Origin of the sequence: Streptomyces sp. XD-27, from assembly GCF_030553055.1 — a bacterium.
Lineage (GTDB): Bacteria > Actinomycetota > Actinomycetes > Streptomycetales > Streptomycetaceae > Streptomyces.
Genome location: NZ_CP130713.1, coordinates 1 through 57671, shown reverse-complemented (window position 1 = coordinate 57671; position 57671 = coordinate 1). Strand labels below are relative to the sequence as shown.

The 57671-nt window shown below is 70.4% G+C and carries 34 protein-coding genes (1 of these 34 running past the window's edge); 32 read left to right on the top strand and 2 right to left on the bottom strand.

Annotated features, from left to right (window positions below; translation table 11 throughout):
- The 12 genes from Q3Y56_RS00165 to mpaM all read left to right on the top strand — a co-directional run.
- On the top strand, nt 1–4738 hold the 3' portion of the coding sequence (locus Q3Y56_RS00165) for a non-ribosomal peptide synthetase (protein WP_304459974.1). 3710 nt of this gene lie to the left of the window's left edge; 4738 of the gene's 8448 nt are visible here — the last part of the coding sequence; its start codon lies off the left edge, out of view; its stop codon occupies nt 4736–4738.
- Complete coding sequence (locus Q3Y56_RS00160; protein WP_369696687.1) at nt 4627–5712, top strand: AMP-binding protein; 1086 nt, start codon at nt 4627–4629, stop codon at nt 5710–5712. The genes Q3Y56_RS00165 and Q3Y56_RS00160 overlap by 112 nt, the downstream gene beginning before the upstream one ends.
- A gap of 227 nt (nt 5713–5939) precedes the next feature.
- Nucleotides 5940–7031, top strand: a complete 1092-nt coding sequence (locus Q3Y56_RS00155; protein WP_304459972.1) for a prephenate dehydrogenase — start codon at nt 5940–5942, stop codon at nt 7029–7031.
- 432 nt (nt 7032–7463) lie between these two features.
- Entirely contained in the window at nt 7464–19826 is a 12363-nt protein-coding gene (locus tag Q3Y56_RS00150) for a non-ribosomal peptide synthetase (RefSeq protein WP_304459971.1), read from the top strand.
- 11 nt (nt 19827–19837) lie between these two features.
- Nucleotides 19838–25426 (top strand): non-ribosomal peptide synthetase, encoded by a 5589-nt coding sequence (locus tag Q3Y56_RS00145; RefSeq protein ID WP_304459970.1) that lies wholly within the window; start codon nt 19838–19840, stop codon nt 25424–25426.
- The gene (locus Q3Y56_RS00140; protein WP_304459969.1) at nt 25423–25632 is read left to right on the top strand and encodes an MbtH family protein; all 210 of its coding nucleotides are present in this window, start codon (nt 25423–25425) and stop codon (nt 25630–25632) included. Before Q3Y56_RS00145 ends, Q3Y56_RS00140 begins: the two co-directional genes overlap by 4 nt.
- A gap of 170 nt (nt 25633–25802) precedes the next feature.
- Nucleotides 25803–26954, top strand: a complete 1152-nt coding sequence (locus Q3Y56_RS00135) for a cytochrome P450 (protein WP_304459968.1) — start codon at nt 25803–25805, stop codon at nt 26952–26954.
- Between the two features lie 46 nt (nt 26955–27000).
- The gene (locus Q3Y56_RS00130) at nt 27001–28197 is read left to right on the top strand and encodes a cytochrome P450 (RefSeq protein ID WP_304459967.1); all 1197 of its coding nucleotides are present in this window, start codon (nt 27001–27003) and stop codon (nt 28195–28197) included.
- Between the two features lie 132 nt (nt 28198–28329).
- On the top strand, nt 28330–29550 hold the full coding sequence (locus Q3Y56_RS00125; protein ID WP_304459966.1) for a cytochrome P450: 1221 nt from the start codon (nt 28330–28332) through the stop codon (nt 29548–29550).
- 96 nt (nt 29551–29646) lie between these two features.
- On the top strand, nt 29647–31125 hold the full coding sequence (locus tag Q3Y56_RS00120) for a tryptophan 7-halogenase (RefSeq protein ID WP_304459965.1): 1479 nt from the start codon (nt 29647–29649) through the stop codon (nt 31123–31125).
- Nucleotides 31126–31230: 105 nt separating this feature from the next.
- On the top strand, nt 31231–32304 hold the full coding sequence (locus tag Q3Y56_RS00115; RefSeq protein ID WP_304459964.1) for a hypothetical protein: 1074 nt from the start codon (nt 31231–31233) through the stop codon (nt 32302–32304).
- Nucleotides 32305–32417: 113 nt separating this feature from the next.
- Nucleotides 32418–33239 (top strand): daptide-type RiPP biosynthesis methyltransferase, encoded by an 822-nt coding sequence (gene mpaM / locus Q3Y56_RS00110; protein WP_304459963.1) that lies wholly within the window; start codon nt 32418–32420, stop codon nt 33237–33239.
- Between the two features lie 15 nt (nt 33240–33254).
- Here mpaM and Q3Y56_RS00105 read toward each other — a convergent pair whose 3' ends face one another.
- Nucleotides 33255–34508, bottom strand: a complete 1254-nt coding sequence (locus tag Q3Y56_RS00105) for a PLP-dependent aminotransferase family protein (RefSeq protein WP_304459962.1) — start codon at nt 34506–34508, stop codon at nt 33255–33257.
- Between the two features lie 286 nt (nt 34509–34794).
- On the opposite strand from Q3Y56_RS00105, the gene Q3Y56_RS00100 reads away from it, so the two are divergent.
- From Q3Y56_RS00100 to Q3Y56_RS00045, 12 genes are all read left to right on the top strand, one after another.
- Nucleotides 34795–35619 carry an alpha/beta fold hydrolase gene (locus Q3Y56_RS00100; protein WP_369696686.1) on the top strand — a complete coding sequence of 275 codons (825 nt, stop codon included), beginning with the start codon at nt 34795–34797 and terminating at the stop codon, nt 35617–35619.
- An 88-nt stretch (nt 35620–35707) separates the two neighbouring features.
- The gene (locus tag Q3Y56_RS00095) at nt 35708–36568 is read left to right on the top strand and encodes an AMP-binding protein (protein ID WP_304459960.1); all 861 of its coding nucleotides are present in this window, start codon (nt 35708–35710) and stop codon (nt 36566–36568) included.
- Nucleotides 36568–37443: a non-ribosomal peptide synthetase gene (locus Q3Y56_RS00090; RefSeq protein WP_304459959.1), complete on the top strand. Its 876-nt coding sequence runs from the start codon at nt 36568–36570 to the stop codon at nt 37441–37443. The genes Q3Y56_RS00095 and Q3Y56_RS00090 overlap by 1 nt, the downstream gene beginning before the upstream one ends.
- A gap of 14 nt (nt 37444–37457) precedes the next feature.
- Entirely contained in the window at nt 37458–38657 is a 1200-nt protein-coding gene (locus Q3Y56_RS00085) for a cytochrome P450 (RefSeq protein ID WP_304459958.1), read from the top strand.
- Between the two features lie 220 nt (nt 38658–38877).
- On the top strand, nt 38878–39909 hold the full coding sequence (hppD, locus tag Q3Y56_RS00080) for a 4-hydroxyphenylpyruvate dioxygenase (RefSeq protein WP_304465416.1): 1032 nt from the start codon (nt 38878–38880) through the stop codon (nt 39907–39909).
- Entirely contained in the window at nt 39906–40982 is a 1077-nt protein-coding gene (locus tag Q3Y56_RS00075; protein ID WP_304459957.1) for an alpha-hydroxy acid oxidase, read from the top strand. Before hppD ends, Q3Y56_RS00075 begins: the two co-directional genes overlap by 4 nt.
- A 184-nt stretch (nt 40983–41166) precedes the next feature.
- Nucleotides 41167–42267, top strand: coding sequence for a 3,5-dihydroxyphenylacetyl-CoA synthase DpgA (gene dpgA / locus Q3Y56_RS00070; RefSeq protein ID WP_304459956.1), 1101 nt, complete (start codon nt 41167–41169; stop codon nt 42265–42267).
- 23 nt (nt 42268–42290) lie between these two features.
- Complete coding sequence (gene dpgB, locus Q3Y56_RS00065) at nt 42291–42638, top strand: enoyl-CoA-hydratase DpgB (protein ID WP_304459955.1); 348 nt, start codon at nt 42291–42293, stop codon at nt 42636–42638.
- Nucleotides 42635–42934, top strand: a complete 300-nt coding sequence (locus Q3Y56_RS00060; RefSeq protein ID WP_304459954.1) for a hypothetical protein — start codon at nt 42635–42637, stop codon at nt 42932–42934. The genes dpgB and Q3Y56_RS00060 overlap by 4 nt, the downstream gene beginning before the upstream one ends.
- Nucleotides 42931–44229, top strand: coding sequence for a (3,5-dihydroxyphenyl)acetyl-CoA 1,2-dioxygenase DpgC (dpgC, locus tag Q3Y56_RS00055; RefSeq protein WP_304459953.1), 1299 nt, complete (start codon nt 42931–42933; stop codon nt 44227–44229). The genes Q3Y56_RS00060 and dpgC overlap by 4 nt, the downstream gene beginning before the upstream one ends.
- Nucleotides 44230–44445: 216 nt before the next feature.
- A complete protein-coding gene (locus tag Q3Y56_RS00050) occupies nt 44446–45777 on the top strand; it encodes a cation:proton antiporter (RefSeq protein ID WP_304459952.1) in 1332 nt (443 codons plus the stop codon).
- Between the two features lie 263 nt (nt 45778–46040).
- Nucleotides 46041–47150, top strand: a complete 1110-nt coding sequence (locus Q3Y56_RS00045) for a peptidoglycan bridge formation glycyltransferase FemA/FemB family protein (RefSeq protein WP_304459951.1) — start codon at nt 46041–46043, stop codon at nt 47148–47150.
- A gap of 269 nt (nt 47151–47419) precedes the next feature.
- Here Q3Y56_RS00045 and Q3Y56_RS00040 read toward each other — a convergent pair whose 3' ends face one another.
- Entirely contained in the window at nt 47420–47620 is a 201-nt protein-coding gene (locus Q3Y56_RS00040; protein WP_304465415.1) for a ferredoxin, read from the bottom strand.
- Nucleotides 47621–48470: 850 nt separating this feature from the next.
- Here Q3Y56_RS00040 and Q3Y56_RS00035 point away from each other — a divergent pair.
- The 8 genes from Q3Y56_RS00035 to Q3Y56_RS00005 all read left to right on the top strand — a co-directional run bounded on the left by Q3Y56_RS00035 (nt 48471) and on the right by Q3Y56_RS00005 (nt 56916).
- Nucleotides 48471–49349 carry a hypothetical protein gene (locus tag Q3Y56_RS00035; protein ID WP_304459950.1) on the top strand — a complete coding sequence of 293 codons (879 nt, stop codon included), beginning with the start codon at nt 48471–48473 and terminating at the stop codon, nt 49347–49349.
- Between the two features lie 10 nt (nt 49350–49359).
- Nucleotides 49360–49968 (top strand): DUF6283 family protein, encoded by a 609-nt coding sequence (locus tag Q3Y56_RS33245; protein ID WP_369696685.1) that lies wholly within the window; start codon nt 49360–49362, stop codon nt 49966–49968.
- A 622-nt stretch (nt 49969–50590) separates the two neighbouring features.
- Entirely contained in the window at nt 50591–50920 is a 330-nt protein-coding gene (locus tag Q3Y56_RS00030) for a hypothetical protein (protein WP_304459949.1), read from the top strand.
- A complete protein-coding gene (locus Q3Y56_RS00025; protein WP_304459948.1) occupies nt 50917–52437 on the top strand; it encodes a hypothetical protein in 1521 nt (506 codons plus the stop codon). The genes Q3Y56_RS00030 and Q3Y56_RS00025 overlap by 4 nt, the downstream gene beginning before the upstream one ends.
- Before the next feature lie 164 nt (nt 52438–52601).
- A complete protein-coding gene (locus Q3Y56_RS00020) occupies nt 52602–55085 on the top strand; it encodes a DnaB-like helicase C-terminal domain-containing protein (protein WP_369696837.1) in 2484 nt (827 codons plus the stop codon).
- Nucleotides 55004–56023: a dihydrolipoamide S-succinyltransferase gene (locus Q3Y56_RS00015; protein WP_304459947.1), complete on the top strand. Its 1020-nt coding sequence runs from the start codon at nt 55004–55006 to the stop codon at nt 56021–56023. The genes Q3Y56_RS00020 and Q3Y56_RS00015 overlap by 82 nt, the downstream gene beginning before the upstream one ends.
- A 3-nt stretch (nt 56024–56026) precedes the next feature.
- Nucleotides 56027–56665 carry a hypothetical protein gene (locus tag Q3Y56_RS00010; RefSeq protein ID WP_304459946.1) on the top strand — a complete coding sequence of 213 codons (639 nt, stop codon included), beginning with the start codon at nt 56027–56029 and terminating at the stop codon, nt 56663–56665.
- A 104-nt stretch (nt 56666–56769) separates the two neighbouring features.
- On the top strand, nt 56770–56916 hold the full coding sequence (locus Q3Y56_RS00005) for a hypothetical protein (protein ID WP_304459945.1): 147 nt from the start codon (nt 56770–56772) through the stop codon (nt 56914–56916).
- Nucleotides 56917–57671 lie beyond the last annotated feature (755 nt).

The following is a 57671-nucleotide window of genomic DNA, read 5'->3' as shown; positions in this document are numbered from 1 at the left end:
GTTCGCGGCGCTGGGCTTCGACGCCATGGTGTCCGAGGTGCTGATGGCGTTGCTGTCCGGGGCGACGCTGGTCATGGCGCCGGCGCGGGATCTGCCGCCGCAGGTGTCGCTGACCGAGGCGCTGGAACGGTGGCAGGTCACGCACGTGACGGTTCCGCCGTCGGTGCTGGGCACGGTCGACGTCTTGCCGGACGAGTTGCAGACGGTGGTGGTGGCGGGGGAGGCCTGTCCGCCGAGCCTGGTGGACCGCTGGTCGGAGGGGCTGCGGCTGATCGACGCCTACGGCCCGGCCGAGGCCACGGTGTGCGCGGCGATGAGTACGCCGTTGACGGCGGGCCGGGACGTGGTCCCGATCGGGACGCCGATCGCGGGGGGCCGCTGCTATGTGCTCGACGCGTTCCTGCTGCCCTTGCCGCCGGGGATCGTCGGTGAGCTGTACGTGGCCGGAATCGGGTTGGCCCGCGGCTACCTGGGCCGCGCGGGGCTGACGGCGGAACGGTTCGTGGCTGATCCGCTCGCCCCTGGCGAACGGATGTACCGGACAGGGGATCTGGCGTACTGGACGAGCCAGGGCGACCTTGTGTTCGCCGGACGGGCCGACGACCAGGTCAAGGTCCGGGGGTTCCGGATCGAACCCGGCGAGATCGAGTCCGCTCTGGCCGACCACCCAGGGGTCTCCCAAGCCGCGGTGACCGTCCGCGCGGACCGACTGCTGGCCTACGTCTCACCCAGCGACATCGATCCGCACGCGGTGCGCGAGGGGCTCGCCTCCCGGCTGCCACAGCACATGGTGCCCACGGCGGTGATGGCGCTGGACGCCCTGCCGGTGACGGCGAACGGGAAGATCGACCGGGGCGCGCTGCCGGACCCCGACTTCGCCGCCGCGACCGCGGGACGGGAGCCGGTCACGGAGACCGAGCGGGTGTTGTGCGGCCTCTTCGCCGAGGTCCTCGGCATCGACCGGGTCGGTGCGGACGACAGCTTCTTCGAACTGGGCGGCGACTCGATCCTCTCGATGCAGCTGGCGTCGCGGGCGCGGCATACCGGTTTGACGTTCACCTCGCGGGACGTCTTCGAGTGCAGGACACCGGAGCGGCTCGCGCAGCTGACGGCCCGATCGGCGCTGCCGCACAGTGATCATGCCCCCGCGGCCGACGGTGTAGGTGGCGTCGCGTGGACGCCGGTCATGCGGATGCTGGGGGACGGGGTCGTGGGCGCGGGGTTCGCCCAGTGGGCGGCGGTGGGCGCGCCGCAGGACTTGACGGAAGACGTGCTGGCGGCCGGCCTCGCGGCGCTGGTGGATTCCCACGACATGTTGCGTCTGCGGACGGAGCCGGGGCGGCTGGTGGTGGGCGAGCCCGGGTCGGTGGACCCGGCCGGGTTGGTCACCCGCGTGGAGGCCGCAGGACGTCCGCTGGATGAGGCCGTGGAGGACGCCGCACGGGAGGCGGTGGCGCGGCTCGACCCCGCTGCGGGTGTGATGGTGCAGGCGGTATGGGTGGACAGGGGCCCGGACCGGCTGGGCCGGGTGGTGCTGGTGGTGCATCACCTGGCGGTCGACGGAGTGTCGTGGCGGGTCCTGCTGCCGGACCTCCAGGCCGCCTGCGAGGCGGTGGCCGCCGGGCGGGACCCGGTGGTGGAACCCGCAGGGGTGTCGTTCAGGCGGTGGGCAGGCCTGCTGGAGGAGTGGGCGGTCTCCGAGGAGCGGGTCGGCGAGTTGCCGGCGTGGAAGGCCATCGTCGGCCAGGAGGACCAACCGGTCGCCGCGCCCGAGCTGACCACAGGCCGGGACACGGACGGTGTGGTGCGCTCGCGGTCCTGGGTCGCGCCGAAGGCGGACACGTCCGTGCTGGTGGGACGGGCACCGGGAGTGTTCCACTGCGGGGCGCATGAGGTCCTGCTGGCCGGGCTGGCCGGCGCGGTGGCCCGGTGGCACGGCGTGGACGCGCTGTTGGTGGACGTGGAAAGCCATGGCCGTCATCCCGTCGACGGGATGGATTTGTCCAGGACAGTGGGCTGGTTCACCAGCGTGCACCCGGTGCGGCTTGATGTGGCGGGGATCGACCTCGCCGATGCGCTCACCGGTGGTTCGGCGGCCGGACGCCTGCTGAAGGCGGTCAAGGAACAGTCGCGGGCGGTGCCCGGCGATGGGCTCGGCTACGGGTTGCTGCGCTATCTCAACGGTGAGACCGGACCGGTTCTCGCGGCATTGCCCTCGCCCCAGATCGGGTTCAACTACCTGGGCCGGTTCGCTGCGGGGGACCAGAACGACGGGCGGGCGTGGCAGCTGGCCGGGGACATCGGCAGTTCGATGGACGCGAGCACGGAACTGCCGCACGCGGTGGACGCCAACGCGATCGTCCAGGACCTGCCGGACGGCCCGCAGCTGACGCTCACGCTGGAATGGCCCGACGGTCTGCTCGACGAGGCCGAGATCGAACGACTGGGCCAGCAATGGCTGGACATGCTGTCCGGGCTGGCCCGCCAGGCGGCTGACTCTGCCGCAGGCGGACACACCGCGTCCGACTTCGCCCTCGTCGACCTGGAGCAGCACGAGATCGAGGCCCTTGAGGCCGAACACTCGGGTGCCGGTGGCTTGGCCGAGGTGCTGCCGCTGTCCCCGTTGCAGCACGGCCTGGCCTTCCACGCCGGCTTCGTGGGCGACGGAGTCGACGTCTACACCGGACAGGCGGTGCTGGACCTGACCGGCCCGCTGGACATGCCGCTGCTGCGGAAGTCGGTGCGCGGGCTGCTGGACCGGCACGCCAATCTCCGTGCCGGCTTCCGGCACAGCGCCGCCGGGGTCCCCTACCAGGTGATCGCCGGCACCGTGGAGGTGCCGCTGACCCAGGTGGACGTGACGGAATCGGCAGACCCGCAGGCCGAAGCGGAGGTGGTGGCCGCGGCAGAACGGGCGAAGCCGTTCGAACTCGCCCGGCCCCCGCTGCTGCGGTTCATGGTGATCGTGGTGGGGCCGGACCAGTACCAGCTGGTACTGACCTCTCACCACATCCTGCTCGACGGCTGGTCGATACACCTGCTGCTGGATGAACTGTTCCAGCTGTACGACAACGGAGCGGATCCGCTCGCGCTGGCGCCGGTGACACCGTACGGGCAGTACCTGGCCTGGTTGAGCAGAACCGATCGGGACGCTGCGAGCACCGCGTGGCGCGAGGCCCTGGCCGGCTTGCCCGAGCCGACTCTGGTCGCGGCGGACCGGCTGGTGCCGGTCCAGATGTCCGAACAGATATGGGGCGCGCTGGACGAGACGTCCTTCGAGGCTGTGGCGGCGAGGGCCCGCGAGTTCGGCGTCACGGTCAGCACACTGCTACAGGCGGTGTGGGGAGTGGTCCTCGGGGCGATGACCGGTCGCGACGACGTGGTGTTCGGCTCGGTGGTGTCCGGGCGCTCGGCCGAGCTTCCCGGGATCGACACCATGGTCGGACTCTTCATCAACACCGTCCCGGTCCGGGTACGGATGGAGCCGCAGCACACCTTCACCGAACTGACGCGGCGCTTGCAGAGCGAGCAGACAGCGCTGCTGACCCATCACCACCTCGGGCTCGCCGACATCCAGCAGGCCGTCGGGCTCGGGCAGCTCTTCGACACCCTCTTCGTCTACGAGAACTACCCCAAGCCCGCCGCGCCCGATGACGCGGCCGCCGGCGCGGAACCGGATCGGCTGCGTGTGCAGGGCGTGACGGACGCCGACTCCACCCACTATCCCCTGGCACTGACGGCCATCCCGGGCGACGGCCTGCAACTGCGCCTCGAACGCCAGCCCGAGCTGGTCACCGCCGCGCAGGCCGATGCCGTACTGGATCGGTTCACGCAGGTGCTCGAAGCCCTCGTCGCCGCTCCGCGGGTGCCGCTGTCCGTGGTGCCGATCCTGACCGATGCCGAGCGGCGACAGCTGCGGGCGTTCAATGACACCGCGGTGGAGGTGCCGGCCCAGACGCTGCCGGAGATGTTCGCCGCGCGGGTCGCCGCCACCCCTGAGGCGACCGCGGCGGTCTTCGAGAACCAGTCGCTGACCTACGCCCAGCTCGACACCCGCGCCAACCAGTTCGCCCACTGGCTCATCGACCACGGCGTCGGAACCGAGGACCGGGTCGCGATCATGCTGCCCCGCTGCCTGGAACTGGTGGTCACCGTCCTCGGTGTCACCAAAGCCGGCGCCGCCTGGCTGCCCATCGACGCGAACTACCCCCAGGCGCGCATCGACTACATCCTCGCCGACGCGCGACCGGCGGTCGTGGTGGACGAGTCGGTGGTGCGTGCGGTCAGCGGATACCCCACCGATCCGGTGCGGTCGCGGGCAGTGCCCGAAAATGCGGCCTACCTCATCTACACCTCCGGCTCCACCGGAAAACCCAAGGGCGTCGTGCTCACCCACACCGGCTTGGCCAGTCTGGCCAACAGCCTGGCCGAGCGCCTTGATCTGACCACCCGGAGCCGGGTTCTGGCCTTGGCGTCGCCGAGTTTCGACGTCTCGGTGCTGGAACTGCTCATGGCCGTCGGTGGCGGTGCGGCACTGGTGGTTCCGCCCGAGGGTGTGGTGGCCGGTGGAGAGCTGGCCGAGGTGCTGGCGAGCCGGGAGATCAGCCATGCGCTGATCCCGCCCCCGTGCTGGCCACCGTTCCCGCATCACCCGACTGGGTACTGCCGTGCCTGGTACTGGGCGTGGCGGCGTGTCCTCCTGAACTCGTGCACCGGTGGACGCCCGGGCGCCGGATGATCAACACCTATGGGCCGACCGAGGCCACGATCGCCATGACGATCGGCCGGGACATTCCGGACGGTGATGAGATTCCGCCGATCGGGTATCCGACCGCGAACACCCGGGCGCTCGTCCTGGATGCGTGGATGCGGATGGTGCCACCGGGTGCGGTGGGCGAGTTGTACATAGCCGGTGTGGGTGTGGCGCGGGGGTATCTGGGCCGAGCGGGGTTGACCGCGGCTCGATTCGTAGCCGATCCGTTCGGCTCGGGTGAGCGGATGTATCGGACCGGGGACCTGGTCTGGTGGAACCCGGAAGGGGAGCTGGTCTTCGTCGGTCGTGTCGACGACCAGGTGAAGGTGCGCGGCTTCCGCATCGAGCCGGGTGAGGTCGAGGCGGCGCTCCTGGCGCAGGAGTCGGTGGGGCAGGCGGTGGCGGTGGTCCGCGCCAGTCATGCCGGCGAACGGCTGGTGGGGTACGTGACCCCTGCCGGGGAGGCCGCGGTGGACGCCGTGGCGGTGCGCGAGGGCGTGGCGGCCCGGTTGCCGGAGTACATGGTGCCGGCGGCGGTGGTGGTGCTCGACGCGCTGCCCGTGACAGCGAACGGGAAGGTCGACCGCAAGGCGCTGCCGGAGCCCGACTTCAGCGGACGCGTCTCCGACAGGGAGCCGGTCACCGAGGTCGAACGGATGCTGTGCGATCTGTTCGCCGAGGTGCTCGGGCTGCCGCGGGTCGGTGCGGACGACAGCTTCTTCGAGCTGGGCGGGGATTCGCTTCTCTCGATGCAGCTGGCGGCGCGGGCCCACCGTGACGGCATGGTCTTCGGCCCGCGGGAGGTGTTCGAGCACCGGACGCCGGCGGGCATCGCGACGATCGTGCAGCTGGGCACGGATGACCCTGGTGCGGGCGCGGAGATCCCGTCCGGCGTCGACCTCCTCGACCTGGACCAGGAGGAGATCGACGCATTCGAGGCCGAGTTCAACCACCAGTGAGACCTGCCCTGCTCCTCTGACGACACGCTGTGCGCGGCTCTCACCCACGTATGGGTGAGCGGCCGCGCCCGGCGGGCGCTACCACTCCGCTTCGGCGGAGGTCCGATCCCTGCGGGGCCTCGGCCACCGTCCGGCCTTGCGCGTGTTGCCGCCCACCGTCCAGGGCCCCGATCGACGGGCGCCCGGTCCCGGGCCCCTGCTCATACTGATCAACCGAAGGAATGGATGTGGCCGTGATGCACTCCGCACTGGTGATCGGCACAGGTCTGATGGGTACGTCGGTGGCGCTGGCGCTGCGGGCGCGCGGCCTGACCGTGTACCTCAGGGACGTCGACTCGGCGGCTGCCCGGACGGCCGCGTCGCTGGGCGCCGGTACGGTGCAGCCGCCCACGGAGACCGTCGACCTGGCGATCGTCGCGGTGCCGCCGCCGCTCGTCGGCAAGGTCCTTGCGGACGCGCAGGGCGCGCGCCTGGCGCGGCACTACACGGACGTGGCGAGCGTGAAGGCGGAGATGCAGCACGACGTCATCGCCCTCAACTGCGACACCTCGTGCTACGTGGGCGGGCACCCCATGGCAGGTGCGTCGCGCAGCGGCCCGCTGAAGGCTCGGGGCGACCTCTTCGAGGGCCGCACCTGGGCGCTGACGCCGACGGCGGACACCGATACCGAGACGCTCAACACGGCACTGGAGCTGGTGACGCTGTGCGGCGCTGTTCCCGTCCTGATGGAGGCGGCGGCACACGACCGCGCGGTGGCGCTGGTGTCCCACGCGCCCCACGTGGTGGCGAGCCTGGTCGCCATGCGCCTGGAAGGCGCCGAGGAACGTGAGGTGAGCCTGGCGGGTCCGGGGCTGCGGGACCTGACCCGGATCGCGGAAGCCGACCCCCAGCTCTGGCTGGACATCCTGGGCGGCAACGCCGCGGTCGTGGCGGACCTCCTGGACGAACTGGGCGCCGACCTGAGCGAGATGGTCGCCGGGCTGCGCGCCATGGCGGCGACGGACGAGGCCAAGCGCAGCAGCGGCATGAAGACGGTCGGGACCATGCTGCGCAGGGGGGTGTCGGGCCGCAGCCGCATCTCCGGTAAGCACGGGCCGCAGCCTGAGCGGTTCGAATCGGTGACCGTGATGATCGGCGACCAGCAGGGCGAACTGGCACGTCTGCTGACGGACGCGGGCCGCGCCGACGTCAACATCGAGGACATCCGCATCGAGCACGCCACCGGCCGGCAGGCAGGCCTGGTCCATGTCAGCGTCGCTCCCGGCATGTCGGCACCGCTGCGGGAAGCCCTGCGGGCCGACGGCTGGCACGAGCGCTGAGCGCCGGCCGCGGCCCGCTGTGCGGCTCGCCCCGCAGGCGGCCCGTGTTCCGCCGGTTCAGGGTCCGTTGAGCGGGTCCGCAGGGTCTCGACGCCCTCGGCCCTGGTAGCGGCGGTACAAGCCGTCGTACGCCTGCCGAATGCTCCCGAAGTACCGGCGGGACATAGTCACGTTGCCGGTGGCCTCTTCGGCGTGGAGTATGAAGGCCAGGCGCCGCCTGGCGCACGTGTATTGAGCGACGGCGATCGAGCGACCGTCTCCGGTGTGACTGGACATGTTGTCTGGGATTGCCCGTCAGGCGGATGATTCTTCCGTGCGGCACGTTCCGCATTCGACGTCGACCTCCTCGACCTGGTTCAGGGCGAGTTTGAGGAATTCACGGTTTAGTTCGACGACCAACGTCAAGCCCATAGCTGATTAAGGGAGACATTGATGGCCCAGTCGCGGATCGAAGACATTTGGCCGCTGTCGCCACTACAGGCTGGGTTGCTCTTCCACGCGGTGTACGACGGAGAAGGGCCCGACGTCTACATAGGCCATTGGATCCTGGAACTGGACGGGCCGGTGGACGCGGCCAGGCTGCGCGCGGCATGGGAGGCGCTGCTGACCCGGCACGCTCCGCTTCGGGCCTGCTTCCGGCAGCGCAAATCGGGTGAGACGGTGCAGATCATCGTCAAGGAGGTGGAACTGCCGTGGCGGGAGGTCGACCTCTCCCACCTCGACGACCCCACCGAGGCCGTGCGGGAGCTGGCCGAGGAGGATCGGACGAAACGATTCGACCTCGCACAGGCGCCGTTGCTGCGGCTGACCTTGATCCGCCTCGACGACCGTACGCACCGACTGGTGATGACCTGCCACCACACGATCATGGACGGCTGGTCGTTGCCGGTCGTGGTCAACGAGCTGTCCAAGCTGTACCCGGCCGGCGGCGACCCGCTGGCCCTGCCCGCGGTGACCTCGTACCGGGACTACCTCGCGTGGCTGAGCAGGCAGGACAAGGAGAGGGCACTGGCGGCCTGGGTGGCGCGGCTGCGCGGTGCCGAGGAGCCGACGCTGGTGGCGCCCGCCGACCCGGGGCGAGCCCCCGGCGTGCCGGACAGCGTCGAGGTCGAGCTGTCCGAGGCCCTCACGCGCTCGCTGGACGAACTGGCCCGGGGCCATGGGCTGACGCTGAACACCGTGGTGCAAGGCGCGTGGGCGATGGTCCTGTCACGCCTTGCGGGCCGGACGGACGTGGTCTTCGGGGCGGCGGTGTCGGCGCGCCCGCCGGACCTGCCCGGCGTCGAGGAGATGGCGGGACTGTTCCTCAACACCGTTCCGGTACGCGTGCAACTGCGCGGCTCCACGCCGGTCATGGAGCTGCTTGCGGAATTGCAGAGGCGGCAGTCGGCGCTCATACCTGACCAGTTCGTGGGGCTGGTGGACATCCAGCAGGCGGCCGGTCCCGGCGCGGTCTTCGACACCTTGATCGTCTTCGAAAAGTTCCCCAACAAGCCCGCCGAATCGGACTCCGAGGGAAATTTTGGCATCCGAATACATCAAGGCCGGGTAGCCGCCCACTATCCGCTGACGCTTGTCTGCGTCCCCGGCGCGTCGATGCTCTTCAAACTCGACTATCTGACGGAAATCTTCGACCGGGCCACAGCATTCACCATCGTCGAGCGATTGAAGGAGGTCCTGCGTCAGCTGACGGATGCGGGCGACCTGACGGTGGCCGAAGTCGATGTGACCAGCGCGGCCGAGCGCGATGTGGTGGTCGACGAATGGGGTACGGCAGCCGCCACGATGCCGGGCCGGCCGGCCCCGGAGCTGTTCGACCGCCAGGTGGAGCGCCGCCGCGACAAGGCAGCGCTCGTCGACGGTGATCGGGAGATGTCGTACGAGGAACTGGCCGAGCACGCGGAGCGTCTCGCCGGCTATCTGCGCAGCAGGGGAGTCCAGCGCGGGGACCGGGTGGCCGCGGTGATGGACCGGTCACCCGAGCTGATCGCGACACTGCTCGCGGTGTGGAAGGCAGGAGCGGCGTACGTCCCCGTGGACCCCGCCTACCCGGCGGAACGCTTGAAGTTCATGCTCGCGGACGCGGAGCCGGCGGCAGTGGTGTGCGCGGAAGCGTACCGAGGTGTCGTCCTTGACGGAGGGCTCGACCCGATCGTCCTGGACGACGTCCGGACGCGGCAGGCGGTCGCGGAGAGCACCCGTCTGTCCGTCGGCGTGGACGCTGACGACCTCGCCTACGTGATGTACACGTCGGGGTCGACGGGCACACCGAAGGGCGTCGCCGTGTCGCACGGCAACGTCGCGGCGCTGGCCGGGAACCCGGGATGGGCGATCGGCCCTGATGACGCCGTGCTGATGCACGCCTCGCACGCCTTCGACATCTCCCTGTTCGAGCTGTGGGTGCCCCTGCTGTCGGGCGCCAGGGTGGTGCTGGCCGGACCGGGCGCGGTGGATGGCGAGGCTCTGGCCGGATATGTGGCCGGTGGTGTCACGGTCGCCCATCTGACCGCGGGGACCTTCCGGGTGGTGGCCGAGGAGTCACCGGAGTCACTCACCGGTCTGCGCGAGGTGCTGACCGGCGGGGACGCCGTGCCGCCCGCGGCGGTGGAGCGGGTGCGGCGCGGCAGCCCTGACGTACGGGTGCGGCATCTCTACGGCCCGACGGAGACCACGCTCTGTGCCACGTGGTGGCTGCTCGAACCCGGCGAAGCGACGGGATCAGTGCTGCCGATCGGACGACCGCTTTCGGGACGGCGAACCTACGTCCTCGACGCGTTCCTGCGACCGGTGCCTCCGGGCGTGGTGGGCGAGCTGTACGTCGCTGGAGCCGGTGTGGCGCAGGGCTATCTCGGTCGTGCGGCCTTGACGGCGGAGCGGTTCGTCGCTGATCCGTTCGCTCCCCGCGACGCCTCCGCGGGGGGCGGCGGCCGGGTGGCAGGCGAGCGCATGTACCGGACCGGGGACCTGGCGTACTGGACGGACCAGGGCGCGCTGGCGTTCGCCGGACGTGCCGATGACCAGGTCAAGATCCGCGGATATCGAGTGGAGCCCGGCGAGATCGAGGTGGCCCTCGCCGGCCTGCCCGGCGTCGCCCAGGCCGTCGTGTCCGTACGCGACGAGCACCTGATCGGTTACGCGGTCGCCGAAGCGGGGCACGACGTCGACCCGGTGCGGCTGCGCGAGCAACTCGCGGAGACGCTGCCCGAATTCATGGTTCCGGCCGCGGTCCTGGTGCTGGACCAACTGCCGTTGACAGTCAACGGAAAGGTGGACCGGCAGGCCCTGCCCGACCCGGACTTCGCCGCGAAGGCGGTCAGCCGGGAGCCGGAGACGGAGGCCGAGCGCATCCTGTGCGGAGTGTTCGCCGAAGTCCTCGGCCTGGAACGGGTCGGGGTCGAGGGCAGCTTCTTCGAGCTGGGCGGGGACTCGATCTCGTCCATGCAGGTGGCCGCCCGTGCGCGACGCGAGGGGATCTTCCTCACCCCGCGGCAGATATTCGAGCACCGGACCCCCGAGCGACTCGCGGCACTGACACAAGAGGCCCTGGCGACCCGCGTACGGGACCGCTCCGAGGCGGTCACAGGCGTGGGAGAGATCCCCTGGACGCCGGTGATGCGCGCCCTCGGGGATGCTGCGGCGCGCCCTGACTTCGTGCAGGCGAAAGTCGTCGTCACCCCGGCGGACCTGAGTCCGGATGCCCTGGTGAGTGCCCTGCAAGCGGTGCTGGACGTGCACGATCTGCTGCGGGCACGGGTGACACCTGACGGACGGCTGTACGTGGCCGAGCGCGGCGCGGTGGACGCGGCCGGCCTGGTCACGCGGGTACCGGCCGGGACCGCGGACCTCGATGAGCTGGCCGAGCACCAGGCCAGGACGGCGGCCGGCACGCTGGACCCGTCGGCGGGGATCATGGTGCGGGCGGTGTGGGTCGACGCCGGAAGCGACCGGCCGGGCCGGTTGGCTCTGGTGGTGCATCACCTGTCGGTCGACGCGGTCTCGTGGGGAATCCTGCTGCCGGATCTGCGGTCGGCGTACGACGCGGTGACCTCCGGCGAGCTTCCTGCCCTCGAACCCGCGACGACCTCGTACCGGCACTGGGCGCGGCGGCTGACCGAGCAGGCGTCGAGCGAGAGCACGATCGCTGAAGTCGATTACTGGGTCGCCGTACTGGATGGTGCGGATGCGTCCGCCGTACTGGACGGTGCAGAGTCGTCCGCTGTACTGGATGGTGCGGATGCGTCCGCCGTACTGGACGGTGCGGATTCGCCCCTCGAAACGCAGCCCGGGCAGTCGCACTCGTGGTCATCGACACTGTCCGGAGCCACGGCGCGCAGTCTCGTGGCCCGGCTGCCGCAGGCTTTCCACTGCGGGATCCACGAAGTCCTGCTGGCGGGCCTCGGGGGTGCGATGGCGCGCCGGAGCGGCGCCGGCGCCGGGATCCTCGTGGACGTGGAAGGCCATGGCCGCCATGCCGCCGACGGTGAGGACCTGTTGCGGACCGTGGGCTGGTTCACCAGCGTCCACCCCGTCCGGCTCGACATCTCCGATGTCGACCTTTCCGCCGCGGCCGGGCAGCTGCTGAAGACTGTGAAGGAACAGGTCCGCGCCGTCCCCGGCGACGGCATCGGCTACGGGCTGTTGCGCCATCTCAACCCCGATACCGGGGCCGTGCTGGCCGCGTTGCCGTCCCCGCAGATCGGCTTCAATTACTTCGGCCGGTCCAGCCTCGCCGCCGAGGACACCCCGTGGCAGGGGTGCGAAGAGTCGCTCGGCGGCGGTCCTGAAATGTTCGCTGCCCACCCGGTGGAGGTCTCCGCGGACGTTCAGGACACCCCCGCCGGACCCCGGCTGAGGCTGGCCGTCCAGGGCAGGGACCTCGACCCCGCCACGGTGGAGCGGCTCGGCGAGGCATGGCTGGAGATGCTGACCGGCTTCGCGGCGCTGGCCGAGGAACCCGACGCCGGCGGGCACACCCCGTCCGACTTCGATCTCGTCGAGCTGACGCGGCAGGACGTGGCGGAGCTGGAGGCCGCGGCACCAGGGCTGACGGACGTCTGGCCCCTGTCACCGCTCCAGGAAGGCATGCTCTTCGAGCGGGCCGTCGACGAGGACGGCGTCGACGTCTACCAGAGCCAGCGCATCCTCGACCTCGACGGACCGGTCGACGCACAACGGCTGCGTGCGGCGTGGCAACGCCTCGTCGCCCGGCACGAGTCGCTCCGGACGAGCTTCCACCAGCTCGGATCCGGCGAGACGGTGCAGGTCGTGGAGGGCGAGGTCGAGGTCCCATGGCGTGAGGCCGATCTGTCGCACCTCGACGGGGCCGCCGCGGCGGCGGAGGTCGACCGCCTGCTCAGGCAGGACCAGGCAGAGCGGTTCGACGTGACCAAGGCACCGCTGCTCCGGCTGTCGCTGATCCGTCTCGGCCAGAGCACGCACCGGCTCGTCGTGACGTCGCATCATGTCGTCCTGGACGGCTGGTCCACACCGATCGTCCTGGGCGAGATGTCGACGGGCTACGCGGACGGACAGGGCTCGTCGACGCCACCGTCCTACCGGGACTACCTGGCGTGGCTCCGCCGCCAGGACGAGCAGGCGTCACGAGCGGCGTGGCAGTCCGAACTGGCCGGGTCGGACGAACCGACCAGGATGGACGCCGACGCGGACAAGTCGATGGTCATGCCGGACGGGCATGCCGAATGGCTGCCCGAAGAGGCGACGCGGGCGCTCACCGGCTTCGCACGTGGCCACGGACTGACGTTGAGCACGATCGTGCAGGGCGCGTGGGCGCTGGTGCTGGCACGCCTCGCGGGCCGGACGGACGTGGTGTTCGGGTCCGTGGTGTCGGGGCGCCCCGCGGACGTCCCGGACGTCGAGCGGATGGTGGGGATGTTCATCAACACCGTCCCGGTACGTGTGCGGCTCGAAGGCAGCCGGCCCGTACTCGACATGCTGCATGACTTGCAGAGCCGCCAAGCGGCGTTGACGGAGCACCAGTACCTGGGGCTGTCGGAAATCCAGCGCCTCGCGGGAACGGGCGCGATCTTCGACACCCTCGTGATGGTCGTGAACTACCCCGACGACGCCCCTGGTCCTGAGGGCGACGGTGGTTTCGCCATCAACTCCATCCGCACCCGGACCGGTACCAGCTACCCGCTGACGATGAGCGTCTCTCCCGGGAACCGCTTGCGGATCGACGTGGCCTACCGCCCCGATCGGGTCGACCGGGAAACGGCCACCGAGGTCACCAGGCAGGTCGTACGGGTCATCGAACGGATGGTGGCGCAGCCCTCGCTTCCGGTGGGCCGCCTGGCCGTGACGGACGAATCGACGCGTGCGGCGCTGGTGGAGCGCGGGACCTCGACCGGCGAAGCGGCCGACAGGCGGTCGGTCCTTGAGCTGTTCCGCGAGCAGGCCGAAAGGACCCCGGACGCCGTGGCGGTCATGGACGGCGGACGCACCCTGTCGTACGCCGACCTCGACCGGCGATCGGACGGGTTGGCAGGGCACCTCGCCGGGATGGGCGTGCGGCGCGGTGACCGTGTCGGCGTGGTGATGGAACGCGGCGCGGACCTGTTCGTCGCCCTGCTCGCGGTCTGGAAGGCGGGGGCCGCGCAGGTGCCGGTGAACGTGGACTACCCCGCGGAACGGATCGACAGGATGCTGGCCGATGCCGGCGCGCGGGTGGCGGTCTGCGTGGGAGCGACCCGCGACGCGGTGCCGGACGGGGTCGAGCCGATGGTCATGGACGCCCCGGCGATCGCGGAAGTGCCGCACGAGGCGCCGCCCCTCACGGTGGGGGCGCACGACGTGGCCTACGTGATGTACACCTCGGGATCGACCGGGGTCCCGAAGGGCGTCGCGGTGCCGCACGGAAGCGTGGCGGCGCTGGCGAGCGACCCAGGCTGGTCGCAGGGCCTGGAGGACTGCGTGCTGCTGCACGCACCCCATGCGTTCGACGCGTCCTTGGTGGAGACCTGGGTGCCCCTGGTCAGCGGGGCCCGCGTGCGGGTCGCGGAACCGGGCGCGGTCGACGCGCAGCGGCTGCGCGAGACGATCGAACACGGCGTCACCACCGCCCATCTGACGGCTGGAAGCTTCCGAGTGGTGGCCGAGGAGTCGCCGGAGTCCTTCCGCGGGCTGCGCGAGATCCTGACCGGCGGTGACTCGGTACCCCTTGCGTCCGTCGCGCGGGTGCGCCGGGCGTGCCCGGAGGTTCGGGTCCGGCAGCTCTACGGCCCCACCGAGGCCACCCTCTGCGCCACGTGGCACCTCCTCGAACCAGGGGACGAGACGGGCGACACCTTGCCGATCGGCCGACCGCTGGCCGGACGGCGGGCTTACGTGCTCGACGCGTTCCTCCAGCCGGTGGCGCCCAACGTGACCGGCGAGCTGTACCTCGCCGGCGCCGGCCTCGCGCACGGCTATCTGGGCGCGAGCGGGCCGACCTCGGAACGGTTCGTCGCTGATCCGTTCGCCCCCGGCGACACGGCGGCGCGAAGCACCTCCGAGGCGACGGACGGGCGGATGTACCGCACTGGCGACCTGGCGCGCTGGACGGACCAGGGTGAGCTGCTGTTCGTCGGACGGGCCGACTCCCAGGTGAAGATCCGGGGCTACCGCGTGGAGCCCGGGGAGATCGAGGCGGCCCTGGCCGAGGTTCCGCGGGTCGCGCAGGCGATCGTGGTGGTGCGGGAGGACCAGCCTGGCGAGAAGCGGCTGATCGCGTACGTGACCACGGAAGGGGATCCGGGACCGGATTCCGACACGGTCCGCGAGCACCTCGCGGCGCGGCTGCCGGAGTTCATGGTGCCCGCGGTGGTGGTGCTGGACGGCTTCCCGCTGACGCTCAACGGAAAGATCGACCGTGCGGCCCTGCCGGCCCCGGAGTACACCGCGAGGGCGGCAGGACGCGAGCCGCGTACCGACGCCGAGCGCGTGTTGTGCGACCTGTTCGCCGAGATACTCCGCCTCGACCGGGTCGGCGCCGACGACGGCTTCTTCGAGCTGGGCGGCGACTCGATCCTGTCGATGCGACTGGCCGCCCGCGCACGTCGCGAGGGTTTCGTCTTCGGGGCGAAGCAGGTCTTCGAGCAGAAGACGCCCGCGGGGATCGCGGCGGTCGCCGAGCGTGGTGGCCCTGCGCGGGCCGACGTCGTCGACGGCGTCGGCGAGGTCCCGTGGACGCCGGTGGCACGGGCACTGCTGGAACGCGATGCCCGTGCGATGACCCGACGCGCGCCCGCGCAGTGGGTGACCGTGGGCGCGCCCGACGACCTCTCCGTGGAGGTGCTGGCGGCCGGACTGGCCGCGGTGATCGGCACCCACGACATGCTGCGCAGCCGGATCGTCGAGACCGACGGGGAGCAGCCCCGGCTTGTCGTGGCCGACCGCGCAGCGGTGGCCGCGGCGACGCTGGTCGAGCGGGTCGAGGCCGGTGCCGGTGACCTGGACGAGATCGCGGAGCGCTGCGCCGAGGAGACGGCCGCCCGCCTTGATCCCGCCGCCGGCGTGATGATCAGGGCGGTGTGGGTGGACGCGGGACCCGGCCGCCTCGGACGGCTCGTGGTGGTGGCGCACCACCTCCTGGCCGACGTCGTGTCCTGGCGCGTCCTGCTGCCGGACCTGCAAACGGCCTGCGCGGCCGTGGCCGCGGGCCGGGAACCGGCACTCGACCCGGTCGACGTCTCGTACCGGCGCTGGGCGCGCACACTCGTCGAGCAGGCGGCGACCCGGACCGCGGAACTGGAGACGTGGACGGCGATCCTCGACGGAGCGCAGTCGCTGTCAGGCGAGTTCGACCCCACGCGCGACACCATGTCGACCGCAGGACGCAGGACTTGGAGGGTGCCGCAGGACAAGGCCGGCGTGCTCGTGGCGAAGGCGACCTCGGCCTTCCACTGCGGTGTTCACGAGGTGCTGCTGGCCACCCTGGCGGGCGCGGTGGCCCGATGGCGCGGCGACACGGCCGTCGTGGTCGACGTCGAGGGCCACGGCCGCCAGCCCCTCGGTGACCTGGACCTGTCCCGGACGGTCGGCTGGTTCACCGACATACACCCGCTCCGCCTTGACGTGGCCGGGATCGACACGGCCGAAGCCGTCTCGGGCGGCGACGCGGCAGGTGTGCTCCTGAAGAGCGTCAAGGAGAACGTGCGAGGCGTGCCCGACGGCGGGCTCGGCTACAGCATGCTGCGGTACCTCAACGCCGAGACCGGCCCGGCCCTGGCGGCGCTGCCGAAGCCGGACATCGGGTTCAACTACCTCGGCCGCTTCTCCTCCCGGCCCGACGGTGCCGCGGAGCCCTGGCAGATGGTGGGGACCATCGGCGGTACGACGGACCAGGACGCGGCATTGCGGCACGTCCTGGAGATCGACGCGGTCGTCCTGGACGCCCCCGACGGGCCCGCGCTGGAGCTGTCCCTGACCTGGGCCGGGCGTCTGCTCGGCGAAGCCGAGGCGGAGGCGCTCGGACAGGGTTGGCTGGACATGCTGACCGGCCTCGCCGCCCACGTCGACGCCGGCGACGCCGGGGGGCACACGCCGTCCGACTTCCCGCTCACCGTGCTGACGCAGCGGGACGTGGCGGAGATCGAGGCCGCCGTACCAGGCCTGGTCGACATCTGGCCGCTGTCTCCGCTCCAGGAGGGCCTGCTGTTCCACGCCGCCGACGAGCGCGGCCCGGACGTGTACGCGAGTATGCGTACCCTCGTCATCGAGGGACCGCTGGACGTTGCCCGCTTCCGCAGGTCGTGGCAGGTGCTGCTGGACCGGCACCCCGCCCTGCGGGCGAGTTTTCATCAGCTCGGGTCCAGTGCGACGGTGCAGGCGGTCGCCGGCGAGGTGGCGCTGCCCTGGCAGGAGACCGATCTGTCCCATCTGCCCGAGGACGAGGCGCTGGCGGAAGTCGACCGTCTCGCGGCGGAGCTGCATGCCGAGCGGTTCGACCTGGCCCGGGCACCGCAGCTGCGTCTGCACCTGCTGCGTCTTGGTGACCGCCGGCACCGGCTCGTCTTCACGTCGCATCACATCGCGGCGGACGGATGGTCCCTGCCGCTCATCACCGGTGAGGTGCTGGCGGCGTACTACGCCGGCGGGACGGGCCGGGCGTTGCCGATCCCGACGTCGTACCGCGACTACCTCGCCTGGGCCGTTCAGCAGGACAAGACAGCTGCCCGGGAGGCGTGGCGGGCCGAACTCGCGGGGCTCGACGAGGCGACCCACGTCGTGCCCCCGGAATCGATCATCACGCCCGTCGAGCCCGACCGGATCGGGTTCGAACTCGACGACGATCTGAGTCGGCGCCTGAGGGAGTTCACCCGCCATCACGGTGTGACGGCGAACACGCTCTTCCAAGGGGTCTGGGCACTGCTGCTGGCCCGGCTGACCGGTCGCGACGACGTGGTCTTCGGCGCCGCGGTGGCCGGTCGTCCGCCCGAGATCCCCGGTGTCGAGTCTGCGGTCGGCCTGTTCATGAACATGCTGCCCGTCCGGGCCCACCTGGCAGGCGCTGAACCATTCCTCGACATGCTGGCGGACCTGCAACAACGGCAGGTCGCGTTGATACCGCATCAGCACGTCGGGCTGACCGAGATCAATCAGCACGCCGGGCCCGGCGCGGCATTCGACACGATCGTGGTGTTCGAGAACTACCCGCCCCCGCCGCCCGTGTCCGAAGAACCCGACGCCCTCATCATGCGTCCTGCGGGCATTCCGAACGACACCGGGCACTATCCACTGTCCATGCGCGCGTCCGTATCGGGTCCCGTCCATGGCGAAGTCATCTTCCGCCCGGACGCGTTCGAGCGGACCCAGGTCGAGGAGCTTCTCGCGTCGCTCCTGCGGGCTCTCGAGCAGGTCGTGGCCGATCCGCGAACGCCGGTGGGACGGGTCGGCCTGATCGGACCTGAACAGCGCCGCCTGGTGGTGGACGAGTGGAACAGGACCGACAAGCCGCTTGCGGCGGAGACACTGCCGGTGGTGTTCCGCCGGCAGGTCGAGCGGACGCCGGACGCGCCGGCAGTGCAGGACGCGGCGCGGAGCCTGTCGTACAGCCAGCTGCTCGGCGAGGTCGAAGCGCTGGCGCGGCTCCTCGTGGGCCTGGGCGTACGGCGTGAGGCCCGGGTGGGAGTACTGGTCGAGCGCTCGGCCGAGCTGGCGGTGACCCTGATGGGGGTGTCGTTCGCCGGCGGGGCGTTCGTGCCGGTCGATCCGGACTATCCCCGTGAGCGCGTCGAGTTCATGCTGGCGCATTCGGCGCCCGACGTGCTGGTGTGCACGAAGACGACGCGAGCGGTCGTGCCTGCGGAGTTCGCGGGCACGGTGCTGGTGCTGGAAGAACTGCCCGCCGCCGATCCGGGTGTGGAGCTGCCGCGCGTGGCATCGGACGACGCGGCGTACGTGATCTATACATCGGGGTCGACAGGGGTGCCCAAGGGCGTCCTGGTCGCCCACTCCGGGCTCGTCAACCTGGGGTACGCGCACATCGAGCGGATGGCCGTGACATCGTCCTCGCGGGTCCTGCAGCTGTCCGCGATCGGGTTCGACGCCATCGTCTCCGAGCTCTACATGACTCTGCTGGCCGGTGCGACCTTGGTCCTGCCGGACGCGGCGAACATGCCGCCCCGGGTGACACTGGGCGACGCGATCCGCAAGGCGGGCATCACTCACCTGACCGTGTCGCCGAGCGTGCTGGCGAGCGAGGACGACCTGCCGGACACCCTCCAGACAGTGCTGACGGGCGGCGAGGCACTACCGGCCGCGCTGGTGGACCGCTGGTCGCCCGGCCGTCGGGTGATCCAGGCATACGGGCCGACCGAGACGACCATCTGCTCGACGATGAGCGCCCCGCTGGCTCCAGGACACGATGTGGTCCCGCTCGGCGGCCCGATCCACAACGTGCGGCACTACGTGCTCGACGCCTTCCTTCAGCCGGTACCGCCGGGGGTGGTCGGCGAGCTGTACATCACGGGTGTCGGACTGGCGCGTGGATACCTCGGACGCCCCGGCCTGACCGCGGAGCGGTTCGTTGCGAGTCCGTTCGCCCCCGGTGAGCGGATGTACCGCTCCGGCGACCTGTTCCGCTGGTCCCCGGAGGGCCAGCTGCTCTTCGCGGGCCGGGTCGACGCGCAGGTCAAGGTGCGCGGATACCGGGTCGAGCCGGCGGAGATCGAGGCCGTGCTCGCGGAGCATCCAGGCGTTGGCCAGGTGGCGATCGCGGTCCGCAGGGACGGCCCCGGCGACAAGCAACTCGTGGCGTACGTCGTGCCGTCGGCCGACGCCTCCGGGCAGAACGGCACGCTGACCTCCGCGCTGCGCGAGCTGGCGGCCGAACGCCTGCCGGAGTACATGATGCCCGCGGCGTTCGTGTCGCTGGAGCACATGCCACTCACCCCGAACGGCAAACTCGACCACCGGGCGCTCCAGACCCTCGACTTCGTGGGCATGTCATCGAAGCGGGACCCGCGCACGGCGATGGAGGCGAGGCTGTGCGCACTGTTCGCGGAGGTACTCGGCCTTGAGCGGGTCGGTCCCGACGACAGCTTCTTCGAACTCGGCGGCGACTCGATCATCTCGATGCAGCTCTCGGCCCGCGCCCGCAGGCAAGGGCTGGAACTGACCCCGTGGCAGGTGTTCGAGGAAAGGACGCCGGAACGACTGGCGTTGCTTGTCACGGAACTCCCCGCCGACGGCGATGCCACCGCGGCGCCGGAGTCGTCGGCGGGCCCCCTCGTCGCTCTCTCATCCGACCAGATGGATCAACTCGAGGCCGGACTGGCCGGCGAACAAGCGCTGTAAGGAGCAAGATTGTGACCGTTGACGGCACTCGCCCGAAGCCCCGTTCCAGCGTGGAGGACGTCTGGCCCCTTTCGCCGCTGCAAGAAGGGATGCTGTATCACACCGCACTTGACCACGACGGTCCCGACACCTACACCGTGCAGACCGTGTACGGCATCGACGGCCCGCTGGACGCCGCCCGGCTGAGGGCGTCGTGGCAGGCCGTCGTGGACCGGCACGCCGCGCTGCGAGCCTGTTTCCGCTATGTCAGCGGCGCACAGATGGTGCAGGTCATCGCACGGGACGCCGAGATCCCCTGGCGCGAGACGGATCTTTCCGGGCTGCCGCACGACGTGGCCGACAGCGAGGTGGACCGCCTGGCCGCCGACGAGGTGGCCCAGCGGCTGCACATCGAGACGGCGCCGCTGATGAAACTGCACCTGATCCGGCTCGGCCCGGAGCGTCACCGGCTCGTGCACACCCTTCACCACGTGCTGGTGGACGGCTGGTCGATGCCCGTCATCCACCGCGAACTGGCCGCGATCTACGCGGCGAACGGGGACGCGTCCGCACTCCCGCCCACCGTGCCCTACCGGGACTACCTCGCCTGGCTGGGCCGGCAGGACATGGAGGCGGCCAAGGCGGCCTGGCGGAAGGAGTTCGCGGGCCTCGACACGCCCACCACGGTCGCCCCGGCCGACCTCACCCGCGTGCCGGACATCGACACGGCGATGATCGAGCTGTCCCCGCAGCTGACAGAAGAGCTGGCCGGGCTGGCCCGCGGGCACGGCCTCACCCTGAACAGCATCGTGCAAGGCGCGTGGGCCGTCGTCCTGGCGCAACTGGCCGGCCGTACCGACGTGGTGTTCGGCGCCACCGCCTCCGGGCGCCCTGGCGACCTCGCCGGTGTGGAGTCGATGGTCGGCCAGCTGCTTAACACCCTGCCGGTACGGGTCCGGCTCGACGGCGGGCGGCGGGCCGTCGAGCTGTTCGCCGAGCTTCAGCGCGACCAGTCGGCACTCATGGCCCACCACCACCTCGGCCTGCAGGACGTGCTGGCCGTCGCCGGACCCGGAGCGGTCTTCGACACGCTCATCATCTACGAGAACTTCCCTCGCAAGGGACTCGGCCAGGCGCCCGACGAGGGCCTGACCCTGCGCCCGCTGAAGCGGGGGCGCAACTCCTCGCACTACCCGTTCACCCTGATCACAGGACCCGGCGAGCAGATGCCGCTCATCCTGGACTACGACCGGGGCCTGTTCGACCGCGCGGTCGCCGAATCGGTCGTGGGCGCGCTGGCCCGCGTGCTGGAGCGGCTGGCCGCCGAGCCCGATGTGCTCGTCGGCCGCCTGACGCTGCTGAGCGAGGCCGAGCGCGCCCTCGTGGTGGACGAATGGAACGCGACCGCGGGCCCGGTGCCCGGAGAATCCGTGGTCGAGATGTTCACGCGGCGGGTGGCCGCGGCCCCGGACGCGGTGGCGCTCACCGACGCGGGCGGCGCGGACCTGAGCTACGCCGAGGTCGACCGGGCCTCGAACCGGCTTGCCCACTACCTCGCCGGTCGTGGCATCGGCCGCGGCGACCGGATCGGCGTGGCCATGGACAGGTCGCCGGACCTGCTGATCGCGTTCCTGGCGATCTGGAAGACAGGCGCGGCGTACGTCCCGGTGGACATCGAGTACCCGGCCGAGCGGATCGCGTTCATTCTCGACGACTCCGCCGCCTCCACCGTCCTGTGCACAGAGGCGACCAGCGGAGTCGCACCGGACGGCGCGATCGTCCTCGACGCGCCCGAGACCCGGGCAGCCGTCGACGGCTGTGCCGCCACGGCGCCGGAGACCCGGCCGAGCGCCGACGACCTGGCGTACGTGATGTACACCTCCGGATCCACCGGCCTGCCCAAGGGCGTAGGCATCCCCCACGGGGCCGTGGCCGGCCTGGCCGGAGACGCCGGTTGGCGGATCGGCCCGGGCGACGGCGTGCTGATGCACGCGACGCACGTCTTCGACCCCTCGCTCTACGCGATGTGGGTGCCGCTCGCCATGGGCGGCCGCGTCCTGCTCACCGAGCCGGGCGTGCTGGACGCGGCCGGGGTACGCCAGGCCGTCGCACGCGGCGCGACCGCCGTCCACCTCACCGCCGGCAGCTTCCGCGCCCTGGCGGAGACGTCCCCGGAGTGCTTCGCCGGTCTGGTCGAGATCGGCACCGGCGGCGACGTGGTCCCCGCCCAGTCGGTGCAGAACCTGCGGCGGGCCCAGCCCGCCCTGCGGGTGCGGAACACCTACGGGCCGACCGAGACCACCCTGTGCGCGACGTGGAAGCCGATCGAGCCCGGCGAGGAACTCGGGCCGGAGCTGCCGGTCGGCCGCCCCATGACCAACCGCAAGATCTACATCCTCGACGCCTTCCTGCGCCCGGTCGCGCCGGGAGTGACCGGCGAGCTGTACATCGCCGGCACCGGCCTTGCCCGCGGATACCTCACAAGCCCGGGCCTGACCGCCGAGCGGTTCGTGGCGTGCCCCTTCCTCGCCGGGGAACCGATGTACCGCACCGGCGACCTGGCGCGCTGGAACAAGGATGGCGAGGTGGTGTTCATCGGCCGCGCCGACGACCAAGTGAAGATCCGCGGCTACCGGGTGGAGCTGGGCGAGGTGGAGGCCGTCCTCGCGGTCCAGCCCGGGGTGGTCGAGGCCGTCGTCGTGGCACGAGAGGACAGGCCGGGCGAGAAGCGCCTGGTGGGCTACTTCGTCTCCGACGGCAGCGACGCGGGGGCGGCACAGATCCGGCGGCACATGGCCCAGGTCCTGCCCGCGTACATGGTGCCGATGGCGGTCGTCGCCCTGCCCGGCCTGCCGGTCACCGCCCACGGCAAGGTGGACCGCCGGGCCCTGCCCGTCCCGGACCTCGCGGGACACGCCTCGCAGAAGGCGCCGGAGAGCGAGACCGAGAAGGTGCTGTGCGCCCTGTTCTCCGAGATCCTCGGCGTCGACCACGTGGGCGGCGACGACACCTTCCACGACCTCGGCGGGAGTTCGGCGCTCGCCATGCGGCTCATCGCGCGGATCCGTGAGGAACTCGGTGCGGATCTGCCCATCCGGCAGCTGTTCTCCTCGCCGACACCCGCGGGCCTGGCGAGGATGCTCGCCGCGAAGTCACGCCCCGCGCTGGAAGCAGCCCAGCGGCCGGACCGGGTGCCGCTCACCACCCGACAGCTGCGCGCCTGGCTCCTTGCCGACCCCGGGAAGGACACGGCCGGCCTGCACACGTCGGTCGCCCTGCGCCTGCGCGGCCGACTGGACGTGCCCGCCCTCGCGGCGGCGCTCGGCGACGTCGCGGCCCGGCACGAGATCTTCCGTACGACCTTCCCCGGCGACGCACAGAGCGTCCACCAGCACATCCAAGACGGCCTCACGGTCGAGCTGACCCCCGTCCCGGCCACCGAGGAAGATCTTCCCGGGCTGCTCGCCGAGCGGCGCGAGTCGGCGTTCGACCTCACCAAGGACGTGCCGTGGCGATGTGAGCTGTTCGCACTCGCGGAGAAGGAACACGTGCTGCACCTACAGGTGCACCGGATTCTCGCCGACGACGACTCGCTGGACGTGTTCTTCCGCGACCTGGCGGCCGCCTACGGCGCGCGGCGCGAGGGCCGGGCCCCGGAGCGCGCGCCCCTGGCCGTGCAGTTCGCCGACTACGCGATGTGGGAGCAGCGACTGCTCGCGGACGAGAACGAGCCGGGCAGCCTGCCCCACGAGCAGGTCGCCTTCTGGCGGGACAACCTGGCCGGCATCGACGGGGAGACGGTGCTGCCGTTCGACCGCCCGCGGCCGGCCGTCCCGTCGCGCCGGACCGGGACGGTCGAACTGCGGCTGGACGCGGACCCGTACGCCCGGTTGATGGACGCGGCGGAGCCGGCCGGCGCGGATGCCTTCCAGGTGGTGCACGCCGCGCTCGCCATGCTGCTGACGAAACTGGGCGCGGGCCACGACCTGGTGATCGGCACGACGCTGCCCCGGGACGAGGACCTCATCGACCTGGAGCCGATGATCGGGCCGTTCGCCCGGCCGGTCGCCCTGCGGACGGAAGTCTCGGGCGACCCGACCTTCCTGGAAGTCGTCGCCCGCGTACAGGAAGCGCTCCGGGCCGCGCAGGAGCACCTGGACGTGCCCTTCGAGCGGCTCGCCGAACTCCTCGGCCTGCCCGCCTCGCTCTCCCGCCACCCCGTGTTCCAGGTGGGCCTCGAGGTGCTGGAGGAAGGGCTCGGCACCTGGGACGCGAGGGAACTGCCGGGCCTGCGCACCGATGTCGAACCCGGCGGGGCCGAGGCCATGGAGCTGGATCTCGCGTTCAAGCTCACCGAGCGCCTCGACGACGAGGAGTGCATCGAAGGCCTCCTCCGCTACGCCACCGACCTGTTCGAGCGGGACACGGCCGAGTCGGTCGCCCGGCGCCTGGTCCGCGTCCTGGAACAGGTGGCGGAGGACCCCCGGCGGCGGATCAGCGACCTGGACATCTGCCTGGACGACGTCGAACGCAGCCGCCCGGTCATCGCACCGGCGCGGTGGTCGGGGGCCGTGCCCCAGGCGCTCGCCGGCCTGGCCGATGACGGCCCGCTCGGCGCGCTCCTGCTCGACGACCAGCTGAGCCCGGTCGCGCCGGGGGCCGTGGGCGACCTGTACGTCACCGGGCCGGCGGTGGACGCGGGCAAGGACGGTCGGTCCACCCTGCCCTGCCCGTTCGGAACTCCGGGCCATCAGATGCTGCGCACGGGCCTGCTCGCCCGGAAGACCTCCTCCAAGACCCTGGTCGTCCTGGGTGAGCGGCGGCGCTCGACCCGTTCGGTGAAGACGGGTGACTACGAGGTCCTGCTGCCGCTGCAAGCCGCCGGTGACCGCCCGCCCCTGTTCTGCCTCCACGCGAGCGGCGGCCTGAGCTGGAACTACCAGCCGTTGCTGCGGCACCTTCCGGTGAACCAGCCGGTGTACGGAGTGCAGGCGCGCGGCTTGGCCCGTACCGAACCCCTCCCCGAAAGCGTCGAGGAGATGGCGGACGACTACCTGGAGCACATCCGGGCCGTGCAGCCGACCGGGCCGTACCACCTCCTCGGCTGGTCCCTCGGCGGGCGGATCGCGCAGGCGATGGCCGCGCTGATCGAGGCGGAAGGGGAGGAGGTCGGACTGCTGGCCCTGCTCGACGCCTATCCCGTCTACATGGGGCGCAACGCGACCGGCACGGTCAGCGAAGAAGCCATGCGCGACGAGGAGGCCGTGCAAAAGCGCAAGGAGCAGTACCTGGAACTCGCCGGTGGACTGGTCCAGGGGCCCGGCGTCAAGGAGCGCCTCGAAGCGGTGATGCGCAACCTGTGGGAGGTCGGGCCGCGGCACACCGCCTCGCCCTTCACCGGCGACATCCTGCTCTTCGTCGCCTCGAAGGAGCGGCCGGCGCATCTGCCCGTACCGGAGGCCATAGCCAGCTGGAAGGACTTCACCACCGGAACCATCGAGGCCCACGAGATCCCGTCCAACCACTACGACTTGGTGCAACCCGCGGCGCTGGCCCAGATTGGAGCCATCGTCTCCGAGAAGCTCCGTTCCCGACAGAAAAGCGAAAGGACACAACGATGAGCAACCCGTTCGACGACGACGAGGGCTCCTTCTTCGTGCTGGTCAACCACGAGGGCCAGCACTCCCTCTGGCCGGCCTTCGCGGAAGTGCCCGCCGGCTGGACCCGTGTCCACGGTGAGGCCACCCGTCAGGAGTGCCTCGACTACGTCGAGGAGAACTGGAAGGACCTCCGGCCGAAGAGCCTCATCCAGGAAGTCGGCGCCTGAGACGAAGGTGTCCAGCCGCTCAATGCGGACGGTTGGACGGGCTCCACGCCCGTCCAACCGGCTCGTGACCACCACTTCCGCATCCGAGGGCGGGACGAGGCGAAAGGACCTGTGCAGTGCTCGATGAGAACGAGGTTGTCCGGGGCACCTTCGAAGACATCAACGTTCACGTGGGCTTGGACATACACCGGCGGGACCGGTTCGATCCGGTGCCGGAGTTACGCGCCTTGATGGCCGAGGGCCCCATGGCCGTACTGGGCGTCGAGGACGCCCCCGAAGGGCGGACCGCGTGGCTTGCCGCCGGGTACGACGAGATCCGGCAGGTTCTCGGCTCGGACAAGTTCAGCTCCAAGCTGCTCTACCGGGGCACCGCGGCCGGTTTCATCTTCCCCGGCTTCCTCACTCAGTACGATCCACCGGAGCACACGCGTCTGCGCCGGATGGTGACGGGCCCCTTCGCCATCCGGCGGATACAGGGGTTCCAGCCGCAGGTCGAGAAGATCGTCGAGGCCACCCTCGACGACATCGAGTCCACCGGTGGCCCCGTGGACTTCGTCCCGCGTTTCGGGTGGCCCATCGCGACGACGGTGACCTGCGACTTCGTCGGCATTTCACGTGATGATCAGGCGGAGCTTTCCCGTGCCCTGCACGCCAGCCGGGCCGAACGGTCGGGTAAGCGGCGCCTGGCGGCGGGAAACAAGTTCTGGGCGTACATGAACCAGGTCGTGACGCGTACCCGCCGCGATCCCGGTGACGACCTGTTCGGCGTCGTGGTGCGCGAGCACGGCGACGAGATCACCGACGCGGAGCTGATCGGAGTGGCCGCGTTCGTCATGGGCGCGGGCGGGGACCAGGTGGCGCGCTTCCTCGCGGCGGCCGCGTGGCTGATGGTCGAGGAGCCCGAGCAGTTCGCCGTGCTGCGGGACAGGCCGGAGACCGTGCCGGACTGGCTGGACGAGGTGGTCCGCTACATCACCAGCGACGAGAAGACCACTCCGCGCATCGCGTTGGAGGACGTGCGCATCAGTGGGTGTCCCATCAAGGCAGGTGACACCGTCACGCCCTCGTTCCTTGCCGCGAACCGCCGGAACTTCCCAGGCCCGGACGACCGGTTCGACATCACCAGGGAGAAGCCCGCGCATGTCGCGTTCGGGCACGGCATCCACCACTGCCTCGGCCGGTCGCTGGCCGAGATGGTGTTCCGGGTGGCGATTCCGGCTCTGGCACGCCGCTTTCCGACGCTGCGGCTCGCCGAACCGGACCGCGAGATCAAGTTGGGGCAGCCGCCGCTCAACGTGGAAGCCCTGTGGCTCGACTGGTAGCGCCGGATCGCAGGAGGAGAACCGATGGCAGGGAAGGAGCTTCCCGTTGACTGCTGACGACGAGCGCCCCGTCCACATTCGCAGACAGGGCCTCGATCCGGCGGACGAACTGCTCGCCGCGGGACCGCTGACGAGGGTCACCTCGGGATCCGGAGCGGACGCCGAGACCCGCTGGATGGCGACCACGCACGCGGTCGTCCGACAGGTGATGGGCGATCACAAGAGGTTCAGCACACGGCGCCGCTGGGACCGGCGGGACGAGGTCGGCGGGGAGGGCATCTTCCGGCCGCGCGAGCTGGTCGGCAACCTGATGGACTACGACCCGCCGGAGCACACCCGGATGCGGCAGAAGCTGACTCCCGGCTTCACGCTGCGCAAGATGCAGCGTCTCCAGCCCTCCATCGAACAGATCGTGACCGAGCGCCTCGATGCCATGGAGCAGGCGGGATCCCCCGCGGATCTGATCGAGTTCGTCGCCGAGGAGGTGCCCGGGGCCGTGCTGTGCGAGCTGATCGGCGTGCCCAAGGACGACCGGGTGATGTTCCTGCGGCTGTGTCACGCTCATCTCGACGCCTCGCGAAGCCAGAAGAGGCGGGCGGCGGCCGGCGAGGCGTTCTCCCGCTACCTGTTGGCGATGATCGCCAGGGAACGGAAGGACCCGGGCGAGGGGCTGATCGGAGCCGTCGTCGCCGAACACGGCGACGCGGCCACGGACGAGGAGCTGAGGGGCTTCTGCGTCCAGGTGATGCTGGCCGGCGACGACAACATCTCCGGAATGATCGGCCTTGGCGTCCTTGCGCTGCTGCGCCACCCCGAGCAGATCGCCGCGTTCCAAGGCGACGAACGGTCGGCGCGACGGGCGGTCGACGAGCTGATCCGCTACCTGACGGTCACTTACTCCCCGACGCCCCGCATCGCCATGGAGGACGTCACCATCGGGGACCAGGTGATCAAGAAGGGGGAGAGCGTCATCTGCTCGCTTCCTGCGGCCAACCGCGACCCCGCCCTGACACCGGATCCGAACCGTCTCGACGTCACGCGCGAGCCCGCCCCGCACGTCGCGTTCGGGCACGGCGTCCACCATTGCCTGGGAGCTGCTCTGGCCCGCCTCGAATTGCAGACGGTCTATACCGCTCTGTGGCGGCGATTTCCCGGGCTGCGGCTCGCGGATCCCGCCCAGGAGAACATGTTCCGCTTGACCACCCCCGCCTATGGACTGACGGAGCTGATGGTCGCCTGGTGACCGTCCGCGGCAGCCGCATTTGTCCACGTCCGGCGCTGGACGTCCCGCCCGATGACAGATGAAACTGAGGCGGCAGCGTGGGCGAGGTGAACTCACCGGGAATCCCGGTCAGTGAAGGAGATTCCACTCGGCATGAGTCCAGATACCGATGAGGTCGCGCCACTCTTACGGGAGCCCGCGAACTTCAAGATGCGAACGCATTGCGATCCGCATGCAGACAACTTCGACCTCAGAGCGCATGGCCCGCTTTTCCGTATTGCCGGTGAGGCGTCCGAGCAGTTGGGCAGAGAATATGTTTGGCAGGCCTTCGGTTACGACGTCGTGCGCAGGATACTGGGCGATCACGAGAATTTCACGACCCGGCCCCGGTTCATCCAGGGCGAGACAGCGGAACGCATAGAGCCCCAGTTCGTCGGACAGATATCGACGTACGATCCGCCCGAGCACACGCGCCTGCGGAAGATGCTGACACCGGAGTTCACGGTCCGGCGCATCCGCAAGATGGAGCCCAACATACAAGGCCTCATCGACGATCGGCTCGACATGATGGAAGCCGCGGGAGCACCCGCGGACGTCCAGCGGGACTTCGCCGATCCGATCGGCGCGGGCGTTCTGTGCGAGCTGCTCGGCATCCCGCGCGACGACCGGCGCGAGTTCGTCCGGCGGCTCAGGCGGAACGTCGATCTGAGCCGCGGGCTCAAGGCGAGGGCCGCCGACAGCGCGGCGTTCAACCGGTACCTGGACAACCTGATCACCCGGCAGCGGAAGGAACCCGGCGACGGGCTCCTCGGCATGGTCGTGCAAGAGCACGGGGACAACATCACGGACGAGGAGTTGAAGGGCCTGTGCATGGCGCTGATCCTCGGTGGTGTCGAGACCGTCGCGGGAATGATCGGCTTCGGGGTCGTCGCGCTCCTGGACAACCCCGGCCAAATACCGTTGCTTTTCGCGGGCCGTGAGAAGGCCGATCGCCTGGTCACCGAACTGGTGCGATATCTGTCGCCCGTGCAGGGACCGAATCCCCGCCTGGCCCTCAAGGACGTGGTCATCGACGGGCAGTTGATCAAGGCCGGGGACTATGTGCTGTGTTCGGTCCTCATGGCCAACCGGGATGAGGCGCTGACGCCGAATCCCAACGTCGTCGACGCAGGCCGTGAACCGGTCTCGGACGTCGGATTCGGGCACGGCATCCATTACTGCGTAGGCGCGGCGTTGGCAAGGGCGATGCTGCGCATTTCCTATCAGAGCCTCTGGCGACGGTTCCCGGAGCTGCGCCTCGCAGTGCCCATCGGGGAAGTGAAGTATCGAAACGCTTTCGTCGACTGCCCGGATCAGGTGCCCGTGACTTGGTAGCGGTCGAGGGCAGCGAGCGAGGATGGCGATCGAGCGGCGCACGCTCATAGAACTAGCCGTAATGAATTGGCCCGCAACAGAGGGAATGGTGGCGACATGTCGGTCGAAGAATTCGATGTAGTGGTGGCTGGTGGAGGGCCGGGCGGTTCGACCGTGGCCACACTCGTGGCCATGCAGGGCCATCGGGTGCTGCTCCTTGAGAAGGAGAACTTCCCCCGGTACCAGATCGGCGAGTCGTTGTTGCCTGCCACGGTGCACGGCGTGTGCCGGCTGCTCGGCGTCACGGACGAACTGGCCGGTGCCGGGTTCCCGATGAAGCGCGGTGGCACGTTCCGCTGGGGCGCCCGCCCGGAGCCGTGGACGTTCCACTTCGGCATCTCCGCCCGGATGGCCGGATCGACGTCGTACGCCTACCAGGTTGAGCGGGCGCGATTCGACGAGATCCTGTTGAACAACGCCAAACGCAAGGGTGTCGTCGTGCGGGAGGGGTGCGCGGTCACCGACGTGGTGGAAGACGGCGACCGTGTCACCGGTGTGCGCTACACCGACCCCGAGGGCAGTGAGCGTGCGGTGTCGGCGCGCTTCGTGGTGGACGCCTCGGGCAACAAGAGCCGGCTGTACGGCAACGTCGGCGGCACGCGGAACTATTCGGAGTTCTTCCGCAGCCTGGCGCTGTTCGGATACTTCGAGGGCGGTAAGCGGCTGCCCGAGCCGGCCTCGGGCAACATCCTGAGCGTGGCCTTCGACAGCGGCTGGTTCTGGTACATCCCGCTGAGCGACACGTTGACCAGCGTCGGAGCGGTCGTGCGCAGGGAGGACGCCGAGAAGGTCCAGGGAGATCGGGAGAAGGCCCTCAATGCCTTGATCGCCGAGTGCCCGATGATTTCGGACTATCTGTCGGACGCCACCCGGGTAACGACCGGAAAATACGGGGAACTGCGGATCCGCAAGGACTACTCCTACCAGCAGACGAACTTCTGGCGGACCGGGATGGTCCTGGTCGGCGACGCCGCCTGCTTCGTGGACCCGGTGTTCTCTTCCGGGGTGCATCTGGCGACCTACAGCGCGCTGCTCGCTGCCCGGTCGATCAACAGCGTCCTCGCGGGCGAGCTGGACGAGAAGACGGTACTGACCGAGTTCGAGGCGCGGTATCGCCGCGAGTACCAGGTGTTCTACGAGTTCCTCATGTCGTTCTACCAGATGAACGTGAACGAGGACTCGTACTTCTGGCAGGCCAAGAAGGTCACGAACAACCGGAGCGCCACCGACAGTGAGTCGTTCGTGGAGCTGATCGGCGGGGTGTCGTCCGGCGAGACGGCGCTGACGGCGGCGGACAGGATAGCCGAGCGCAGCGCCGAGTTCGCCGCGGCCGTGGATCAGATGGCAGGCGGCGACCAGGAAAACATGGTGCCGATGTTCAAGTCACAGGTGGTCAGGCAGGCGATGCAGGAGGCCGGCCAGGTGCAGATGAAGGCGCTGCTCGGCGAGGATGCCGAGCCCGAGCTGCCGCTCTTCCCCGGCGGCCTCGTGTCCTCACCCGACGGCATGAAATGGCAGCCCTACCAGCAGGCGTGAGGGCTCCGCGCTTCCTCGATTCGCCGACCGTGGCGTTCGTCGATCGCGCGTTGAGCAGAGCTGATCCGATCGGTATTCGTCGTTACGTGAGAGAGTGGGTTCACGATGGGCAATTGGAAGATTCTGGCCCTTGAGTTCGATCAGCTCGGGCGGGACCTCCGGCCTGACGAAGAAATCGCGGAAGGTATTGCCCAGCAAGCCCCGCTCTGGCTGAGGATCTCGAACCTCTTCCAGCGCCACCTGTCGGTGCTGCGGCACCTGCCGCCTGGGCAGTTGATCCTGTGGAAGCTGGAGCACTGGGGGGACAGCACCCCGTTCGATCGGATCCCGATGTCCCCCGACGCGCACCCGGCAACGTATACCAAGGAGCTGCTGAACCTCGGACACCTGGTGCATCCGTACACGTTCACGCAACGGAATCGGGAGCTGCTTCACCAGGACATTCCCATGCTTCGCGAGCTGGATTTCGGCATCGTCCCGATAGCCCAGAAAGTACCCGTCGAAGGTGCCTCGCCCGAAGCCCTGCGAGCCGACTTGAACCTTGATGCAGGCGACACGCTGCTGGGTGCCGGAGGAATGCTGCATCCGGCCAAGGGCATCGACGAGATCGCTGTGTGGTTCCTCCGCAACATCCAGGATCCGAAAACCCATCTCCTGTGTTGTGTCATACCGGACGAGCCCGGTGTGACGGAGGAATCCGTCCGCCGCCGCTGGGAACAGGCGGCAGGGGTGGACTCGTCCCACCGGATTCATGTGCACATGGGCGCGTATCGCCAGTGGGAGTGGATGTGCTCCTTCTATCGGGCAGTCGACGTCATGCTGGTGAACTCGGTCAGCGACTCGTGGGGGCGCATGCTTTCGGAAGCCGTCGGACTCGGCGTGCCGACGCTGGCTCGACGAGCCGAGTGCGCGACGAACGACATCTTCCCTGGTCTTGTCCTCGTGCCTGACTTCGAGAGTCTCTCGCGCGAGGAATTCCGAGCCCTTGCCGACACCGCGCGCGAGCGTGCTCCAGAACTTGCCCGCTACGCCGACACGCACTACGCGGCGCCTGTGGTGGAGAAGCAGTATCTGGACATGCTGCGCGCGTGGACGCCGGCGGACCGGCTGGCCGACTTCGACCAGCTGGCACAGCAGCCGCATTCGCGCCGCCTCGTCCGAGAAATGATCGACCGCTGAACTGCACGAAGTGATGGTTCCACTGCCGCACCGGGCTGCCCGGCCGCGGTGACCGCGACGTCGTCAACAACCCACTCGTCCCTGAGATGGATGCCTACCAGGAGGTCAGCCGTATGAGTAATCAGCTGGAGCATGGACCGGTCCGGACCGCGCGCGCGGACGCTTTGCTGGCCTCTGTGGGGGAGCGAGGCGTGCTGCGCAGTTTCTACGACGAGGATCTCGGAGTCGACCTGATGCTGGAGGCGGACGGCGCCTCGGAAGTACGGGAGATGGCCGCCCGCATTCCTCCTGGGTCCGGGTCGGTGCTGGAACTCGCTGCCGGAACGGGTCGGCTGACGTTCCCTTTCCTGAAGCTCGGCTTCGAGGTCACCGCACTTGAGCTGTCGACCACGATGATCGACACCCTCCGGAAGGAGTTGGCATCCGCGCCGGCGGACCTTCGGGACCGGTGCACTGTGGTGCAGGGAGACATGGGCGCCTTCGCGCTGGGCAAGCGCTTCGGTGCCGTGGTCATCAGCTACGGCTCGATCAGCCTCCTGGACGACACCCACAGGCCTGGCTTGTACGCGTCGGTTCGTGCGCACCTGGAGCCCGGAGGGAAATTCCTGGTCAGCATGGCCGACAACGGCATGTGGAAGTCGCAGGAGCGCCAGCAAGAGCTGTCGGGCCGAAGCGGCCGACGGTATGTGCTGCACGCACGGCGGTCACCGGCGGAGAAGATCCAGGACATCACGATCTACCCTGCCGATGACACGTTGGACCCCTTCGTCATCTGCACGAGCCGCTTGAGGCTCCTCGACGCGGATCAGGTGGTACAGGAACTCGAAGAGGCCGGATTCGACGTGGTGGCGCCGACTTCGTTCAGGTCCGACGAGGAGCGTGGCGGCCCTGGCGCGCTGCTGCTGGAGGCGTCACTGCGGAGCGATTCCGCATGACCCGCTGAGCCTGGCTCAGGAGAGCCGCGCGGTGATCAACGCGGCGAGCCGGGAGACGGCCTCCTCGATCAGTTCCGGCGTCAGCAGGCTGATCGAGAGCCGGAGTTGGTGGAACCCGCCCTTGCCGCCGTAGAAGTGATGCATCGGGGTGAACAGGACGCCGTAGTCGCCGGCGGCGTGCTTCAGCAGCTCGTCGTCGACGACGAAGGGCACGGTGACGGTGATGAAGAACCCGCCCTTCGGCGAGTTCCAGCTGACCCCCGGGCAGCCGCCGAGCCTGCGGGAGAGCTGGCCCAGCGTGTGCTGGAGGTTGCGGTGGTAGATGGCGATTTCCCTGGCGTTGGCCTTGAGCAGACTGAAGTCGTTGAGCAGGAGCTTCCCGGCGATCACCGCTTGCGCGATGGGCGAGGTGTTCACCGTGAGCATGCCCTTGAGCTTCGAGAGCTGATCGGCGAGCAGACCGCCCCCGGCCACGTGCTGGTCCGCCACGACGTAGCCGACCCGGGCGCCGGGCATGCCGGTCTTGGCGAAGGAGCCGATGTAGACCACGGCCCCCGACCGGTCGAGCGCCTTCAGCGTGGGCAAGCGCTCGGATCCGTAGACCCCGTACGCGTTGTCCTCCAGGAGCAGGATGCCGCTCGCCTCGGCGACCTCAAGGAGCCGGCGGCGGGCGGCCACGTCCATGCTGGTGCCGGTGGGGTTGGCGAAGTCGGGCGTCACGTAGCAGGCCCGGACTCGCTTGCCCTGCTCTTCGGCCAGCTTCAGCTGGCGGACGAGGTCCTGGGGGTCGATGCCGTTCTCGGTGGACCGGACCGGCCAGACCGGGGTGTCGGTCAGCAGCGCGGCCCCGGTCAGGCCGACGTAGGTGGGGGCGGGGGCGAGCAGCACGTCCCGCTCGTCGGCCCGTAGCGTGCGGAAGAGCAGGAACATGGCCTCCTGCGCGCCCACGGTGACGACCACGGACTCGGGAGCGGCCTCGATGCCCTCGTCCTTGGCGAGGTGGCGGGCGATGAGATCGGTGATGACGCCCTTCGTGGTGCCGTACTGGAAGAGCGTGCGGGTGACCTCCGCCTCGTCCAGCTCCCGGTCGCTCCGAAGGTGGTCGCAGTAGGCGTCGATGTACTCGTGGATGAGGCGGACGTCGAAAAACTCTTCGTACGGGCGGCCCGCCGCCATGGAAATGGCCGCAGGATATTCGCCGATCAGCTCATTGAGCAGGTTCATCGACGAGATAGCAGGATCGGCGAGCGAGCTGTGCAGAGTTTCCATGCTCAAGCGCGAGGAAAGACCGTATGAATCCATGAATGCTAGGGTTTTCCATACCCGGTCGAGATGTCAAGCAGCGGCCGTGGACGCAAATTGATGGCGATTCTCGCTGATATGCGCCGAGCGTGTCGGAAATCGTGGACGTCTATGTCCGCTCTTCCAGATGCTCGATATCCGAAGGTACGGTCACACGCATGCCACAGCACCTGGGGAGCACACAACCGTTGCGGAAAACGAGAACTCCGTCGCGCAGTGGACGTGCGGCGAGCGGGGGAGGACCGGCATGTTGATGACAACGGAGAACGGGATCCGGCTGTCCTACCACGACCACGGCGACACTTCGCCCGTCCTGTTCCTGACCGGCACCGGGGCGCCGAGTTCGGTGTGGGACCTGCACCAGGTGCCCGCGTTCCGCGCCGCCGGGTTCCGCGTGATCACCATGGACAACCGCGGGATTCCGCCCAGCGACACCGGCGCGGACGGGTTCACCATCGACGACCTCGTCGCGGACACGGCCGCCCTGATCGAGCACCTCGGCGCGGCGCCGTGCCGCGTGGTCGGCACCTCGATGGGCTCCTACATCGCACAGGAGCTGGCACTCGCCCGCCCCGAACTGCTGGACACGGTCGTGCTGATGGCGGCCTGTGGCAGGAGCAGTCTCGTCCAGCGGGTGCTCGCGGAGGCCGAGGCGGAGCTGATCGAACGAGCTGCCGAGCTGCCGCGGGGGTACCTCGCCGCCGTTCGCGCCCTCCTCAACCTGGGGCCCGCGACCCTCACCGACGACGACCTCACCGCCGACTGGCTCGACCTGCTCGAGGCGTCAGGCATGGAAGGGCCGGGAGTCCGCGCGCAGCTGCTGCTGAGCGCGTTGCCCGACCGTCTCCAGGCCTACCGCGGGATCAAAGTGCCCTGCCACGTCGTCTCGTTCGAGTACGACCTCGTAGCACCGCCGGCGGCCGGACGAGAGCTGGCCGCCGCGATTCCCGGCGCGACGCACCGCACGATTCCCGGGTGCGGGCACTTCGGCTACCTGGAGAACCCGGAAGCGGTGAACCGCGAGCTGATCCGGCTCCTGCGCACCGAGTCCCGCGCGCGATTGGAGAAGACCGCATGACACCCCATGAGTCAGCCCGCCACCCGGGTCGTGCCGGGCACCCCGCCGACACGGTCGCGGATGCCCGTGGAGCCGCGGAGAGGCGAGCATGACCGACGTGAACCTGCTGCCGTCCACGGCGCCCGCGCTGTTCGAGGCGACCGCCGCGGCGATGCCGGACCGGCCGGCGGCGGCGATGGGTGACACCACACTGACCTACGCCGAGCTGAACGGGGAGGCCAACCGGTTCGCGCGTCGGCTTGTCGAGCACGGCGTCGGCCCGGAACGCCTGGTGGCCACGGTGATGCCACGGTCGATCGAGTTCGTCATCGCGGTCCTGGCCGTGCTCAAGGCCGGTGCCGCGTACGTGCCCGTCAACCCCGACTATCCGGAGGAACGCAGGCGGCAGATGCTGGACGACGCGTCAGCGCACTGCGTGTTGTCCCTGCCGGGGCAGGACGTGGCCGGCGCTCCCGCGGTCCTGCGCGTGGAACGGGAGCCGTCCCGGTCCGAGCCGAACCTGGACGACCACGACCGGCTCAGCCCCTTGCTTCCCGACCACCCCGCGTACGTCATCTACACCTCGGGCTCGACCGGACGACCGAAGGGCGTGCTGGTCACGCACCGCGGGATCCCGAACCTGGCCGCCGATTACGTGCGCCGCCAGCAACAGCAACCGGACAGCAGGTTGCTGGCGTTCGCGTCCCCCAGCTTCGACGCCTCCGTCGCCGAGTTCTGGCCGATCTGGCTGGCCGGCGGCTGTCTGGTCCTTGCTCCCGCCGAGGACCTGGTCCCGGGCGAGCCGCTCGCCCGGCTGGTGCGTGACCAGGGCATCACCCACATCACCTTGCCGCCGACCGCCCTTGCACCGCTGGAGGAAGCCGGTGGCTTACCCGCGGGCCTTACCCTCCTGGTCGCGGGGAGGCGTGCCCGGCACCGGTCGCGAAACGCTGGGCCACCGACCGCGTGATGATCAACGCGTACGGCCCGACCGAGGCCACCGTCGCGGTGACCGCGAGCGAGCCGCTGACCGGCGAGGGAACACCGCCGATCGGCAGGCCGATCACCGGCGTCCGTACGTACGTTCTGGACGACCGGATGAAGGCCGTCCCGGACGGGGACGTGGGCGAGCTGTACATGACCGGCCCCGGCCTCGCCCGCGGATACCTGCACCGGCCGGCGGCCACCGCGCAGCGGTTCCTGCCGGACCCGTTCGGCGGCCCGGGCGACCGCATGTACCGCACCGGCGACCGGGTGCGGGCGCGATCGGACGGCCAGCTCGTCTTCGTCGGCCGCGCCGACGACCAGCTGAAGGTCCGTGGCCACCGGATCGAGCCGGGCGAGGTCGAGGCCGCCCTGTTCGACGTGGACGGGGTGGCCCAGGCGGTGGTGATCGAGCACGAGAACAGGCTGGTCGCGTATGTGGTCGGCACGGCGGGCGCGCCGGTGGCCGTCGAGCACCTCCTGGCGCGGCTGCGCCGGCGGTTGCCCTCCTACCTGGTACCCGACGTGGTCGTCGACCTGCCGCGGCTGCCGACGTCGCCGAACGGCAAGGTCGACCGAGCCGCCCTGCCCGAGCCCGCGAGCGCCCCACGCGCGAGCGCGGGGCGAGCGCCGAACACGCCCACGGAGGCCCTCCTGGCCACGTTGTTCGCCGAAGTGCTCGGCGTCAGCAGCGTCGGCGTCGAGGACAGCTTCTTCGAGGTCGGCGGCCACTCGCTGCTCGCGACCCGGCTGGTGGCCCGCATCCGCGAGACCTTGAACGTGCGGCTGCGGGTGCAGGCCTTCTTCAACGCGCCGACCGTGGCACAACTCGCCAAGGTGCTCGACGGCACACCGACGTGACCTGGAGACCCTCCATGCGGATGACGAAAACCGTCGAAGAGGTCGATCTCGGCGACCCCGATCTGTACACGACGCTCGACCGGCACACCCGCTGGCGCGCGCTCGCGGCGGACGACGCGATGGTGTGGAGCGAACCGGGCAGTTCGCCCAACGGGTTCTGGTCCGTGTTCTCACACCGGGCGTGTGCCGCGGTCCTCGCGCCCACCGCGCCGTTCACCTCCGAGTACGGAATGATGATCGGCTTCGACCGCGACCATCCGGACACCTCGGGCGGCCGGATGATGGTGGTCTCCGAACGGCAGCAGCACCGCAGGCTGCGCAAGCTGGTCGGACCGCTGCTCTCCAGAGCGGCCGCGCAGGCGCTTGTGGAGCGAGTGCGGACCGAGGTGGACGGCGTGCTCGACCAGGCGCTCGACGGCGGGGTGTGCGACGTGGCCCCGGCGATCGGCTCACGCGTCCCGGCCGCGGTCGTGTGCGACATCCTCGGCGTACCGGCCGAGGACCAGGACCTGCTCATCGAGCTGACCAATCACGCGTTCGGTGGTGCGGACGAATGGTTCGACGGGATGACGCCGCGTCAGGCCCACACCGAGATCCTCGTCTACTTCCACGAGTTGATCGCCGGGCGCCGCGAGCGCCCCGGCGCCGACCTCGTCAGCACGCTGGTGGCCGACGACGGCCTCACCCTCGACGACGTACTGCTCAACTGCGACAACGTACTGATCGGGGGCAACGAGACCACCCGGCACGCGATCACCGGTGCGGTGCACGCGCTCGCCACGGTGCCCGGCCTGCTGAGTGACCTGCGCGACGGGAGCGCGGACGTCGACACCGTCGTGGAGGAGGTGCTGCGCTGGACCTCGCCGGCGATGCACGTGCTCCGGGTGACGACCGACGAGGTCACGGTCAACGGCCGTCACCTGCCGCCCGGCACGCCGGTGGTCGCGTGGCTGCCCGCCGCGAACAGGGATCCCGCCGTGTTCGACGACCCCGACGCGTTCCGCCCCGGGCGAAAGCCCAATCGGCACATCACGTTCGGCCACGGGGTGCACCACTGCCTCGGTTCCGCACTCGCCCGGATCGAGCTGTCGGTCGTGTTGCGCGTGCTGGCCCAGCGGGTGTCACGGGTGGAACTGGTGCGGGAGCCCACCTGGTTGCGCGCGATCGCCGTGCAGGGGTACCGGGAACTCCCGGTGCGGTTCACGGGGCGTTGACCCGGGAGCCGGTGCGCCGGGGCGGGTGTGGCGGGTATTTCCGGGGCATAACCGGGACTTGTCCAACCGGTATCCATGACGTCTGTGCCCGGCAGACGTCAAATTGACACCGTTGATGCGAATGTGACTCGCGGTCATGCTGTGAATGGGCAGCTATCCGTTCCATTTCATGGAGGAAGTCTTGAGCGCTGTGCAGAATTTCGAGATCGACTACGTGGAAATGTATGTCGGTAATCTCGAGGAGGCCGCTTTCGGCTGGGTGGACAAGTATGATTTCGCCGTCACCGGCACGAGCCGCTCCACGGATCACCGGAGCGTCACGCTGTGCCAGGGGTCGATAAAGCTTGTCCTCACCGAGCCGACGTCGGACCGGCATCCGGCGACGATCTACCTCCAGGCGCACGGCGACGGTGTGGCCGATATCGCGCTGCGCACTCCGGACGCGGCCGCCGCTTTCGACGCCGCCGTGCGGGCCGGGGCCGTAGCGGTCCGAGAGCCGGCGCGGCTCGACGAGGCGGAGCCGGGCGGACCGGCCGTCACGGCCGCCGTCGTCGGCTTCGGCGACATGGTGCACACCCTGGTCCAGAGGGACGGAACCACCGCCTCGCCACAGGCGAAGGGCCCTCGCGGGGGAGACGTGGACCTGCTCGGGATCGATCACTTCGCGGTCTGCCTGAGCGGGGGCAACCTCGGCCCCACGGTGGAGTTCTACGAGCGGGCACTGGGGTTCCGGCAGATCTTCGAGGAGCACATCGTGGTCGGTGACCAGGCGATGAACTCCATCGTCGTGCAGAGCGCGTCGGGAGCGGTCACCCTCACGATGATCGAGCCCGACGAGAGCGCCGACCCGGGCCAGATCGACGACTTCCTCAAGGACCACCACGGAGCTGGTGTCCAGCACATCGCGTTCACCAGCGACGACGCGGTCCGCTCGGTCCAGGCGCTGTCCCGGCGCGGGGTGGAGTTCCTGAAGACACCGGCGGCCTACTACGACCTGCTCGGTGAGCGGATCGCTCTGGAGACGCACAAACTGGACGATCTGCGGGCGACGAACGTGCTCGCCGACGAGGATCACGGCGGCCAGATGTTCCAGATCTTCACCGCTTCCACTCATCCACGGCGGACGCTCTTCTTCGAGATCATCGAGAGGCAGGGAGCGGAGACGTTCGGCAGCGCCAACATCAAGGCCCTGTACGAAGCCGTGGAACTGGGACGGACCGGCCAGAGCGAGCCTGGTGCCATCCGCCGATGACGTACGTGCACCTCGCCGATTTCGAACGTGCCGCCCGGGACGCCCTCCCCGGCCAGATCTGGGACTTCCTCGCCGGGGGCAGCGGCACCGAGGCCTCTCTGGCGGCCAACCGCACCGCACTCGAGCAAACCTTCGTGGTGCCCCGGGTGTTGCGTGACCTGACCGAGAGCGGCACCGGGGCCGATGTCCTCGGCAAGCGTGCCGCACTGCCGATGGGCGTCGCGCCGATCGCGTACCAGCGGCTGTTCCACCCCGGTGGTGAACTCGCGGCGGCGCGCGCGGCCCGGGACGCCGGCGTGCCGTACGTCATCTGCACCATGAGCAGCGTTCCGCTGGAGGAGATCGCTGCCGTCGGTGGCCGGCCGTGGTTCCAGCTGTACTGGCTGCGGGACCAGAAACGGTCTCTGGACCTGGTGCGCAGGGCGGAGGACGCGGGCTGTGAGGCGATCGTCTTCACCGTCGACGTACCGTGGATGGGGCGGCGGTTGCGCGACATGCGCAACGGCTTCGCGCTGCCGGAGTGGGTGACGGCTGCCAACTTCGCATCCTCCGCGGCCGCGCACCGCCGAACCCTAGGGGTGTCGGCCGTGGCCGACCACACCGCGCGCGAGTTCGCCCCGGCCAACTGGGACGCTGTGGCGGCGGTGTGCGCGCGCACGAACCTGCCGGTGGTGCTGAAGGGGATTCTCGCTGTCGAGGACGCCCGCCGTGCCGTCGAGGCAGGTGTCAGCGGCATCGTGGTGTCCAACCACGGAGGCCGTCAGCTGGACGGTGCCGTGCCCGGAACCGAGGTACTGGGCGAGATCGCCGCCGCGATCGGCGGCGGCTGCCAGGTGCTGATGGACGGGGGCATCCGCAGTGGCGGGGACATCCTCAAGGCCATCGCCCTCGGCGCGTCGGCCGTGCTCGTCGGACGCCCCGTCATGTGGGGCCTTGCCACGGCCGGTCAGGACGGCGTACGACAGGTGCTCGACCTGCTCGCCGCCGAACTCCGGGACGCGATGGGCCTGGCGGGCTGCGAGTCGGTGGACGCGGCCGGCCGGCTGAGCACGAGAAGGCCCCGGTACGGCTGATGCTCCGCGAGAGGCGCCGGCGTCCGGCGTTCGATACCTCGGGAATGCCCGCCCTCGCCAGCACGAGGCGGCCGAGCCGCGTTCACCGTGCCCATCCATATCTGCGAAAGGAGAGATTGATGACCGCGTCACAGATAAAGCCAGTACGCCGTAGCAAGCTCAGGACATGGGGCTGGATGTATCGATGACTACCAGTATCGCTCCGGCGGCGGATCTTTCCGTTCTCACCGGACTCACCGAGATCACCAGGTTCGCAGGGGTCGGGACCGCGGTGTCCGACACCTCGTACTCGCAATCCGAGCTGCTCGACATCCTCGACATCGAGGACCCCAAGATCCGCTCGGTCTTCCTTAACAGCGCGATCGACCGGCGCTTTCTCACGCTTCCGCCGGAGGGCCCCGGCGGAGTGCGCGTACCCGAACCCCAGGGCGATCTGCTGGACAAACACAAGAAGATCGCCGTCGACATGGGGTGCCGTGCGCTCGAGGCCTGCCTGAAGTCGGCGGGGTCGAGTCTTGAGGACCTGCGTCACCTGTGCTGCGTCACCTCGACCGGCTTCCTGACTCCCGGCCTGAGCGCGCTGATCATCCGGGAACTCGGGATAGATCCGCATTGCAGCCGTTCGGACATCGTGGGCATGGGATGCAACGCGGGTCTGAACGCGCTCAACGTGGTCGCGGGCTGGTCCGCGGCGCACCCGGGCGAACTCGGTGTCGTCCTGTGCACCGAGGCGTGCTCCGCCGCGTATGCCCTGGACGGCACGATGCGGACCGCGGTGGTCAACAGTCTGTTCGGCGAAGGAGCCGCCGCCCTCGCCGTCACCTCCGGTGACGGCAGGGCGCCCGGCCCGCGCGTGCTGAAGTTCGCGAGCTACATCATCACCGACGCGATCGACGCGATGCGCTACGAATGGGACCGGCAACTGGACCGGTTCAGCTTCTTCCTCGACCCGCAGATCCCCTACGTGGTCGGCGCGCACGCCGAGATCGTCGTCGACCGCCTGCTGTCCGGAACGGGGCTGCGCCGCAGCGACATCAGCCAGTGGCTGGTGCACTCCGGCGGCAAGAAGGTGATCGACGCCGTCGTGGTCAACCTCGGCCTGAGCCGGCACGACGCTCGGCACACCACCGGCGTGCTCCGCGACTACGGCAACCTCTCCAGCGGCTCCTTCATCTTCTCCTACGAGCGACTGGCCGAAGAGGACGTCGCCCGGCCAGGCGACTACGGCGTGCTGATGACCATGGGGCCCGGATCCTCGATCGAGACGGCGCTGATCCAGTGGTGACGCGCGGCGGAACGGATGGCGAAATGATGCTGCGCCTGGACGGCACGCGGCCCCTGTCGGCCGAGTCCATCGAGGAGATGGTCGATCTCTGCGACCGCGCCGACGACCATCGGGAATCCGGCCCGGTCACCGTCCACGTCACGGGCGTCCCACCGGCCGGCTGGGCGACGGAGCTGACCGTCGGGGTGGTCTCCAAATGGGAACGGGCGGTGCGCCGGTTCGAACGGCTCGGCCGGCTCACGGTCGCGGTGGCGTCGGGCGACTGCGCCGGCACGGCGCTGGATGTCCTCCTCGCCGCCGACGTCCGGATCGCCGCTCCCGGCACCCGGCTGCTGCCCTCCTGGGCAGGCGGTGCCACCTGGCCGGGATGACCGTGCACCGGCTCACCCAGCAGGCCGGCGCGGCAGGCATCCGGCGGGCCGTGCTGCTCGGGACCCCGATCGAGGCGGACCGCGCGCTCGCGCTCAACCTGGTCGACGAGGTGACCGAGGACCCGGCGACGACGCTGGCCGCCCTGGCCGAGGCGGCCGGTGCCGTGGACGGCACGGAGATGGCGATTCGCCGGCAGCTGATCTTCGAAGCCGGCTCCACCGCCTTCGAGGACGCGCTCGGCAGGCACCTCGCTGCCTGCGACCGCTCCCTGCGCCGAACGGGACCGTCCGCATGACGATCGCGCACACCCTTCCGAGCGGCCTCACCGCCGCCGGGGAGACGCTGCACAAGGCGGCCGAGCGGGTCGACGACCTGCTCGCCGCCCTGCCCGAGCCGACGCGACGGACCCCCGGCCAACGGGCCGAGGCCGCCACCGCCCAGGACGAGGTGCGCCGCCTGCGCGAGCGGTTCCTGGCCGAGCACGTCCAGGAGGTGTACGCCCGCCTCACCGACGGCCGCGACTTGCGCATCGAAGCCCTGGTCACGGAGGCCGCCGAGGTCTTCCCCGGCCTGGTCCCGACCGCGGCACAGCTCGCGGACGAGCGGTCGCGGGTCCAGGCGGACAAGGAAGGCCGGGAGATCGACCAGGGCATCTTCCTGCGGGCGGTGCTCGGCTCGCCCGTCACGGGCCCGCACTTGGTCGACGCGATGCTCCGACCGACCCCGCGGGCGCTCGCACTGCTCCCGGAGTTCCGGCGGACCGGCCTCCTGGAGACCGAGGCCGTCCGCCTTGAGCGGCGCGACGGCGTGGCCCACCTGACGATGTGCCGCCACGACCGCCTCAACGCCGAGGACGAGCAGCAGGTCGAGGACATGGAGACCGCGGTCGACCTGGCGCTGCTTGACGAGGACGTCAAGGTCGGGTTCGTGCGCGGCGGCGAGATGAGCCATCCGCGCTACCGAGGCAGGCGCGTGTTCAGTGCCGGAATCAATCTCAAGTACCTGTCGTCGGGCGACATTCCGCTCGTCGGGTTCCTGCTCCGCCGCGAACTCGGCTACATCAACAAGATCGTTCGCGGGCTCCGCCTGGACGACGGCGGGTGGCGGCCGCCGTACGCGGACAAGCCGTGGGCGGCCGCCGTCGACGCGTTCGCGATCGGCGGCGGCACCCAGCTGCTGCTCGTCTTCGACCACGTGCTGGCCGCGTCCGACGCCTACCTCAGCCTGCCCGCCGCCAAGGAAGGCATCATCCCGGGTGTCGCGAACTTCCGCCTCACCCGGTCGCTCGGCCCACGCGCCGCCCGGCAGGTGATCCTCGGCGGCCGACGGCTGTGGGCGAGCGAGCCGGACGCCCGCCTGATCGTCGACGAGGTCGCCGAACCCGCCGACCTGGACGCCGCGATCGAGCGGACCTTGGAACGGCTGGGCGGGGAAGCGGTGCTCGCCAACCGCCGGATGCTGAATCTGTCCGACGAGCCGCCCGAGGAGTTCCGCTGCTACATGGCGGAGTTCGCACTCCAGCAGGCGCTGCGGCTGTACGGCGCCGATGTCATCGACAAGGTGGGCCGGTTCGCCGCGAGGCGGACCTGACCCGCATCCAGTACGTACGTCAAGAAGGGGCATGTCACCCCTTGACCGGCCCGAGGGGCTGACCGCCCCCCACCGGCCCGCGCACGTCGGCCTCGGCGAGGCCTGGAGCAACGCCGAGGCCGACCCGCACGTGCGGCTCGCGGTGCCGACCGGGGCCGGGCGAGCGGGCTCACTGACGACAGCCTTTGGCACCCGACTCAAAGGGACCCCATTCCCATGCAGGACCATATGTCCTTGGCCGTGCGCGACAGCAACCTCGAACTGGCGCTCGACGTGCTTCCCGCACTGGCGGTCATCTTGCTCGCGGCGGCCGTGATCGGCAGGCTCGCGGTCATGCTCGGACAGCCACGGGTGCTCGGCGAAATCATCGCCGGCATCCTGCTGGGCCCGACCCTCTTCGGCTGGCTGGCACCCGATCTCCAGGCGGACGTCTTCCCGGCGGAGGCACGGTCGGTGCTGTACGTCCTGAGCACCATCGGCCTGACGCTCTACATGTTCCTCGTCGGCGCCGGCCTCGACCACAGCCGTCAGGAGTCCGATCGCAAGCACCACCCGGCGGTCCTCGCCGCTTCGGGGTTCGTGCCCTCCCTCGTCCTCGGCGGTCTCGTCGGCCTGCTGATGTGGGACGACGTCTCGCGCGAGGACGTCAGCCGGTGGGAGTTCGCCCTCTTCGTAGGCGGTGCGCTGTCCCTCACAGCGCTCCCCATGCTGGCCCGCATGCTGTACGAGCGGGGCCTGCAGAACTCCCGCCTGGGGCGGCTGTCCCTGGTCGCCGCCTCGATCGACGACGCGGCGGCCTGGTGCTTCCTGGCCATGCTGACGGCCGTGCACACCGGCTCCGGGGCCGCCGACGCTCTGCCCATGATCGGCTACAGCGTCCTGTTCACCGTCGTGATGCTGCTCGGAGTGTCCCGGCTGCTGCGGCCGCTGGCACGGCACGTGGGCCGACAGGGCACGCTGAGTCCCGGCGCGATGTACGTCGTCGTCATCGTCCCGATCGTCTGCGGATACGTCACCGATCTGATCGGGATCTACTCGGTCTTCGGCGGCTTCATCGCCGGCCTGGCCATGCCCCGTGACCCGCAGTTCCGCCAAGCGCTGCACAGCCGGATGATGGACACCGTCTCCACGCTGCTGCTGCCCGTCTTCTTCGCCCTGTCCGGCCTCACCACCGACCTGCGGAGCCTCTCGGCCCACACCCTGCTGTTCGGCGTCGCCGCGCTCCTGGCGGGATTCGCGGGCAAGTACTTCGGCAGCGCCCTGGCCATGAAGACACTCCGCTTCAGCTGGCGCGAGGCCTTCGCGGTGGGAGGGCTGATGAACGCCCGCGGCCTGATGATCATCGTCTTCATCAACATCGGCTTGGCACAGGGCCTGATCACCAAGCCGGTGTTCTCTGTTCTCGTCATGGTCGCCGTCATCACGAGCGCTGCGGTCCTGCCACTGTACCGCCGGGCGCTCCCGCACCACCTGGAGCTGTCCCTGGGCAGCGAAGCGCCCCCTCCGGCACCGGCACCACGCCCCCTGACGACCACCGACATGCACTGATGTGCGCGTACCCGCCGCAGACACGTGGCCGGGGGCGGCTGCGGCCGGCCGCCGAAGTGGCGCGGAGCGGCCGAATTCCGCTCCCCGCCCTGGAGCCACCGGCCGGTGGTGGCCGGAACCAGCTCCTGAGCCGCCGAGGGTGACATATCGTCGGCATATCGAGAATCGCATACACCCCGGCAACACCCCACTACATTGACTGATGACATGTCCTTCAACCCCCCAGCGAAGCAATGCGATCCACAGCCGTGAAACCGGTGGTCATGCCGATCACCGCCGCCGAGCACATGGCGTTCGTACGGGCCCAGCGGTCGGTCAGCTTTCTGCAGACCCCGGCATGGGGCGGCGTCAAGACCGAGTGGCGCAGCGAGTCCCTCGGCTGGTTCGAGGGGCGACACCTGGTTGGTGCTGGGCTCGTACTGCACCGCCCAGTGCCAAGGCTCGACCGCTTCACGCTGGCGTATCTACCCGAGGGCCCGGTCATCGACTGGAGCGGCGACATCGGTGCTTGGCTCGATCCGCTGGCGGCCTACCTCAAGGCCCACGGCGCGTTCGCGATCCGGCTCGGCCCGCCGGTGCGCACGCACACCTGGAGCGCCGCCCAGGTCAAGGAGGGCATCGCCGACCCGGGCCGCAAACGGCTCACCGACATCACCGGCCACTGGACCGACCCGGTCGGTGCCCGCGTGGCCAGCAGGCTCCGGGGCGCCGGCTGGCTGCCGCAGAGCCCGGAGGACGGGTTCGGGGTCGGGCACCCACAGTTCAAGTACGAGGTCCCGCTGGTAGGCAGGACCGAGGACGAACTGCTCAGGGGCATGAACCAGCAGTGGCGCCGCAACATCAAGAAGTCGGCCAAGGAGGGAGTCGAGGTCACGGTCGGCCACGGGGGCCCGGAGGACCTCAAGGCGTTCCACGACCTCTACGTCCACACCGCCGAGCGCGACCACTTCACACCCCGGCCGCTGCGCTACTTCGAGACCATGTTCGCGGCGCTGAGTGCCGAGGACCCCGAGCGGATCAAGCTCTACCTGGCCCGCCACCAGGGCGACTTGGCCGCCGCCACGGTCCTGGTCCGAGTCGGCGCCCACGCTGTGTACGCCTATGGCGCCTCCTCCACCGCGAAGCGCGAGGTGCGTGCCTCCAACGCCTGCCAGTGGGCGATGATCCGTGACTCGCTCGCGGCCGGCTGCGACGTCTACGACCTGCGTGGCATCACCCCCACCCTCGACGCCGACGACCCGCACGTCGGCCTTGTTCAGTTCAAAGTCGGCACCGGCGGTCAGGCGACGCGGTACGTCGGTGAGTGGGACCTGCCGCTGCGGCGGATGGTCTACCGGGCCTTCGACCTCTATATGAGGCGGCGCGGCCGCTGAACCGCTCACCCGCGGCCGCGACGTCGTCGCGACGCGCCCCGAGGGGCCTTGACCAGTCACATCGCTTGCGGCAAGGCGGTGGTCAGCGCCGCCGCGGCCACAGCGAGGGGGAGTTCGCCGCGGCGGCCGACGCGTTGAGCGCCTGGCGCGCGCCCAGGAGCGGCAGCCCGAGGCAAGCCGAGGTGGCAGCGGTCCGCCACACCGGCACCATCACACTCATCGCTGACGAGCCAGGGTACGGACGATGACGACTCGATCGGGTGCGGCGGTTACGACGACTCCCCGACCTGGATCGCTGCCCCAGGGCACATGGTGGCCGACTCGCGTATAGCGTCGTGGAGTTCGGAGGGCGGAGTGTCATCGAGGAGTTCGACCGTGCCGTCCTCGTCCCGCTGGTCGAAGACGTCGGGGGCGAGCATCACGCACTGGCCCGAGGCAACACAGCTGGGAACGTCGACCTTAACGCGCATCATGGTCCTTAACCTGTTTCTCTGTGTGGGGCCCGTCACCAACATGATGGCGGACTTCGTCGCAGGGCGTTGGAGTACAGCGGCAGTACTCCGGTACAGCCAGGGCGGGCTGAGAACTGCCAGATCGACGTCTTCGCCGCCCATGCCGCCCTGGCCTCGGCGCTGCCGACCAGCAGCTCAAGCCGCTATGAGGACGGGCTGGTTCGAGGAAGTCGTACCAGGCAGGGATACGTCTGCGGTAGTGACAGGCGCGGGCGACGGCCTGGTGGCGTCTGCGGTGTGAATGCTCGGTGTTGTGACGGTGGGTTGATCGGCAGCGGGTTCTGATGTGGTGGATGGCCTGTTTACCAGCACCTTGGTCGGCGGAGTGTGCTGGATCTTGGCTGTCATGGGATGACCAATTAGCTGCTATGGATTGAGAGTTCCGGCTAGTACACCCCATCTCTGGCTGTCACGGGGATGAGTATTCCTGTGTTCTTGATCAGGACCGGGGTGTGGGCTGGCCGGTATGACAGCTGATCCGTCTTCCTCACCATCGCCGATGCCGGTGTCGACGCTTGTGGCGGGGAGCGAAAGGCCGGCTGACGTCACCAGGGCGCGGAACCGGGCGCTGCTGCGGTCTGTGGTGGTGCGGCGTCTTCTCGCGTTGGACGAGGCCGGAACGCTGCAGACGGTGCATGTCCGGATTGCTGCGCAGTCGGCAGGTGCGGACGGTGTGGCGTTGGCTAGCAGTGGCGGAGAACGGCGGGCCACTGGAACCTGCCCGGCGGCGTTCCGCGTTCACGCTGACGGACGCGTTGTGGGCCCGGCTGGGGAGCTGGGCGGGAACGTGAAGGCCTTGCATCGCTGGATGACCGAGCACGTCGATGAGGTGCTTCCCGCTGCGGGCCGGGACCGGTTGCCGTCGCTGACGACGCTGCATGAGGCGGTGCACCGACAACGGCGTGCGGGCCGTGTCCTTGACCTTTCTCGTCCCGGCTATGCCTGGGTCGATCCGGCCGCCTATGACCGGGCGTTGGCCGAGCTGGCACTGCTGGGCACGATCGACGAGACGGGCCAGGCCCCGCCCGCCGTCGCCGTGCCGGCCGAGACCCACGAGGACGCCGGCCGTGTCCCTGCTTCGCCACTGGCCGAGGGGACGCGTCTGTACGTACCGGGCGCGCACGTCGTCTCCACGCGGCAGCTCGGCGCTGTCACCGAGGCACTCGCGCACACCTTCGCCGCCCACGGGATCGTGTGCGTGTACGGGGACCCTGGGCACGGCAAGACCGTCGCGGTGCATCAGGCGCTGCGGCTGCTGCCGCGCCGGATCCCGGTGCACCAAGCGCTGGTGGCGGTGAAACCGGCCCTGCCGCAGCTGCTGACCGCGTTCGGTCTGCCCGCCACGGCGTTGACGAACCGCACGGACGCCGCCGACCGCGCCCTGCTCGAGGCCTTCCAAGCCGGTTGTTCTGTGTCTGCTGGCTGGGTGTTCCGGCCCCCGACGGTTTGTAGCGGCTCTCCCGTGCTTTGCCCGGGTTCATGGTCTGCCGGCCGAGTCCCGGGCTTCTGCCCTGCGTTGGTCATGTCTTGCCGGCCGACCTCCGGTCCGGGCCTGCGGGCCTTCGGCCTGTCCCTGCCGGTCCCGCCCCCGCCCCCTCGTTCGATTTGTTACGTCCCCGTCTGTGTCGCTGGCGCCGTCTGTTACGGGTCGGGTAGGGTAGGGTGTTACGTGTCTGGGTGGGGGTGACTCAACTCCCGTGCCGGGGCGTTGTTGTTGTGGTCTGTGCTCGCCGGTTGTGCCGTCATGCGTTGCGTGGTTGTGGTCGGTGTCTCGGCAGGTGCAGGTCTGCAGGCTCGAGGCTGGTGTGGAGCGTGAGTTCCGGGAGTTTCCGTGTGCGCGGTGCCCGTGGCGCACGGATGCTGACCTGACCGCGTTCTTCGAAGAGGACATCGCGATGCTGCGGCGGGCGGACGGGCGGCCGGGCGCGGAAGCGCCGCTGGATGCACCGGTCGTCGCGTGCCATCTGGACCAGCCGGACACCGCACACGCCTTCCGCTGGTGTGGTGGCTGGCTCGCCGTGGTCGGCGCGCACCATCTGGCTGTGCGGCTGGCGATCGTGTTCGACTCTCTGCCAGGCCAGGCTCTTGCCCCACGGCCGGGCTGGCCCCGGCTCTACGCGAGCCTGGACGCGTTGCTCGAAGCACGCGCCGCGCAGCTGCACGCGGCCGACGCCAGGGCCGACGTCACTGCCCGGGGTGAAGAGAGCTCCCCCTTGACGTCCCGCTGCTCCAGACCCCACCTCCCGCCACCGCGTTCTGCCCCTCTCGTTGACCCTCTGACCTTTCGCTGCTGGAGCTGTTGCTGATGCCGTCGCTAGCCGCGCCGGGCGCTGCCGCCGTGTGGCCGCGGGCCGTACGCGTGCCCGCCGGCCGGATGGGGACCACCAGGCACGTACCGTCTCCGGCCAGCGTTGGGAGAGGGCGTGCGGGCGGTTGCCGGCCAGGGCTGAGGACCTCGCCAGAGAACTCTCCGGCCGGCCGTGCACCTCTTCCCCGCAGTGCGCAAGGACGCGCTCCGCGCCCCGGCGAGGGTGGCGCCGTTCTGAACCCCGCCTGCCTACCGTTTCCCGCTGGCCGTTCCGGGCCCTGGCCACGCCTCTTGTTATCCCGGTCTCCTGCCCGTGTTCTCTGCCCGCGTCTCTTGTTCCTCGTGTCATCTCTTTGGAGTTGTTGATGTCTCCCGCGTCGTCGCCGCAGGACCCCGCCGCTGCTGCGCCCGCGTCTCCCGTCCCCACCCCGGCTTCTGGTCTGGATGCCGCCTCCGCCGCTGCGGCGCTTCCGGTTCTTCCTCTGGCAGAGGATCTCCGGGAAGTCATCACAAACCGGGCGATCGGCTGTGTGACCGGCCCTGGCTCCACCCCGGGCACTGTGGTGAGGGCCGCTCTCGCGGCACACCCGGTGACGGCCCCGGGCCCGACGGTGGTGTGGGTGCGCCCGGACGCACCCCGGGACCGCTCCGCCATGGTCCGCGCCCTGTACACCGCGCTGGGGCTTGACCGGCACCGCTCCCGGCCGAGGGTCCTGGCCGACGCCGAGGAACTGATCGCTGCGGAGCTCCGGCGGAGCGCACGTCTGGTGATCGTGCCCGACGCCCACCAACTGCGCACCACCGCCCTGGAGCTGCTCTACGGACTGTGGGCGCACGGGGTACCGGACCGCTTCCCCTGGTCCTGGCCGGTGACGACCGCCTCGAGGACATCCTTCAGCGTCCCGCTCTGGCCAACCTGGAATCACATGTGCTCATCCGCCACCGCTTGACCGCCACGTCGCGGGAACCGCTGCCCGCCACCGTGCCCGGCCCGGAGACCGCCGCCCCCGACACCCTGGCCGCCCCCGACACCCTGGCCGCCCCCGGCCGCGCTGCCGCATCGGACCCGGCCGCGTCCGGCCGTCCGCCGGCCATCTCTCCCGCCGCTGCCGCGCCTGCCGTGCCGGGTACGGACTCCTCGGCGTCCGCTGCTCCTGCCGCTCCCGCTCCCGTTCCCGCTGCTGCTGGGGGCGTTGAGGGGGTGGGGGTGCTGGCGACCGCGCCCGGCGCTGCGGCGTCTTCCGGCGATGAGCCGGTGTCGTTGCTGGTGTCCGCGGCTCGTCCCCGCCTGTATCAACTGGTGGACGCCGCCAGCGATGAGGGGCGGGTGACGCTGATCTGGAAGGGCAAGCTGACCGCGGCGCTGGTCCCGCTGGGGCGTCTGGACGCGGACTCGCGTGCGCGTGTGGGGTCGTGGCCGTCGTGGCCGCGGACGAAGGCCCGCCCGAAGCTCGGTGACCTCGTCGCCGCCGCGGCCGGCACCCCCCAGGCCCCAGGAGTCCCGCAGGTGCTCATGGACCGGACGACGCCGGTCGCGGTCCTCCTCGATGCCGCGCTGCTCCCTGCCGACGGCGGCCCTATCACTGTGCCCGGCGGCCCCGGCGGCCCCGGCGGCCCCGGCGGCCCCGGCGGCCCCGGCGGCCCCGGCGGCCCCGGCGGCCCCGGCGGTCCTGGTGCCCCGGCGGTATCCGCTTCCGCCGGGACCCCGCTGCCCACGGACGGCGCCGCCGCCCCGGCCGCCCCGGCAGGGTCCGGCGCCTCCGCGCCCGTCGCGTCCGGCAGGGCGCCGGAGGCGAGCACGCCCCCGGCCACCGCCCCCGGCGCCCCGGCCACCCCCGTGACCGCTGGTGACGTGGCGTCCGCCGCCCCCACCGACGCAGCCGCCCCCGCCGACGCTGCCCCGGCTGGGCCCGCGCACCCGCCCGCGCCCGCGTCCGTGGCGCCGACCACGCCCCCGGCGCCCGTACCACCAGCCCCGGACCCGGCGCCCTCGCGTCCCGTGAGCCCACTGGCCGGCCCCGACGCCGTCCCTGCCGACACCGGGCCGACCCGGCCGGCTGCGCCCGGCAAAGGCCTGCCCGTTCCGGTGGAGCCCGCCTCCGTAACCGGCGGGGGAGAGGGGACTGATGCGCCGTCGGGCGCCCCGGCCGCACCTTCCCCCGCCCCGCCCCCGCCGCTGCGCGCGGTGCCGCCCGGGCCGCTGCGCCGACGGCACCCGAGGACGACGCTCCCGAAGCCGCCGAGACGCCGCCACCGGTCGCCGACGATGATGGTGCCGCCCCCGCCGCCACGCTGCTCCCCGCCGACGTTGCCCTGGACGCTCCCGTTCCCGGTGCCGTGGCAACGACGCCCCCGGCCGCGCCCGGCACCCCCGACACGGCCGTCCCGCCCGCGCCCGCGTTCCCGGCTCCGGCCGCCGCCGAGCCCGCCGCCCCGACACCGCCGACCACTGCAGCGACTTCCCTGACAACGCCAGCCGACGAGCCCTCCACTGACAGCGCCCCGCCTCCCACCCGCAACGTCGTCAGCAAGCCGGCCGCGCCCGGGGTCGCCCCCACCCCGGACACCACCGCTGTTGCTGCGCCCGACAATTCACCCGGGCCCGGCGACACCACCCCCACCCCCACCCCCGTGCCCGAGGCCACGGCCGTGGTGTCGCGTCCTCGTCGCCTCCAGGGCCTCGCAACCGTGCTGGACGAACTCCTCGACCCCGCCACCCCGGCCACCACCACCCCCCGCGCGGATGGCCCCGTCGTGTTCGGTCTGCCCGCCCTGGACCACGCGCTCGCCACCCTGACCCCCGGCCGCCTGACCCTGATCGCCGCTGCGCCCGGCGCCGGGGGAAGCCTCCTTGCCGCCGCGGCCGCCCGTCACACCGCCCTGACCCACAACCTCCCCGTCCTCTACGCCGCTTCGGGCCTGACCCGTAACGACGTGGCCGCGCGGATCGTCGCCGCACACACACCGGTGGACTACCGCCGCCTGCGCACCGGTGCCCTGACGGCCGCCGAGCTCGAGGCCGCCGCCGGGGTGCGTGCGCAGCTGGCCGGTGCGCCGCTGCTCATCGATGACGGCACGGGTCTGACCGCCGACGCGATCGCGCAGACCGTGCCGGACGTTCAGGGCTTGGCGCTGGTGGTCGTGGACCGGCTCCAGCACGCCCACGACCCCGCCATTCCGCTGTCCGGCCCTGCGCTCCCGGCCGCCGCCCGGGCGCTGGCCCACCTCGCCCGCACCCACCACGTCCCCGTCCTGGCCGCGCTGGACACCGACGACCCCGACGCCATCGCCGCGCTCGCGCCCGGCCTCACCCTGACCCTGACGTTCCCCCGCGGCCGTCAGCACGCCGAGCTGACCGTCGCAGAACGCGACTTCGGCCACCTGGCCGCCTTCCCGCTGACCGCCGACCTCGCCCGCGCCCGGTTCACCGAGCCCGTCCCGCGCTTCGACGCCATGCGCGCGTTCGCCGGCCAGCAGGGCGAGGCGGTCACCGCCGACGTCGTCACCGCGGCACGCCCCTACACGGAGCCCGGCGCCCTCGGCGAGCTCCCCGAAGACCTGCGCGGGGTCCTGCCCGTTCTGGTCCGCCGCTTCGACGCCCAGGACCTCGAGCTCTCCTCGTCCCAGCGGGCGGTGACCGAGGCCGCCGCCCACGGCCCGCACCTGCCCGACACCGCCAACGGCCGCCGCCTGGCGGCCGCGCTCACCGCCTTCCTTGAGTACGCCGCCGCCCAGGGCTACCGCCCCGACGACGCCGGGCACCCGGACGGCACCCAGCGCCCCAGCACCACCGACCGCCCCGCCGCGCACGGCCCCGGACCCGCCTCAACGACTCTCCCCGCCCCGTACGCGCCCGTTGAGCCCGCTGCTGGGCCCTCGTGCGGGCCGGTGACCGGACAGGCCGTCACCGGCCCGCACAGCCCCGCCACTTCCGCCCCCGCCCACCCGGGCGAGCCCGCTGCCCCCGGCCTGACCGCCGCCACTGCGCCGCAGGCCCCCGCCGGCCCCGCGGACACCGAGCCCGCCGCCCCGGCCGGGGGTGCCGTGGCCGCGCCGCCCACCGGCCCGGCCGTCGCACACACCGGGCCCGGCTCCTCGACAACCGCCCCCGCCCCCACGCCGGTCGCCGGGGAGCGCCTGGAGGCGGCCGAGGTGGAGCTCCTGGAGGCGGCGTTCCCCTTCCTCGCCGGGGCCCAGGGCGGTTTGTCGGCGCGGCTGACGGGCACGATGGCCGCTCTCCGCGACGCCCGCACTGCCACCACCACCTCCGCCGCCCCCACCGCCGCCGTTGGCGAGCGCGAGGGGGCGGTGGCGGCCGGTGCGCGCCCGGAGCCGGAGCAGGCCGCCGTGCTGGCGGGGCTGCGCCGGACGATGGCCGACCTTGCCGCCCGTACCCCGCGCATGCCCGACACCCCTGAAGGCGCCCGTCTTCAGGCCGCGCTCGCGGCTTACGCCACCGCGTACTCCGCCCCTGCTGCGCCCGCGTCCACGGCGCCCGCCCCGGGTCCCTCGGCCGCGGCTCCGCGGTGGGCCGGGACCTGGCCCATGCGCTTCCCGCAGCCCGCCGACGCACAGCCCGTCGACGCCCCGGCCGCTCCGGGGCCGGACGCGGGGCTGGCGGCCGTCGAGACCGAGCTCCTGGACGCGGCAGCGGTGTTCACGAGCGGACCGGAGAAGCTGTCCGCGGCCGCGACGAACGTGCTCCACACGCTCCGGGCCGCGCAGCAGCCCGAGAACACTGGCGCTCTGCCCGCGGCCCGGGCCCGGGCCGCCGAGCTCGCCACCCGGCGCCTGCGCCTGCCCAAGACCCCCGACGCCGCCCGCCTGCGCGCCGCACTGGACGCCTACGCCGCCGCCGCGGCCGCGGCCGGCATCGCCCCCGACGCCCTCCCGCCCGCACCCGCGGCGGCCGTCGCGGCGCTGAGCGTCACCGAGCCCGCCCCGCAGCCCCCGCCGCCGCGCCTGCTGCGCCCGGCGAGCAGGCCGACCGACCCCTGGAGGCGCCGGAGGCGCCCGAGGAACTGCCGTCGGCGGTGTTCCAAGACACGACCGCGCCGCCGGACGCGGACGTCCCGGCGAGCCGAACGAGCGCGCGGGTCTACACCTTCTTCCTGAACAAGATCACCGACGCGGTGGACCAGGCCCTCCAAGAGCACGACGGGGACGTGGAAGCCGCGACCAAGGCCCTGGTCCGAAAAGCCGTGCCGGACTCGATGGCCCTGTTCAAACTGACCCGGGTCGGCGGGAATTACGTCCACACCGCCTACCCCCGCTCCCTCGATTTCCTGGCCAAGCCCTCCCAGGGCGAACCCGACGAGGTATGGGAAGCCCGCCATAAATGGCGCAACGAACCCCTCGCCTCCGCAATCAAAAAGGGCACGCACGACCCCGTGGACGTGACAGCTCTGGACACGAACGCGGCCTACCTCTCGGCCTTCAAGACCCACCTGCCCATCGGCACACTCCAGCACGACTCCACCGGCGGCTTCGACCGCCGCCGCGCCGGCATCCACCGCGTTGACCACTTCGAATGGACCCACCCCCACCTGCCCAGCCCCCTCGGCAACCGCATCGAGCCAGGCCCGTACTACCTCGACGACGCCACGCTGCGCCTCCTCATCCGCTGCCACGACCTGGACCTGTGCGAGGCCCCGCGGATCCTGGAGTCCTGGACCTCCGGCGCCTCCGAGGCGATGCTGGAGAAGTTCCGCCGGGTCCTCCAGCAAGCCCGCCAGACCGCGATCGAGAACGACGACACGGCCACGATCGAATACGTCAAGGCCATGTATTCGAAGTTCACCTCGACTATCGGCCACTCAGCAAAGAACAGCGAGATCCGCCGACCCGAGTGGGTCCACACCATCCGCTCCCAGGCAAACGCAAGCCTCTGGCTGAAAGCATGGAAGGCCCATCAGAATGGCCTTATCCTGGTCCAGGTATCCGGTGTTGACGAGCTCCATGTCGCCGGAGGCGACTGGCGACAGGTCTTCAAGGAAGGCCGCATGCCAGCCGAAATGAAGGAAAAGCGCCTGTACACCCTCGGGGGGAAATAACCGATGCCGTACGACGACAGCGGCTGGCGCAACTTCGGCGCCTTCGGCGCCGGCCGCTCACCGGAGAACATCCGCGGCGGCCGCGCCCTCGGCCAGGCCATGGAGGAAGCCCTCTCCCGCCAGATCCGCGAAGGCGGCATCCGCTCCGCCGTCACCACCAACCGAGGCCTGCGCGCCCGCCTGAACTACCTCAACAGCGACGCCGGCCGCCAGGCCCTCCGCACGGCCGGCGTCACCGTGCGGGACCGCGCCATGAACAACTGGTTCGCCGGCACCCAACACCCCCGCCCAGCCAACCTCGACCTCATCGACACCGCCTACTGGAACCTCCGCGCCCACAACGTGCTGCGCAACCTCGGCGCCTTCAAGCAGCACCTGAACAACCGCGGCCGCGGCACCCCCGTCGAGATCCACCCCATCAACCAGGACCTCGTCGACGACCACGCTCGCCGCCGCAACCTCATGGGTGACCAGGGCATCCGCGCCCTTCCCGCCGTCCGCTACATCTGGGACGACGCCGTCGACGCCATGGCCGCCGGCGACGCCGACAAGCTCGAGGAGATCTGGGACGACGTCATCAGCGACCTCGACAGCGACTGGGGCGCCTACACCTACGTCTCCTACGTCGGCCTCGGAGCCTGAACCCTGCGATGCCGGGCCGCGCGGTGCGCCGCCCGGCCCGTCGCCTGCCGTATCCGACCCGCCGACCGGCACACCCCGAGCCCGCCCAGCAGAGGGAACCCACCGTGCAACAGCCCGTGTGCGCCTCCTGCGACGCCTCCGAGACCCACTACGTCAAGGCCACCGCGTTCGGCTGGCAGACCATCCAGCACCGCCTGTACTGCCCCAGCTGCACCCACCGCTTCCCGACCTGGATGCACAAGCAGCTCTGAACAAGCTGGCCCCCAAGCGAGCACACGCCACCCCAACCCCTCCAACGAGCCGAACCCCTACCAGGACACGCCGCTGCGCCTCCGCGGTGGAGCGACGGGCGGGACGAGCCGGCCGTGCGCAGCCAGCTGCCAACCGAAGACCTGCGGCCCGCCGGGGGCCGCCCGAAGAGCGCCGTACAACAGGCAACACATAATTCCTTTTGAATTCGCGCGATCACGCAAACCCGTAACGCTCCATCACAAGACCCGGCAGCGAAAAATTACGGGTCCGGTGGCGAAATTCAACATCCATCTGTTACGGGTCATTCCATGACGACACGTACAATTGAAACGCCGGTCACACGTGCCATTGTGAGAGGCCGTCAGGATTTCCAACCCCAGGGCTTCCGGAGCCACTTTCGGGCAGCTAGAATACGAAAATGGAGAGCAAGAGGTGTAGACCACTTGCCAAGACACGTACCAAGTTCATATGATGGGACATCAGAAAGACAGCAGCGGCGCCCCGTTGCCACCTACCTCTCGTAGCTGCCATATTGTAACCACCGAGAGGCCGGGCCCACGAAGCCCGGAGGGCGCCGCGGGCCCACCGGAAAACAACAACACAAGGCTCTGACCAGCGAAAACACCATATCAGAGCGAGACGAACCGGAAGCCGGCGCCAGAGAGCCCGTAGCACGCTCCACCAACCGGCCGGACTCCTTCACCACGAAGAGTCACCACCCCGGATCATCTCCAGTCTTGGCGTTGCGGAGCAA

Bases quoted from the DNA above. Each gene is read 5' to 3' on its own strand.
- Q3Y56_RS00150 (WP_304459971.1), top strand. From the start codon at position 7,464: ATGGCCCAGTCGCGGATCGAAGACATTTGGCCGCTGTCGCCACTACAG.
- Q3Y56_RS00140 (WP_304459969.1), top strand. From the start codon at position 25,423: ATGAGCAACCCGTTCGACGACGACGAGGGCTCCTTCTTCGTGCTGGTC.
- Q3Y56_RS00125 (WP_304459966.1), top strand. From the start codon at position 28,330: ATGAGTCCAGATACCGATGAGGTCGCGCCACTCTTACGGGAGCCCGCG.
- Q3Y56_RS00120 (WP_304459965.1), top strand. From the start codon at position 29,647: ATGTCGGTCGAAGAATTCGATGTAGTGGTGGCTGGTGGAGGGCCGGGC.
- Q3Y56_RS00115 (WP_304459964.1), top strand. From the start codon at position 31,231: ATGGGCAATTGGAAGATTCTGGCCCTTGAGTTCGATCAGCTCGGGCGG.
- mpaM (WP_304459963.1), top strand. From the start codon at position 32,418: ATGAGTAATCAGCTGGAGCATGGACCGGTCCGGACCGCGCGCGCGGAC.
- Q3Y56_RS00105 (WP_304459962.1), bottom strand. From the start codon at position 34,508: ATGGAAACTCTGCACAGCTCGCTCGCCGATCCTGCTATCTCGTCGATG.
- Q3Y56_RS00100 (WP_369696686.1), top strand. From the start codon at position 34,795: ATGACAACGGAGAACGGGATCCGGCTGTCCTACCACGACCACGGCGAC.
- Q3Y56_RS00095 (WP_304459960.1), top strand. From the start codon at position 35,708: ATGACCGACGTGAACCTGCTGCCGTCCACGGCGCCCGCGCTGTTCGAG.
- Q3Y56_RS00090 (WP_304459959.1), top strand. From the start codon at position 36,568: ATGATCAACGCGTACGGCCCGACCGAGGCCACCGTCGCGGTGACCGCG.
- Q3Y56_RS00085 (WP_304459958.1), top strand. From the start codon at position 37,458: ATGCGGATGACGAAAACCGTCGAAGAGGTCGATCTCGGCGACCCCGAT.
- hppD (WP_304465416.1), top strand. From the start codon at position 38,878: ATGTATGTCGGTAATCTCGAGGAGGCCGCTTTCGGCTGGGTGGACAAG.
- Q3Y56_RS00075 (WP_304459957.1), top strand. From the start codon at position 39,906: ATGACGTACGTGCACCTCGCCGATTTCGAACGTGCCGCCCGGGACGCC.
- dpgA (WP_304459956.1), top strand. From the start codon at position 41,167: ATGACTACCAGTATCGCTCCGGCGGCGGATCTTTCCGTTCTCACCGGA.
- dpgB (WP_304459955.1), top strand. From the start codon at position 42,291: ATGATGCTGCGCCTGGACGGCACGCGGCCCCTGTCGGCCGAGTCCATC.
- Q3Y56_RS00060 (WP_304459954.1), top strand. From the start codon at position 42,635: ATGACCGTGCACCGGCTCACCCAGCAGGCCGGCGCGGCAGGCATCCGG.
- dpgC (WP_304459953.1), top strand. From the start codon at position 42,931: ATGACGATCGCGCACACCCTTCCGAGCGGCCTCACCGCCGCCGGGGAG.
- Q3Y56_RS00050 (WP_304459952.1), top strand. From the start codon at position 44,446: ATGCAGGACCATATGTCCTTGGCCGTGCGCGACAGCAACCTCGAACTG.
- Q3Y56_RS00045 (WP_304459951.1), top strand. From the start codon at position 46,041: ATGCCGATCACCGCCGCCGAGCACATGGCGTTCGTACGGGCCCAGCGG.
- Q3Y56_RS00040 (WP_304465415.1), bottom strand. From the start codon at position 47,620: ATGCGCGTTAAGGTCGACGTTCCCAGCTGTGTTGCCTCGGGCCAGTGC.
- Q3Y56_RS00035 (WP_304459950.1), top strand. From the start codon at position 48,471: ATGACCGAGCACGTCGATGAGGTGCTTCCCGCTGCGGGCCGGGACCGG.
- Q3Y56_RS00010 (WP_304459946.1), top strand. From the start codon at position 56,027: ATGCCGTACGACGACAGCGGCTGGCGCAACTTCGGCGCCTTCGGCGCC.